50 protein-coding genes (2 of these 50 only partly in view) are annotated in these 56849 nt (G+C 74.1%); 26 read left to right on the top strand and 24 right to left on the bottom strand.

Annotated elements, in window-relative coordinates:
- Positions 1-1084, top strand: the 3' portion of a protein-coding gene (locus ACF09E_RS11080) for an AlkA N-terminal domain-containing protein (protein WP_392204877.1). It extends 401 nt beyond the left edge of the window; only the last 1084 of its 1485 coding nucleotides appear in the window; its start codon lies off the left edge, out of view; its stop codon occupies positions 1082-1084.
- Positions 1085-1089: 5 nt separating this feature from the next.
- Positions 1090-1593 (top strand): methylated-DNA--[protein]-cysteine S-methyltransferase, encoded by a 504-nt coding sequence (locus ACF09E_RS11075; protein ID WP_392204876.1) that lies wholly within the window; start codon positions 1090-1092, stop codon positions 1591-1593.
- A 27-nt stretch (positions 1594-1620) separates the two neighbouring features.
- Here the strand turns inward: ACF09E_RS11075 and ACF09E_RS11070 are convergent, their stop codons facing one another.
- On the bottom strand, positions 1621-2340 hold the full coding sequence (locus ACF09E_RS11070; protein ID WP_392204875.1) for an NAD-dependent deacetylase: 720 nt from the start codon (positions 2338-2340) through the stop codon (positions 1621-1623).
- Between the two features lie 63 nt (positions 2341-2403).
- On the opposite strand from ACF09E_RS11070, the gene ACF09E_RS11065 reads away from it, so the two are divergent.
- The gene (locus tag ACF09E_RS11065; protein ID WP_361863429.1) at positions 2404-2607 is read left to right on the top strand and encodes a type II toxin-antitoxin system VapB family antitoxin; all 204 of its coding nucleotides are present in this window, start codon (positions 2404-2406) and stop codon (positions 2605-2607) included.
- A 78-nt stretch (positions 2608-2685) separates the two neighbouring features.
- Here ACF09E_RS11065 and ACF09E_RS11060 read toward each other — a convergent pair whose 3' ends face one another.
- A complete protein-coding gene (locus tag ACF09E_RS11060; RefSeq protein WP_392204874.1) occupies positions 2686-4359 on the bottom strand; it encodes a BCCT family transporter in 1674 nt (557 codons plus the stop codon).
- A 111-nt stretch (positions 4360-4470) separates the two neighbouring features.
- Between ACF09E_RS11060 and ACF09E_RS11055 the strand changes: the two genes are divergently transcribed.
- Positions 4471-5622 carry a glycerate kinase gene (locus ACF09E_RS11055; RefSeq protein ID WP_392204873.1) on the top strand — a complete coding sequence of 384 codons (1152 nt, stop codon included), beginning with the start codon at positions 4471-4473 and terminating at the stop codon, positions 5620-5622.
- A 328-nt stretch (positions 5623-5950) separates the two neighbouring features.
- Here ACF09E_RS11055 and ACF09E_RS11050 read toward each other — a convergent pair whose 3' ends face one another.
- Positions 5951-7150: a PucR family transcriptional regulator gene (locus ACF09E_RS11050; protein WP_392204872.1), complete on the bottom strand. Its 1200-nt coding sequence runs from the start codon at positions 7148-7150 to the stop codon at positions 5951-5953.
- Positions 7151-7355: 205 nt separating this feature from the next.
- Here ACF09E_RS11050 and ACF09E_RS11045 point away from each other — a divergent pair, with 205 nt between their 5' ends.
- From ACF09E_RS11045 to ACF09E_RS11025, 5 genes are read left to right on the top strand one after another with little or no spacing between them, the layout of a single operon-like run.
- The gene (locus ACF09E_RS11045; RefSeq protein WP_392204871.1) at positions 7356-8174 is read left to right on the top strand and encodes an ABC transporter ATP-binding protein; all 819 of its coding nucleotides are present in this window, start codon (positions 7356-7358) and stop codon (positions 8172-8174) included.
- Entirely contained in the window at positions 8171-9001 is an 831-nt protein-coding gene (locus ACF09E_RS11040) for an ABC transporter ATP-binding protein (protein WP_392204870.1), read from the top strand. The genes ACF09E_RS11045 and ACF09E_RS11040 overlap by 4 nt, the downstream gene beginning before the upstream one ends.
- Entirely contained in the window at positions 8998-9888 is an 891-nt protein-coding gene (locus ACF09E_RS11035) for a branched-chain amino acid ABC transporter permease (RefSeq protein WP_148001529.1), read from the top strand. The genes ACF09E_RS11040 and ACF09E_RS11035 overlap by 4 nt, the downstream gene beginning before the upstream one ends.
- Positions 9881-11017, top strand: a complete 1137-nt coding sequence (locus tag ACF09E_RS11030) for a branched-chain amino acid ABC transporter permease (RefSeq protein WP_392204869.1) — start codon at positions 9881-9883, stop codon at positions 11015-11017. Before ACF09E_RS11035 ends, ACF09E_RS11030 begins: the two co-directional genes overlap by 8 nt.
- Complete coding sequence (locus ACF09E_RS11025) at positions 11014-12279, top strand: ABC transporter substrate-binding protein (protein ID WP_392204868.1); 1266 nt, start codon at positions 11014-11016, stop codon at positions 12277-12279. Before ACF09E_RS11030 ends, ACF09E_RS11025 begins: the two co-directional genes overlap by 4 nt.
- Here the strand turns inward: ACF09E_RS11025 and ACF09E_RS11020 are convergent.
- Positions 12267-13124 (bottom strand): NAD-dependent epimerase/dehydratase family protein, encoded by an 858-nt coding sequence (locus ACF09E_RS11020; protein ID WP_392204867.1) that lies wholly within the window; start codon positions 13122-13124, stop codon positions 12267-12269. The genes ACF09E_RS11025 and ACF09E_RS11020 overlap by 13 nt on opposite strands.
- Positions 13125-13193: 69 nt before the next feature.
- Here ACF09E_RS11020 and ACF09E_RS11015 point away from each other — a divergent pair, with 69 nt between their 5' ends.
- Positions 13194-14195, top strand: a complete 1002-nt coding sequence (locus ACF09E_RS11015) for a GNAT family N-acetyltransferase (RefSeq protein ID WP_392204866.1) — start codon at positions 13194-13196, stop codon at positions 14193-14195.
- Positions 14196-14264: 69 nt separating this feature from the next.
- Here the strand turns inward: ACF09E_RS11015 and pssA are convergent, their stop codons facing one another.
- The 9 genes from pssA to ACF09E_RS10970 form a co-directional block, all read right to left on the bottom strand.
- Positions 14265-15131, bottom strand: coding sequence for a CDP-diacylglycerol--serine O-phosphatidyltransferase (pssA, locus tag ACF09E_RS11010; RefSeq protein ID WP_392205018.1), 867 nt, complete (start codon positions 15129-15131; stop codon positions 14265-14267).
- Entirely contained in the window at positions 15124-15780 is a 657-nt protein-coding gene (locus ACF09E_RS11005; protein ID WP_361849650.1) for a phosphatidylserine decarboxylase, read from the bottom strand. Before ACF09E_RS11005 ends, pssA begins: the two co-directional genes overlap by 8 nt.
- A 169-nt stretch (positions 15781-15949) precedes the next feature.
- The gene (locus tag ACF09E_RS11000; RefSeq protein ID WP_361849648.1) at positions 15950-17155 is read right to left on the bottom strand and encodes an acyl-CoA dehydrogenase family protein; all 1206 of its coding nucleotides are present in this window, start codon (positions 17153-17155) and stop codon (positions 15950-15952) included.
- Between the two features lie 2 nt (positions 17156-17157).
- Complete coding sequence (locus ACF09E_RS10995; protein ID WP_392204865.1) at positions 17158-17682, bottom strand: MaoC family dehydratase; 525 nt, start codon at positions 17680-17682, stop codon at positions 17158-17160.
- Between the two features lie 5 nt (positions 17683-17687).
- Positions 17688-18662, bottom strand: coding sequence for an HpcH/HpaI aldolase/citrate lyase family protein (locus ACF09E_RS10990; protein WP_392204863.1), 975 nt, complete (start codon positions 18660-18662; stop codon positions 17688-17690).
- Positions 18659-20671 (bottom strand): protein meaA, encoded by a 2013-nt coding sequence (locus tag ACF09E_RS10985; protein ID WP_392204862.1) that lies wholly within the window; start codon positions 20669-20671, stop codon positions 18659-18661. The genes ACF09E_RS10990 and ACF09E_RS10985 overlap by 4 nt, the downstream gene beginning before the upstream one ends.
- A 14-nt stretch (positions 20672-20685) precedes the next feature.
- The gene (gene ccrA / locus ACF09E_RS10980) at positions 20686-22023 is read right to left on the bottom strand and encodes a crotonyl-CoA carboxylase/reductase (protein WP_392204861.1); all 1338 of its coding nucleotides are present in this window, start codon (positions 22021-22023) and stop codon (positions 20686-20688) included.
- Between the two features lie 488 nt (positions 22024-22511).
- Entirely contained in the window at positions 22512-23348 is an 837-nt protein-coding gene (locus ACF09E_RS10975) for a TetR family transcriptional regulator (RefSeq protein WP_392204860.1), read from the bottom strand.
- A 115-nt stretch (positions 23349-23463) separates the two neighbouring features.
- Positions 23464-25245, bottom strand: a complete 1782-nt coding sequence (locus ACF09E_RS10970; protein WP_392204858.1) for a 3-hydroxyacyl-CoA dehydrogenase family protein — start codon at positions 25243-25245, stop codon at positions 23464-23466.
- 303 nt (positions 25246-25548) lie between these two features.
- Here ACF09E_RS10970 and ACF09E_RS10965 point away from each other — a divergent pair, with 303 nt between their 5' ends.
- The gene (locus ACF09E_RS10965) at positions 25549-26151 is read left to right on the top strand and encodes a HEAT repeat domain-containing protein (protein WP_392204857.1); all 603 of its coding nucleotides are present in this window, start codon (positions 25549-25551) and stop codon (positions 26149-26151) included.
- Here the strand turns inward: ACF09E_RS10965 and ACF09E_RS10960 are convergent.
- The 3 genes from ACF09E_RS10960 to ACF09E_RS10950 all read right to left on the bottom strand — a co-directional run bounded on the left by ACF09E_RS10960 (position 26122) and on the right by ACF09E_RS10950 (position 29420).
- Complete coding sequence (locus ACF09E_RS10960; protein ID WP_392204856.1) at positions 26122-26601, bottom strand: RidA family protein; 480 nt, start codon at positions 26599-26601, stop codon at positions 26122-26124. The genes ACF09E_RS10965 and ACF09E_RS10960 overlap by 30 nt on opposite strands.
- Positions 26602-26681: 80 nt before the next feature.
- Positions 26682-28274, bottom strand: a complete 1593-nt coding sequence (locus ACF09E_RS10955; protein ID WP_392204855.1) for an alpha/beta hydrolase — start codon at positions 28272-28274, stop codon at positions 26682-26684.
- A gap of 114 nt (positions 28275-28388) precedes the next feature.
- Positions 28389-29420 carry an Rv2578c family radical SAM protein gene (locus tag ACF09E_RS10950; protein ID WP_392204854.1) on the bottom strand — a complete coding sequence of 344 codons (1032 nt, stop codon included), beginning with the start codon at positions 29418-29420 and terminating at the stop codon, positions 28389-28391.
- 147 nt (positions 29421-29567) lie between these two features.
- On the opposite strand from ACF09E_RS10950, the gene ACF09E_RS10945 reads away from it, so the two are divergent.
- Complete coding sequence (locus ACF09E_RS10945; RefSeq protein ID WP_361849626.1) at positions 29568-30011, top strand: SRPBCC family protein; 444 nt, start codon at positions 29568-29570, stop codon at positions 30009-30011.
- Between the two features lie 238 nt (positions 30012-30249).
- Positions 30250-32736, top strand: coding sequence for an MFS transporter (locus ACF09E_RS10940; protein WP_392204853.1), 2487 nt, complete (start codon positions 30250-30252; stop codon positions 32734-32736).
- 142 nt (positions 32737-32878) lie between these two features.
- Here the strand turns inward: ACF09E_RS10940 and ACF09E_RS10935 are convergent, their stop codons facing one another.
- Positions 32879-34156 (bottom strand): hypothetical protein, encoded by a 1278-nt coding sequence (locus ACF09E_RS10935; RefSeq protein WP_392204852.1) that lies wholly within the window; start codon positions 34154-34156, stop codon positions 32879-32881.
- A gap of 194 nt (positions 34157-34350) precedes the next feature.
- Between ACF09E_RS10935 and ACF09E_RS10930 the strand changes: the two genes are divergently transcribed.
- The 4 genes from ACF09E_RS10930 (at position 34351) to ACF09E_RS10915 (ending at position 39535) form a co-directional block, all read left to right on the top strand.
- On the top strand, positions 34351-35184 hold the full coding sequence (locus ACF09E_RS10930; RefSeq protein ID WP_388796003.1) for a M55 family metallopeptidase: 834 nt from the start codon (positions 34351-34353) through the stop codon (positions 35182-35184).
- On the top strand, positions 35177-36511 hold the full coding sequence (locus ACF09E_RS10925; RefSeq protein ID WP_392204851.1) for a M20/M25/M40 family metallo-hydrolase: 1335 nt from the start codon (positions 35177-35179) through the stop codon (positions 36509-36511). Before ACF09E_RS10930 ends, ACF09E_RS10925 begins: the two co-directional genes overlap by 8 nt.
- 46 nt (positions 36512-36557) lie before the next feature.
- Positions 36558-38558: a prolyl oligopeptidase family serine peptidase gene (locus ACF09E_RS10920; protein WP_392204850.1), complete on the top strand. Its 2001-nt coding sequence runs from the start codon at positions 36558-36560 to the stop codon at positions 38556-38558.
- Between the two features lie 77 nt (positions 38559-38635).
- Complete coding sequence (locus ACF09E_RS10915; RefSeq protein WP_392205017.1) at positions 38636-39535, top strand: LD-carboxypeptidase; 900 nt, start codon at positions 38636-38638, stop codon at positions 39533-39535.
- Positions 39536-39681: 146 nt separating this feature from the next.
- Here the strand turns inward: ACF09E_RS10915 and ACF09E_RS10910 are convergent, their stop codons facing one another.
- The gene (locus ACF09E_RS10910; protein ID WP_388795995.1) at positions 39682-40785 is read right to left on the bottom strand and encodes an adenosine deaminase; all 1104 of its coding nucleotides are present in this window, start codon (positions 40783-40785) and stop codon (positions 39682-39684) included.
- 215 nt (positions 40786-41000) lie between these two features.
- Positions 41001-41762: a GntR family transcriptional regulator gene (locus ACF09E_RS10905; RefSeq protein WP_392204849.1), complete on the bottom strand. Its 762-nt coding sequence runs from the start codon at positions 41760-41762 to the stop codon at positions 41001-41003.
- Between the two features lie 259 nt (positions 41763-42021).
- Here ACF09E_RS10905 and ACF09E_RS10900 point away from each other — a divergent pair, with 259 nt between their 5' ends.
- Both ACF09E_RS10900 and ACF09E_RS10895 read left to right on the top strand, forming a co-directional pair.
- Complete coding sequence (locus ACF09E_RS10900) at positions 42022-42273, top strand: lipopolysaccharide assembly protein LapA domain-containing protein (RefSeq protein WP_388795987.1); 252 nt, start codon at positions 42022-42024, stop codon at positions 42271-42273.
- Positions 42270-42620, top strand: coding sequence for a hypothetical protein (locus ACF09E_RS10895; RefSeq protein ID WP_392204848.1), 351 nt, complete (start codon positions 42270-42272; stop codon positions 42618-42620). The genes ACF09E_RS10900 and ACF09E_RS10895 overlap by 4 nt, the downstream gene beginning before the upstream one ends.
- A gap of 98 nt (positions 42621-42718) precedes the next feature.
- Here ACF09E_RS10895 and ACF09E_RS10890 read toward each other — a convergent pair whose 3' ends face one another.
- Positions 42719-43051: a DUF6204 family protein gene (locus ACF09E_RS10890; protein WP_392204847.1), complete on the bottom strand. Its 333-nt coding sequence runs from the start codon at positions 43049-43051 to the stop codon at positions 42719-42721.
- Between the two features lie 190 nt (positions 43052-43241).
- On the opposite strand from ACF09E_RS10890, the gene ACF09E_RS10885 reads away from it, so the two are divergent.
- Complete coding sequence (locus tag ACF09E_RS10885; protein ID WP_392204846.1) at positions 43242-45305, top strand: DUF5107 domain-containing protein; 2064 nt, start codon at positions 43242-43244, stop codon at positions 45303-45305.
- 425 nt (positions 45306-45730) lie between these two features.
- Complete coding sequence (locus ACF09E_RS10880) at positions 45731-47026, top strand: hypothetical protein (RefSeq protein WP_392204845.1); 1296 nt, start codon at positions 45731-45733, stop codon at positions 47024-47026.
- A gap of 91 nt (positions 47027-47117) precedes the next feature.
- On the opposite strand, the gene ACF09E_RS10875 is transcribed toward ACF09E_RS10880, so the two are convergent.
- Together ACF09E_RS10875 and ACF09E_RS10870 are read right to left on the bottom strand one after the other, a co-directional pair.
- Entirely contained in the window at positions 47118-47975 is an 858-nt protein-coding gene (locus ACF09E_RS10875; RefSeq protein WP_392204844.1) for a methyltransferase domain-containing protein, read from the bottom strand.
- A gap of 91 nt (positions 47976-48066) precedes the next feature.
- Positions 48067-48585 (bottom strand): GNAT family N-acetyltransferase, encoded by a 519-nt coding sequence (locus tag ACF09E_RS10870; RefSeq protein ID WP_392204843.1) that lies wholly within the window; start codon positions 48583-48585, stop codon positions 48067-48069.
- A 441-nt stretch (positions 48586-49026) separates the two neighbouring features.
- Between ACF09E_RS10870 and ACF09E_RS10865 the strand changes: the two genes are divergently transcribed.
- The 3 genes from ACF09E_RS10865 (at position 49027) to ACF09E_RS10855 (ending at position 52874) form a co-directional block, all read left to right on the top strand.
- Entirely contained in the window at positions 49027-50259 is a 1233-nt protein-coding gene (locus ACF09E_RS10865) for a sulfite oxidase (protein ID WP_392204842.1), read from the top strand.
- A 94-nt stretch (positions 50260-50353) separates the two neighbouring features.
- Positions 50354-51586: an aminotransferase class I/II-fold pyridoxal phosphate-dependent enzyme gene (locus tag ACF09E_RS10860; protein WP_392204841.1), complete on the top strand. Its 1233-nt coding sequence runs from the start codon at positions 50354-50356 to the stop codon at positions 51584-51586.
- 238 nt (positions 51587-51824) lie between these two features.
- Positions 51825-52874, top strand: a complete 1050-nt coding sequence (locus ACF09E_RS10855; protein WP_392204840.1) for an MBL fold metallo-hydrolase — start codon at positions 51825-51827, stop codon at positions 52872-52874.
- A gap of 71 nt (positions 52875-52945) precedes the next feature.
- On the opposite strand, the gene ACF09E_RS10850 is transcribed toward ACF09E_RS10855, so the two are convergent.
- Positions 52946-53605, bottom strand: a complete 660-nt coding sequence (locus ACF09E_RS10850; RefSeq protein WP_392204839.1) for a DedA family protein — start codon at positions 53603-53605, stop codon at positions 52946-52948.
- Between the two features lie 106 nt (positions 53606-53711).
- The gene (locus tag ACF09E_RS10845) at positions 53712-54491 is read right to left on the bottom strand and encodes an MBL fold metallo-hydrolase (RefSeq protein WP_388795954.1); all 780 of its coding nucleotides are present in this window, start codon (positions 54489-54491) and stop codon (positions 53712-53714) included.
- A gap of 147 nt (positions 54492-54638) precedes the next feature.
- On the opposite strand from ACF09E_RS10845, the gene ACF09E_RS10840 reads away from it, so the two are divergent.
- Positions 54639-55055, top strand: a complete 417-nt coding sequence (locus tag ACF09E_RS10840; protein WP_392204838.1) for a hypothetical protein — start codon at positions 54639-54641, stop codon at positions 55053-55055.
- Between the two features lie 273 nt (positions 55056-55328).
- Positions 55329-56849, top strand: partial view of a phage holin family protein gene (locus ACF09E_RS10835; protein ID WP_392204837.1) — the 5' portion only. Its footprint extends 642 nt past the window's final position; the window shows 1521 of its 2163 coding nt (coding positions 1-1521); the start codon lies at positions 55329-55331; its stop codon lies beyond the right edge, outside the window.

Below are 56849 nucleotides of genomic sequence, written 5' to 3'. Positions count from 1 at the left end.
CGCCCAGCGCGCCCAGACCGCCCGGGTCCTCATCGAGACGACCCCGATGCCGCTCGGCGAGATCGCCTTCGCGGCCGGCTTCTCCTCGATCCGCACCTTCAACGACACCGTCCGCGAGGTCTTCGCCCTCACCCCCGGCGAGCTGCGCGCCCGCGCCGCCCGCCCGGCCGCCGCCCGGACGCCCACCCCCGGGCTGATCAGCCTCCGGCTGCCGTTCCGCACCCCGCTGGAACCCTCCAACCTCTTCGGCCACCTCGCCGCGACCGCCGTCCCCGGAGTCGAGGAGTGGCGCGACGGCGCCTACCGCAGGACCCTCGCCCTCCCGTACGGGCACGGCATCGCCGCCCTCGCACCCCGCCCCGACCACATCGCCTGCCGACTCTCCCTCACCGACCCCCGCGACCTCACCCACGCCATCAGCCGCTGCCGCCGGCTCCTCGACCTCGACGCCGACCCCGTCGCCGTCGACGAGCGGCTCCGCGCCGACCCGCTGTTCGCGCCGCTCGTCGACGCCGCACCCGGCCGCCGGGTGCCCGGCACCGTCGACCCCGCCGAGTTCGCCGTCCGGGCCGTCCTCGGCCAACAGGTCTCCACGGCCGCCGCCCGCACCCACGCCGCCCGCCTCGTCACCGCGCACGGCACGCCCGTCGACGACCCCGAGGGCGGACTGACCCACCTCTTCCCGAGCCCCGAGGCCCTGGCCGCCCTCGACCCCGAGAGCCTGGCCCTGCCCCGCAGCCGTCGCACCACCCTCCTCACCCTGGTCGGCGCGCTCGCCGACGGCTCGCTCACCCTCGGCCCCGCGGACGACCGCGAGGAGGCCCGCGCCCGGCTGCTCGCCCTGCCCGGCTTCGGCCCCTGGACCACCGAGATCATCGCCATGCGCGCCCTCGGCGACCCCGACGCCTTCCTCCCCGGCGACCTCGGCGTCCGCCGCGCCGCCGAGGGGCTCGGCCTGCCCGGCACCCCGGCCGCGCTCACCGCCCGCGCGGCACACTGGCGCCCCTGGCGCGCCTACGCCGTCCAGTACCTCTGGGCGACCGACGACCACCCGATCAACCACCTGCCCAGCGAAGGACACTGACCGCCATGGCCCCCATCGTCCGGCACACCGTCGTGGACAGCCCCTACGATCCGCTGACCCTCGTCGCCGTCGACGGCGTCCTCAGCCGCCTCCACATGACGGGGCAGCGCCACCGCCCCCCGGAGGAGACCTTCGGCGAACCCGACCCACGCCCCTTCCGGGAGGCGATCCGCCAGCTCGACGCCTACTTCGCCGGCGAGCTGACCGAGTTCGACCTGCCCCTGCACCTGGTCGGCACCGACTTCCAGCTCCGGGTCTGGGCCGAGCTGCGCCGCATCCCGTACGGCGAGACGCGCACCTACGGCGAACTCGCCGAGCTCCTCGGCAACCCGGGCGCCTCCCGGGCCGTGGGCCTCGCCAACGGCAAGAACCCCGTCGGCGTCATCGTCCCCTGCCACCGGGTGATCGGCGCGGGCGGCGGCCTCACCGGCTACGGCGGCGGGCTCGACCGCAAGCAGCGCCTGCTCGCCTTCGAGTCGGGTGCGGCGGAACCCGAGGCCCTCTTCTGAGACCCGTCCTCCGCACCCGTCGGGCGGCTACCGGAGCCGGTCGAGCAGCGCGGGCAGCGCCGTGCCGATCGGTTCGCGGACGACCTCGTCGGCCAGCGGGTCGTACGGCGTGGGCTCGGCGTTCACGATGATCAGCCGGGCACCGTGCTCGGCCGCGATCCCCGCGAGGGACGCGGCGGGCTGCACCTGGAGGCTGCTGCCGACGGCGACGAACACCTCGGCCGCCTTCGCGATCGACATGGCGTCGCCCAGCACCACCGGATCGAGCCGCTGCCCGAACATCACCGTCGCCGCCTTCAGGATCCCGCCGCACGCCCGGCATGCCGGATCGGGCTCACCGGCCCGCACCCGGTCCAGCGCCTCCGCCATCGACGACCGGGCGTGGCACCCCGTGCACACCACCGACCGCGCCGAGCCGTGGAGTTCGAGCACCTTCCGCTCGGGCACCCCAGCGGCCTGGTGCAGACCGTCCACGTTCTGCGTGATCACCCGGAGCGCGTGGCCGCTGGTCCGCTCGTACGCCGCGACGGCGTGGTGCGCCGCGTTCGGCTCGGCGCTCAGGGCCGGACCGTCGAGCCGCATGCGCCACGAGCGGCGGCGGACCTCCGGATCGGCCATGTACGGCCCATAGGTCACGAGCCGCTCGGCCTCCGGGTCCTGCCGCCAGAGCCCCTCAGGCCCCCGGTAGTCGGGGATCCCCGAGTCCGTCGAGACGCCTGCTCCGCTGAGAATCGCGACCATGGTCATGCGGCGACCCTAGACAGCGGGATCCGGCCCCGCGAACGGGTTTCCGGATGCTAGGTTCCCGCCATGGCCCAGGTGAACATCGCGCTCGACGCCGAACTCGTCGTGGAAGTCATGGTCCTGGCGGGGATCGGCAACCCCCAGGACGCCGTCGAGGCCGTCGTCCGCGACTACATCGCCCGCGGCCATCGCACCGAGGCCCGCGCCGTCAGCCGCGACGAGCCCCATCGCACCGGCGAGATCGTCCCGCCGGAGCCCCAGCAGGGCTGACCGCCGCCCCCGGCCCCCGGCCCCTTCCCATGCCCGGCACCTTCCCGTCCCCGGTCCGCCCGGGACGAGCCGCCCGGCTCAGGTCCCGTCCCCGGGCCGCTCCGGGCCGGTACCGGCCCCGCCGGAGCGGCCCGGCCGGCCGCCGCCCCGCTCCGTCATCGCCTCGCCGACCAGGGTCCGCACCGCGTCCCGCAGTCCGTGCAGCGCGTGGTGCCGGGCCGGCCCGGCACCGGGGTCCTCGCGCAGCTCCCTCAGGAGCGCCCAGCAGAGCACCAGCATCACCACCACGAACGGCAGCGCCACCAGGATCGTCGCCGTCTGCAGCGAGTTCAGGCCCCCCACCACGAGCAGCACCGCCGCCACGGCCGCCATCAGCACACCCCAGGCCACCACCAGCCAGGTCGGCGGGTTCAGCGCGCCGCGGCTCGTCAGCGAACCCATGACGAGCGAGGCCGAGTCCGCGCTGGTGATGAAGTACGTCATCACCAGGACCATCGCGACGACCGAGGTGACCGTGCCGACCGGCAGCGCCTCCAGCATCGCGAACAGCGAGGCCTCCGCCCCGTCCTGCATCGTCGTGGCCAGGTCCGCGGCGCCCGTCGACTCCAGGCGGATCGCCGTGCCGCCCATCACGCAGAACCAGACCACCGTCGCCCCGGAGGGCACGAGCAGCACGCCCACCAGGAACTCGCGGATCGTGCGGCCGCGCGAGATCCGGGCGATGAAGGTCCCGACGAACGGCGCCCAGGACAGCCACCACGCCCAGTAGAAGATCGTCCACGCCCCGAGCCAGGACCGGTCGGTGAACGCGCCCGTGCGGCTCGCCATCGGCAGCAGCTCGTGCAGGTAGCCGCCGACCGACGCGGGGATGGTGTCCAGGACGTAGACGGTCGGCCCCAGCAGGAAGACGAACAGCATCAGGCAGCCCGCGAGCACGATGTTGATCGTGGACAGCCACTTCACGCCCTTGTGGAGGCCCGAGAAGGCCGACAGGACGAAGGCCCCGGACAGCGAGACGATGACGATCAGCTGGGTGGCGGTGGAGTCCTCGACGCCCATCGTGAGGTTCAGCCCCTCGGACACCTGGAGCGCGCCCAGCCCCAGGCTCGTCGCCGTGCCGAACACCGTCGCGAACACCGCCAGCAGGTCGATCGCCCGGCCCTGCCAGGCAGCGGCCCTGCGGGCCCCGATCAGTGGGACGAACGCCGAGCTCAGCCGGTTTCCGCGGCCCTTCCGGAAGCCCGCGTAGGCCAGGGCGAGCCCGGCGATCCCGTAGATCGCCCACGGCGTCAGCGTCCAGTGGAAGAACGAGTACTCCAGCGCCGTACGCGCGGCCGGCCCGGTCCCCGCCGGGACGCCGCTCGCCGGGGGAGGGCTCAGGAAGTGGGTGAGCGGCTCCCCGACCCCGTAGAACATCAGGCCGATGCCCATGCCGGCGCTGAACATCATCGCGACCCACGCCAGGTTCGTGAACTCGGGCTCCGAGTCGTCCGCACCCAGCCGGATCCGGCCGAAGCGGCTCAGCGCGATCACCACGCACAGCACCAGGAAGGTGTCCGCGGCCACCACGAACAGCCAGGCGAAGTTGTCCAGCACCCACCCCAGCGCCGAGGACGAGGCACGGTCGAAGGAGTCCTCCCCGAGAGCCGCCCAGGCGACGACGGCCACCACCGCCGCCATCCCGATCCCGATGACGCTGCCGTCGGGCGTGTGCTGCTCCCGAGGCGCCCGTTCGCGCTGTTCCGTACCCATGTGACCCCACTATGGTGCGACATATCAGTCGATCTGGGGGTGGCACGCCGTCCGGCGGTACGGATAGGGTCGGCTCGGCGCGACTGCACGTTCGAAAGCAAGGGATGCAAGGTGACGGACGGGGCAGCAACTCAGGTCGCTCACGTGCTCGTGGCGGCCGACAAGTTCAAGGGCTCGCTCACGGCCGTGCAGGTCGCGGAGCGGGTCACAGCAGGACTGCGACGGGTCGTCCCGGAGCTCACGGTGGAGACCCTGCCCGTCGCGGACGGCGGCGACGGCACCGTCGCGGCGGCCGTCGCGGCCGGGTTCGAACGCCGCGAGGTCCGGGTGACGGGTCCGCTCGGCGAACCGGTCACCGCCGCGTTCGCGCTGCGCGACACCACCGCGGTCGTCGAGATGGCCGAGGCCTCCGGTCTCCAGCTCCTCCCGGACGGCGTGTTCGCCCCGCTGACCGCGACCACGTACGGCTCCGGCGAACTGCTCCGCGCGGCGCTCGACGCCGGCGCGACCACCCTCGTCTTCGGCGTCGGCGGCAGCGCCACCACCGACGGCGGCGCCGGCATGCTCGCCGCCCTCGGCGCCCGCTTCCTCGACGCGTCCGGCGCGCCCGTGGGCCCCGGCGGCGCGGCCCTCGCGGACCTCGCCACGGCCGACCTCACCGGCCTCGACCCGCGCTTCGCCTCGGTGGACCTCATCCTCGCGAGCGACGTCGACAACCCGCTCACCGGGCCCAAGGGCGCCCCCGCGGTCTACGGCCCCCAGAAGGGCGCCTCGCCCGAGGACGTCCGGACCCTGGACGCGGCCCTCGCCCACTTCGCCACCGTCCTGGAGAAGGCCGTCGGCCCGAAGGCGGCCGAGGCGGCCGTCGCCCCGGGCGCGGGCGGCGCCGGCGGCATCGGCTACGGCGCGCTCATCCTCGGCGCGAGCTTCCGGCCCGGCATCGAGCTGATGCTGGAGGTCCTCGGCTTCGCGCCCGCCCTGGAGCGCGCCACCCTGGTCATCACCGGCGAGGGCTCCCTCGACGAGCAGACCCTGCACGGCAAGGCCCCGGCGGGCGTCGCGGCCGCGGCGCGCGCGGCGGGCAAGGAGGTCGTCGCGGTCTGCGGCCGTCTGGCGCTGTCCGGCGAGGCCCTCGGCAAGGCGGGCATCCGCCGGGCGTACCCGCTGACGGCGCTGGAGCCGGACCCGGCGAAGTCCATGCCGAACGCGGGCCCGCTCCTGGAGGAGGTCTCGGCCACGATCGCCCAGGACTTCCTGCAGTAGCCTCCGTGCCCGCGGCCCGCACGGGGGCGGGCGACGGGCGCGGCCCGAACCGGGGGCGGCCCACGCCGAGGGCGCGCGGGCCCGCCCGTGCCGCGTGCCCGTGCCGCCCCCGCCTGGGGCCTGTCGTCGACCTCCCGTCCGCCCCGTGACGCCCTGCACGCGCGCCGTACCGGGCGCAAGCCCGGGTACGCCCGGTACGAGAACGTGTGCCCGGCACGCCGAGAGCACGCACGTGACGCCGCGGGGCCCGCGCTCCGGGCGACGACGGGCGCTCGACGACAGGCCCCAGGCCCGCCGGTCCCGGCGGGGGCCGCCCGCACCCCCGCCCCTAACCCGCCGACGTCAACCGGAACGCGTCCAGCGCCAGCGTCATCTCCGTGAGGTCCCGCGGCCGGGACAGCGACCGGGCCGTCAGCTGCTCCAGCCGCCGCAACCGGTTGAAGACCGTGTTCCGGTGGCAGTACAGGCGGCCCGCGGCCCGCCCCGCCGAGCCCTCGCACTCCAGCCACGCGTCCAGCGTCTCCAAAAGCACCGCCCGGTCCGCCGGATCCAGTTCGAGCAGGCCGCCCAGCACGTCCGAGACCAGCAGGCTCGCCACCTCCGGCTGGCCCACCACCAGCGCGCCCGCCATCCGCCGGTCGAGCCGGACGATCTCACGGCTCCCCGGCGGACACGTCCGCAGCGCCAGCTCGGCGAGCCGCCGCGCCCGGCCCAGCTCGGTCAGGCCCACCACCACCGGACTGATCCCACCGGGACCGGGACACCGCCCGTCGAGCAGCTCCGACAGCGCGTCGAGACCGGTGTCCCCGGCGAGCGCCACCACCCCCAGCTCGCCGTCCGCGCCCATCCGCCACAGGAACCGCACGCCCTCGCCCTGCACCTGCCGGTGGAACGGCTCCCGCTCCTCGCGCCGGTCGTAGCGGAGCACCACCACCGCGTACCGCCCCTGCTCGGGCAGGTCCAGGCCGGCCGCCGCCCGCGCCACCAGCTCGGGCGAGCTCCGGCCCTGGAGGAGGGCGTCGAGGAGGGCCTGGAGCTGCTCGTCCGTGCGGCGGCGCAGTTCGAGCTCCGTCGTCCGGTAGGCCTCGGACGCCGTGTCCGCCTGCGCGTCCACCGCCGACCACACCGTCGTCGCCGACTGCATCAGTGCCGCCAGCTGCCCCGTGTCCGACCCCGCGCCCTCGATCAGCGCGTCCCAGACCAGATGCCCGGCGTGCCGGTAGGCGTGCACGACCAGTTCGAGCGGCATGCCCTGCGCGGCCCGCCGCCGGCCCATCGCGTCCGCGTGCTCCAGGTCCCGCCGGGGCGAGTTCCGGGGTGCCGAGATCATCTCGATCCCGATGCGTATCGCCTCCTCCGCCTCCTGCCAGTGCTGGTCGTACGGGAGGATCCGCCCGTAGGCGGGCTCGTACGCGTGGAGTTCCCTCAGATGCTCGTCCACCAGCTCCGGCACCCGCTCGAGAAGCGCCGTGCACGCCTGCGCGAGCACCTTCCAGTCGTCGCCGGTCCGCCGTCTGCGCCGTCCCATGCCCGGAGGATCCACCGCCAGGACCCCCCGCGCACAGCCCTGACGCGCAGCGTTGTGCGCATGCACAGCCCTTCGGCGCGCCCGCTGGTCACCGGCAGCGATTCGGCCGCGGGCCGTGGACGGGCGGTCCGGCGCGGTGCTGGGGTGAGCGCCATCGAACGGCCGAGTAACAAGAAACGGCCGGGAACACCGGAAAAGGGGAACCATGGGAGGTACCGCACCCGCCCTCGAGGTGACGGACCTGACGGCGGGATACGGGCCGGTGCACGCGCTGCGACGGGTGTCGCTGACCGTGCCCGCGGGCGAGGTCGTCACCGTTCTCGGAGCCAACGGAGCCGGCAAGTCGACCCTGCTGCGGGCGGTCTCGCGCACCCTCCGGTTCCACGGCGGCGCCGTGGTCTCCGGCACGGTGAGCCGCGACGGCCGGCCGCTCGACGGCCTGCCGCCCGACCGCGTCGTCGCGGCCGGCGTCTCCCAGGTGCCCGAGGGCCGTCAGGTCTTCGCCCGGATGTCGGTCGAGGACAACCTGCGCGCCGGGGCGCTCGGCAGCCGGGGCGGACGGCCGGCGCGGACGGCCTCCCTCCGCCGGGTCCACGAGCTCTTCCCGGTCCTGGCGGAGCGCGCCCGGCAGCCCGCGGGGCTGCTCTCCGGCGGCGAGCAGCAGATGCTGGCCGTCGGCCGCGCCCTGATGGCCGCGCCCGGCCTGCTGCTGCTCGACGAGCCCTCGCTCGGGCTCGCCCCGCTGATGGCGGCCCGGATCGCGGACGCGGTCCGGGAGATCAACGCCCAGGGGACGGCCGTTCTGCTCGTCGAGCAGAACGCCGCGCTCGCCCTCCGGCTGGCCTCCCGCGCGTACGTCCTGGAGGTCGGCGAGGTCACCCTCTCCGGCCCGGCCGCCGAGCTCGCCGCCTCCGACGAGGTGCGCCGCCGCTACCTGGGCGTGGTCGACGAGGACGCCGCCGCCGACGCGGCCCGCGCCCGGGCCGCGCACCCGGTCCTGTCCCGCTGGGAGGAGTCCCGATGACCGCGCCGCCCCCGCAGCCCCCGACGCCGCCCGAGTCCGCTGCCGCCGCCCCCGGCGTCCCGGCCCTCGAAGTCCGCGGCCTCACCGTCCGCTTCGCCGGCCTCACCGCCCTCGACGCCGTCGGCTTCACCGTCCGGCCCGGCACCGTGCACGCCCTCATCGGACCCAACGGCGCGGGCAAGTCCACCTGCTTCAACGTCCTCTCCGGCGTCTACCGCGCCACCGAGGGCTCCGTCCGCCTCGGCGCGCACGAGCTGACCACCCTGCCCCCGCACCGGATCGCCGGCCTCGGCGTCGGCCGGATCTTCCAGAACCTGGCCCTGCCGCCCCGCGCCACCGTCGAGGACAGCCTGATGCTCGGCCGCCACCGGCTGACCCGCACCGGCTTCCTCGCCGCCGGTCTCCGCCTCCCCTCGGCGGCCCGCGAGGAGGCGCGCCACCGCGCCCGGGTCCGGGAGATCGCCGCCTTCGTCGGCCTGGAGCAGCAGCTCGGGCGCCCGGCGGGCTCCCTCCCGTACGGGCAGCAGAAGCTCGCCGAACTGGCCCGCGCGCTCTGCATGGAGCCCCGGCTGCTCCTCCTCGACGAGCCCGTCGCCGGGATGACCGCGGACGAGCGGCGCCGCACCGCGTCCGTCATCGCCGGGGTCCGGGACAGCCTGGGCATCTCGGTCCTCCTCGTCGAGCACGACATGGGCCTGGTGATGCGGCTCGCCGACTCCGTCACCGTCCTCGACTTCGGCCGCCGGATCGCCGACGGCGCCCCCGGCGACGTCCAGAACGACCCGGCCGTCGTCCGCGCCTACCTCGGAGAGGAGTCCGCCGCGTGAGCACCTTCGCCGAGTTCCTGATCAACGGCGTCTCACTGGGCTCGATCTACGCCCTCATCGCCCTCGGTTTCGTGATCATCTTCCGGGCCACCGAGGTGGTCAACTTCGCCCACGCCTCGCTCCTGCTGGCCGGCGGCTACCTCACCGCCGTCCTCCACGACGAGATCGGCTTCTGGCCCGCCCTGCTCACCGGCATCGCCGGCGCGGCCGTGGTCGGCGCAGCCGTCGAGTTCCTCGTGATGCGCCGCCACCGCGGAGCCGACCACAGCGTCCTCGCCATCGTCACCATCGGCGTCGACATCCTCCTCGCCACCGAGCTGACCCGGCGCATCGGCACCGACATCCTCGCCCTGGGCGATCCCTGGGGGGACGCCGTCGTCACCGTCGGCGGGGTCACCGTGGCCCAGACCCGGATCGCCGCGCTGCTCGCCGCGGCCCTCCTCATCACCGCCTTCCTGCTCGCCTTCCGCTACACCGCCTGGGGCGTCGCCATGCGGGCCGCCGCCGAGAACCAGGAGACCGCCGCCCTCATGGGCATCCGGCTCGGCCGGGTCTCGATCGGGGCCTGGGCGGTCGCCGGCGGCCTCGCGGCCGTCGCCGCGCTCTTCCTCACCGTCTTCCCGACCCCGGGCCTGGAGCGGGCCACCTCGCTCGCCGCGCTCAAGGCGTTCCCGGCCGCCATCCTCGGCGGTCTCGACTCCACCACGGGCGCCCTCGTCGGCGGCCTGCTGGTCGGCATCACCGAGTCCCTCGCCACCGGCTACCAGAGCGACCTCGCGTTCCTGGGCCGCGGGATCGGCGACCTCGCCCCGTACCTCGTCATGGTCGCGGTGCTCCTGATCCGCCCGGCCGGACTCTTCGGCACCAAGGAGCTCGCCCGTGTCTGAGACCTTCGCCCGGAGCGGCCTGCGGGTCGGCAGTCCCGCGGTGTACGGAGGCGCCGCCGCCTGCCTCGTCCTCCTCGTCCTGCCCTTCTACCTGGACCGGTTCTGGCTCCAGGCCGGACTGTTCGCGATGGCCGCCGCGATCGGCGCGATCGGCATCAACCTGCTGACCGGGGCGACCGGACAGCTCTCCATGGGGCACGCCTTCTTCCTCGCGGTGGGGGCCTACGGCTACTGCGCCCTCGCCGGGGACGGCACCGACGGGCTGGCCGGCCTCGGCCTGCCCGGCTGGCTCGCCGCCGTCCTCGCCGTCGCCCTCTCGGGCCTGGCCGGCGGGGTGTTCAGCCCCATCGCGGGACGGCTGCGGGGCGCGTACCTCGGCATCGCCACCCTCGCGCTGATCTTCATCGGCCAGCACGTCCTCTTCAACGCCCACGACCTGACGGGCGGCTACAACGGCCGTGCGGTCCCACCGCTCTCGCTCTTCGGGCTCACCTTCGACGACACCGAACTCCTCGTCGCCCAGGTGCCGTTCGGAGCGGTGGAGAAGCTCTGGTACCTGGGGCTCGCGCTGCTCCTCGGCGGGGTGCTCTTCGCCCGCGGGGTCCTGCGCGGGCGCCCCGGGCGCGCGATGAACGCCATCCGCGACCACCGGATCGCCGCCGGGGTCATGGGCATCCCGGTGGCCCGACTCCGGGCCGCCGTCTTCGTCCTCTCCTCCATGTACGCGGGTCTCGCCGGCGTTCTGCTCGCCCTGGTCTTCCAGCGCACCGTCCCGGAGTACTTCGGGATGGCGCTCTCCCTCGAATACCTCGCCATGATCGTCATCGGCGGGCTCGGCTCGGTCGCGGGCGCGGTCGCCGGCGGCGTCTTCGTCTCCCTCCTCCCGCAGGTCCTCAACCGCTACAGCGACGCGCTTCCGCTGGTCTCCGCCCCGGGCACGGGCGGCATCGCACCGGGAGAGGCCGCGCGCTACCTGTACGGCGCCGCCGTCGTCGCGGTGGTGCTGTTCCTGCCAGGAGGCCTGGCCCGGCTGGCCGCCCGCGGACCGGGGAGATCCCGCGGCGGTACGAGCCCCGAGAACCCCACGCCCACCCCGACCACCACCGAACCCTCAGGGGAGACACGATGAACCACAGACGACAGGCCGTGCGGGGCCTGGCCGCCGCGCTCGCCGCACTGGTCGCCCTCACCGCCGCCGGATGCAGCTCCAAGGCGAAGACCGGCGACGGCAAGCAGACCGGTGCCGGGGGAGTGAAGACCGGCGAGGGCGTCACCGACACGACCATCTCGCTCGGTGCCCTCACCGACATGACCGGCGTGTACGCCACCCTCGGCAAGAGCGTCACCCAGGCCCAGCAGCTGTACGTGAAGCAGGTCAACGCCGCCGGCGGGATCTGCGGCAGGCAGCTGGAGCTGACGGTCCGCGACCACGGCTACGACCCGCAGAAGGCGCTCGCCGCCTACACCGAGCTGGAGCCGAAGGTCGTCGGCTACACCCAGTTCATCGGCTCGCCGTTCGTCGCCGCCGTCAAGCCCCGGGTGGACGTCAAGGACAAGGGCCTCGTCCTCCCGCAGGCCTGGTCGGCCTCCCTGCTCGGCTCCCCGTACATCCGCGTCCTGGGCGCCACCTACGACGTCGAGACCATCAACGCCGTCGACTTCCTCCTCACGGAGAAGGGCCTGAAGCCGGGCGACAAGCTCGGCCACGTCTACTTCGAGGGCGACTACGGAGAGAACGCGCTCAAGGGCTCGAAGTACGCGGCGGAGAAGGCCGGCCTGACCGTCGTCGAGCAGAAGATCAAGCCCACCGACAACGACATGTCGGCGCAGGTCGCGGCGCTCAAGCAGGCCGGGGTCAAGGCGGTCGTCATCAGCGCCGGCCCCCGCCAGGCCGCCTCCCTCGTCGGCGTCGCCGCCGCCACCGGCCTGAAGGTCCCCGTCGTCGGCAACAACTCCGCCTTCGCACCGCAGCTCCTCGGCACCCAGGCCGGACCCGCCCTGGAGAAGATGTACTGGTTCGCCTCCCCGAGCCTGCCCATCGGCGCCGACACCCCGACGGCCCGCAAGCTCGTCGCGGACTACCGGGCCGCCTACCCGAGCGACTCCCTCGACAACGGCATCGTCGCCGGCTGGACCGCGGCGAGCGTCTTCGGCGAGGCCCTCAAGAAGGCCTGCGCGAGCAAGGACCTCACCCGCGACGGGGTCGACAAGGCGCTCCTGACCCTGAGGTCCTACGACGCCGGCTTCGGGATGAGCCACGACCTCGGCGACCCCAAGGCCCCGTCGTCGCGCGAGTCCGTCATCATCCAGCCCGACAAGAAGGTCCCCGGCGGCATGCGCACGGTCCGGGAGCCTTTCGTCGCGGACGCCGCGAAGGCCTACACCCCCTGACCGGCCGCCCCCGGTCCCCGGCCCCCGAAGCCCGTCCGCCAGGACGGGCGGGCCGGGGCCCATCCCAGGGCCCCGGCCCGGGCGTTCACCGCGCCCCGGGCCCAGGGGGCCCCGCCCGTACCCGGCGCCGGGGCCGGGACGCCCAGCGCGTCCGCGAGGACCGGCAGCCAGCTACGGCCGCGCGCGGGCTCGTCGTCGACCACGTTGTACGCGCCCGGGGGCCACGCGAGAGCCTGTACGGCCGCTTCGGCGGCATCGGCGACGTGCACGAAGGAGCTCACCGCGTCGTCGGCGGCCAGGCTCCCGAGGAACCGGGCCGCCGGGTCGCCGGCGAGCGCGGCGGCCACGGCGCCCCCGGGGGCGTACCAGGTGCCGGGGCCGTAGAGGATCCCGTACCGCAGCACGACCGCCTCGGGGAGCTCGGCGACCGTCTCCTCCAGGGCCCGCACCCCGGCGACGATCCGCGACCTGGGCGGCTCGTCCGTCGGGTCGAGCGGTACGGACTCGTCGGCGGGCCCGTCGCCGGGGGCGTACGCCCAGCTGATGGACTGCGCGACGATCCGCCGCACCCCGGCCGCCCGGGCCGCGTCCACCAGGTTCCGCGTGCCGTCGGTCCTGATCCGGTTGTTCGCGGCCCCGTCCGCCGCTCCGAGGTCCGTCAACTGGTGGACCACCGCGTCCGGCGCCGCCTCGGCCACCGCCCGGCGCACGGCCCCGGCGTCCAGCACGTCCACGGGACGCGGCCCCCGCCGCGAGATGCCCACGACCTCGTGCCCGGCCCCTTCCAGGAGCGGCACCATCTGACGACCCACGGCGCCCGTGGCGCCCGCGACGAGTACACGCATGATCGACAGCCTAGGGGGTCGTCCGGGGGCGTCACACGGACGAAACAACGCGGTGTGAAGCTCGGTCCCATGAACGCATCGATCGTGGAGAACCGCTCCCACCCGCGTCTCCCCGACCTGCTGGGGGCCTACCACCTGGCGAACCAGGCCGAGAAGGGCACGCCCGTGGCGGCCGTCGCCGGGCTCCCGGACGTATACCGCGGCGAGGTCGACGACCCGGCCGCCGCCTTCACGGCCGACACGGTCCTGCTCGCCACCCCGCCCGGCCACGACCTCCCGGCCGCCTGCGTCGTCCTCAAGGCCGCGCACGGCGACCGGGCGCCCGAGATCAAGCGGCTCTGGGTCGCGCCCGAGGCCCGTCGGCAGGGACTCGCGCGGGCCCTCATGTCCGAGGCCCTGCGCCGGGCGGCGGCCTCCGGCGCCCCCGCCGTACGCCTCACCGTGTGGAACTGGCGGGAGGAGCCGCTCGCCCTCTACCGCAGCCTCGGCTTCGAGACCGTCGCCTCCTGGGACGAGCGGCCCGACCTCCTGTGCCTGGAGAAGCCGTTCGACGCCATCGAGCGCCTCACCCCCGACGCCGTCCGCGCACACGCCTCCGACGGCCTCGCCGCGCTGCTCCTCGACGCCGTGGACTCGGGCGCCTCCGTCGGCTTCCTGGCGTCCCTCACGGCCTCCGAGGCGGCCGCCTGGTGGACCGGCGCCGCCGAGGAGGCCGACCGGGGCGTACGGGACGTCTGGGCGGCCCACGGGCCCGACGGGAGCCTCACGGGCGTCGTCACCCTGGTCCGGGCCGGCGCCGCCAACGGCAGACACCGCGGTGAGATCGCCCGCCTCCTGGTGCACCGCTCGGCCCGTGGCCGCGGCCTCGCCCGCCGGCTGCTCGCCACGGCCGAGGCCCACGCCGAGGCCACCGGCCTCGGCCTGCTCGTCCTGGACACCCAGACCGACAGCCCGGCCGAGCGTCTCTACCGGGGCACGGGCTGGACGGCCGCCGGCACGATCCCGGACTTCGCCGCCGACCCGGCGGGCGTCCTGCGGGCGACCACGCTCTACTACAAGCGCCTCGGCTAGCCCGGGGGAACGGGAAGGGCCCCGGAGGCGATCGCCTCCGGGGCCCTTCCCGTCTGTACGTGTCCTGCGCTACGGCGTCTGCGCCGCCCGCGCCTCCCGGCTCTCGCGCCGGTTGCCGCGGAAGGTGTTCACCCGGCGGGCCGTCGCGAAGAGGGGGATCACGGCGCCCATCACGACCTGGAGCGCGCACCCGGTCTGGAGCAGGAACTGCCCGCCCGGAGCATCGAAGGCCCAGGCCGCCAGCATGCCCATCGCGCCGACGATCCAGCTGAGCATCGCCACCGCGAGGATGCCCCGCGGCTTGGGGTACTCGACCCGGCTCACCATCAGCCAGGCGACACCGATGATCGCCAGGAGCGTCGGGATGAACGGCAGCTCCAGCAGCACGATCGAGACGACCGTCAGCGCGCCGAAGGGGCTCGGCATGCCCTGGAACATGCCGTCCTTCATGGTCACGCAGGAGAACCTGGCCAGCCGCAGCACCACCGCGAGCAGCACCACGATCGCGGCCACCGCCGAGACCTTCTGCTGCGCGCCCGGCGTGACCATGCCGTACACGAGTACGAAGTAGGCCGGTGCCAGACCGAAGCTGATCAGGTCCGAGAGGTTGTCGAGCTCGGCGCCCATCGGGGACGAGCGGAGCTTGCGCGCCACGATCCCGTCGAACAGGTCGAAGATCGCCGCGGCGAGCATCAGGATGACGGCGGTGGCGGCGCTGTTGCGCGCCATGCCGGTCTCCGTGCTGCCCGTCAGGTGCGGGATGAGGATGCCCGTGGTGGTGAAGTACACCGCCATGAACCCGCACGTGGCGTTACCGAGCGTGAGGGCGTCCGCTATGGACAGCCTCAGCGACAGCGGCATCTCCTCGGCCTCTTCGGCCGCTTCCGTGTCGGTGCCGGCGACCCAGTCCCCGGCCCGTGTGTCGGGATCAATCACGGTCAATGCGAGTCACCCCCGCTGTGGTGGCCTGGCCGACCTCGACGGCGACCTCGACACCCTCGGGGAGGTAGATGTCGACGCGCGAGCCGAAGCGGATCAGACCGATGCGGTCACCCTGCTCGACCTTCGTCCCCTGCGGGATGTAGGGCACGATGCGCCGGGCGACGGCGCCCGCGATCTGGACCATCTCGATGTCGCCGAGCTCGGTGTCGAAGTGCCAGACAACGCGCTCGTTGTTCTCGCTCTCCTTGTTGAACGCCGGCACGAACCCGCCGGGAACGTGCTCCACGGACGTCACGGTGCCGGCCAGCGGCGCGCGGTTGACGTGGACGTTCAGCGGGCTCATGAAGATGGCGACCCGGGTGCGCCCGTCCTTCCACGGCATGATGCTCTGCACCACACCGTCGGCGGGGGAGATGACCCGGCCCTGAGCGATCTCGCGCTCGGGGTCGCGGAAGAACCACAGCATGCCGGCCGCGAGCGCGGTGGTCGGCACGGCGATGGCCGCGGCCCGCCTCGACTTGCGCGCGCGCACGAGGCTGAGCGCCGCGGTGGCGACGGTCGGCAGAAGCCACGGCGATGCTCCGCGCGCGAGGCGTACGCCCTGGAGGCTGTCGCGGTGTGCAGAGGTTTGGCTGTGGGGCATGGATGACCTTCGTAGCGGATGATGCCGCACTGGCAACGGGGGACGGCGGCTTTCCCTCGATGCTATCGGTTGCGGGGCGCAACTGGGTAAGCCAGGAACCGAGTCGACGGCCGGAAGACGAACACAGGGTGTGATCTTCTTCGCGGCCGAATCGACCCAAATCCGACAATCAACCCTGGAACCGGTACTCCTCGAGCAGCCGGCGACCAATGATCATTTTCTGGATCTCGGCGGTACCTTCACCGATGAGCAGCATCGGCGCCTCCCGGTAGAGGCGCTCGATCTCGTACTCCTTGGAGAACCCGTACCCGCCGTGAATGCGGAAGGCATCCTCGACGACCTCCTTGCAGTACTCGGAGGCGAGGTACTTCGCCATCCCTGCTTCGAGGTCGTTTCGTTCCCCGGAGTCCTTTTTGCGTGCTGCGTTCACCATCATCGCATGAGCGGCCTCGACCTTGGTAGCCATCTCGGCCAGCTTGAACTGAATCGCCTGGTGCTGGGCGATCGCCTTGCCGAAAGTGTGACGTTGCTGGGCATACGAGACACCGAGTTCGAAAGCACGCTGAGCGACACCGCAACCACGGGCCGCCACGTTGACGCGGCCGACCTCGACGCCGTCCATCATTTGGTAAAACCCTCGGCCCGTGACGCCGCCGAGGACCCGATTGGCCGGAATGCGTAGTCCGTCCATGATGAGTTCGGTCGTGTCGACGCCCTTGTAACCCATCTTGTCGATCTTCCCGGGGATGGTGAGGCCGGGGCGGACCTCTCCGAAACCGGGCTCCTTCTCGACGAGGAAGGTCGTCATCGACTTGTGGGGGGCGGTGCCCTCCGGGTGTCCTTCGTCACTTCGGACGAGAACGGCGACCAGCGTGGACGTGCCGCCGTTGGTCAGCCACATCTTCTGGCCGTTCAGGACGTACTCGTCGCCGTCCTTCACCGCCTTCGACGTGATGGCCGACACGTCCGAGCCGAGCGCCGGCTCCGACATCGAGAACGCGCCGCGCGTCTCGCCGGCCGCCATCCGCGGGAGGAAGTAGTCCTTCTGCTCCTGCGTGCCGTGCTGCTTCAGCATGTACGCCACGATGAAGTGCGTGTTGATGATGCCGGAGACCGACATCCAGCCACGCGCGATCTCCTCCACGCACAGCGCGTAGGTGAGGAGCGACTCACCCAGGCCCCCGTACTCCTCGGGGATCATCAGACCGAAGAGGCCGAGCTCCTTGAGCCCGTCGACGATCTGCTGGGGGTACTCGTCGCGGTGCTCCAGCTCGGTCGCGACCGGGATGATCTCCTTGTCGACGAACTCGCGGACGGTCTTGAGGATCTCCTGCTGGACGTCCGTGAGCCCGGCGGTCTGGGCGAGTCGGGCCATGGCTACTTCTCCGTCTTCTCGGCGGGCTCGATCAGCTCGGGGCGGCCGGGCTGATCGCCGCCGCGCTCCTTGATGTACGTCTCGGTGGGGACCATCACCTTGCGGCGGAAGACGCACACGAGAGTGCCGTCCTGCTTGTAGCCCTTGGTCTCGACGTAGACGATGCCGCGGTCGTTCTTCGACCTCGACGGGGTCTTGTCGAGGACCGTGGTCTCGCCGTAGATCGTGTCGCCGTGGAAGGTCGGCGCCACGTGCCGCAGCGACTCGATCTCCAGGTTGGCGATGGCCTTGCCGGAGACGTCCGGCACGGACATGCCCAGCAGCAGCGAGTAGATGTAGTTGCCCACGACGACGTTCTTGCCGAAGTCCGTCGTGTTCTCGGCGTAGTTCACATCCATGTGCAGCGGATGGTGGTTCATCGTCAGCAGGCAGAAGAGGTGGTCGTCGTACTCGGTGACCGTCTTCCCGGGCCAGTGCTTGTACACGGCACCGACTTCGAACTCTTCGTAGGTACGACCGAACTGCATGGGGATCAGGCCTCCGGGATCTCGAACTTGCCGGTGCGCTGCATGCCGGCGGCACGGCCCTTGCCGGAGATGACCAGGGCCATCTTGCGCGAGGCCTCGTCGATCATCTCGTCGCCGAGCATCGCGGAGCCCTTCTTCCCGCCGGCCTCGGACGTGTAGTAGTCGTAGGCGTCGAGGATCAGTTCGGCGTGGTCGTAGTCCTCCTGCGAGGGCGAGAAGATCTCGTTCGCGGCGGCGACCTGGTCCGGGTGCAGCACCCACTTGCCGTCGAAACCGAGGGCGGCGGCGCGCTGCGCGACGGCCTTGTAGCCCTCCTGGTTGCGGATCTGGAGGTACGGGCCGTCGATCGCCTGGAGGTTGTTGGCGCGGGCGGCCATCAGGATGCTCATCAGGATGTGGTGGTACGCGTCCGCCGGGTAGCCGGGCGGCTGCTCGCCCACGACCAGCGACTTCATGTTGATGGAGGCCATGAAGTCGGCCGGGCCGAAGATGATCGTCTCGACGCGCTGGGAGGCCTGCGCGATCGCGTTGACGTTGTTCAGGCCCTGCGCGTTCTCGATCTGCGCCTCGATGCCGATCTTGCCGACCTCGAAGCCCATCGTCTTCTCGATCTGCGTCAGCAGCAGGTCGAGCGCCACGATCTGCTGGGCGTCCTGGACCTTCGGCAGCATGATGCAGTCGAGGTTCTGGCCGGCGCCCTCGACGACCGTGACGACGTCGCGGTAGGTCCAGTGGGTCGTCCAGTCGTTGACGCGGACGACGCGGGTCTTGCCGGTCCAGTCGCCCTCGTTCAGGAACTTCACGATGGTGTGCCGGGCCTCGGGCTTGGCCAGCGGGGCGCACGCGTCCTCCAGGTCCAGGAAGACCTGGTCGGCCGCGAGGCCCTGGGCCTTCTCCAGGAAGCGCGGGTTGGAACCGGGGACCGCGAGGCACGAGCGGCGGGGGCGCAGCCGGTTCACGGGGGACGCGGGGCTGGTCATGCGGGGACCTCCAGGGGATCGAGCTTGTTCGCTGTCCGGATCTCGTCGACGATACGTCCGATGATCTCCGTGATGCCGAAGTCCTTCGGCGTGAAGACGGCGGCCACACCCGCACGCTTCAGTTCTGCGGCGTCGGCGTTCGGGATGATCCCGCCGACGATGACGGGCACGTCGCTCGCGCCCGCCTCGCGCAGGCGGTCGAGCACGTCCGGCACCAGCTCGGCGTGCGAGCCGGAGAGGATCGACAGGCCCACGCAGTGCACGTCCTCCGCGAGGGCCGCGCTCACGATCTGCTCGGGCGTCAGCCGGATGCCCTGGTAGACCACCTCGAAACCGGCGTCACGCGCGCGTACGGCGATCTGCTCGGCCCCGTTGGAGTGGCCGTCCAGGCCCGGCTTCCCGACGAGCAGCCGGAGCCGCCCGACGCCCATCTCCTCGGCGGTCCGCGCCACCTTGTCCCGCACCAGGGCAAGCGGGGTGCCCGCCTCGGCCGTGACCGCGACCGGAGCCGAGGACACGCCCGTGGGGGCGCGGAACTCGCCGAAGACGTCCCGCAGCGCCCAGGACCACTCCCCGGTCGTGACGCCCGCACGCGCGCACTCCAGGGTGGCGGCGAAGAGGTTGCCGTCACCGGCAGCCGTCGCCTTCAGCGTCGCCAGGGATTCCTGGGCGCGGGTCTCGTCGCGGTTGTCGCGCCACTCGTGGAGGGCGTCGACCACGCGCGCCTCGTTCGCCGGGTCCACCGTCATGATGGCGGTGTCCAGATCGGCGGTGAGGGGGTTCTCCTCGGTCGCCTCGAAGATGTTGACGCCGATGATCTTCTCGTCGCCGGCCTCGATCCGGGCGCGCCGCTCGGCGTGCGAGGAGACGAGCTGCGACTTGAGGTAGCCGGACTCGACGGCGGCCATCGCGCCGCCCATCTCCTGGATCCGGGCGATCTCGGCCAGGCACTCCTCGACGAGCGAGTCGACCTTGGCCTCGATGACGTGCGAACCGGCGAAGATGTCCTCGTACTCCAGCAGGTCGGACTCGTGGGCGAGCACCTGCTGGATGCGGAGCGACCACTGCTGGTCCCACGGCCGGGGCAGGCCGAGGGCCTCGTTCCAGGCGGGCAGCTGCACGGCGCGGGCGCGGGCGTCCTTGGAGAGGGTGACGGCCAGCATCTCCAGGACGATCCGCTGGACGTTGTTCTCCGGCTGGGCCTCGGTGAGGCCGAGCGAGTTGACCTGCACGCCGTAGCGGAACCGGCGCTGCTTCTCGTTCTCGATGCCGTACCGCTCGCGGGTGATCCGGTCCCAGATGCGGCCGAAGGCGCGCATCTTGCACATCTCCTCGATGAAGCGGACGCCCGCGTTCACGAAGAAGGAGATGCGGGCGACGACCTCGCCCCTGCGGTCCTCGGGGACCTGGCCCGAGGCGAACACCGCGTCGAGCACGGCGATCGCGGTGGACATCGCGTACGAGATCTCCTGGACCGGGGTGGCCCCGGCCTCCTGCAGGTGGTAGCTGCAGATGTTGATCGGGTTCCACTTGGGGATGTTGTTCACCGTGTAGGTGATCATGTCCGTCGTGAGGCGGAGGGAGGGGCCGGGCGGGAAGACGTGCGTCCCGCGCGACAGGTACTCCTTCACGATGTCGTTCTGGGTGGTGCCCTGGAGCCGGGTGACGTCCGCGCCCTGCTCCTCGGCGACCACCTGGTAGAGCGCCAGGAGCCACATCGCCGTGGCGTTGATGGTCATCGAGGTGTTCATCTGGTCCAGGGGGATGTCCTGGAACAGCCGGCGCATGTCGCCGAGGTGCGAGACGGGGACGCCGACCCGGCCGACCTCGCCGCGGGCGAGGATGTGGTCGGGGTCGTACCCGGTCTGCGTCGGCAGGTCGAACGCGACCGAGAGGCCGGTCTGACCCTTGGCGAGGTTGCGCCGGTACAGCTCGTTGGACGCCTCGGCGGTCGAGTGACCGGCGTACGTCCGCATGAGCCACGGCCGGTCCTTCTGGCGCTCAGTCATCTGTCGTCCCGGGTTCAGATGTTGCGGAAGCGGTTGATGGCGTCGATGTGCTGGGCGCGCAGCTCGGGGTTGCGGACGCCGAGGCCCTCCTCGGGAGCGAGCGCGAGGACGCCGACCTTGCCCTGGTGCAGGTTGCGGTGGACGTCGTAGGCGGCCTGGCCGGTCTCCTCCAGGGAGTAGACCTTCGACAGGGTGGGGTGGATCTTGCCCTTGGCGATGAGGCGGTTGGCCTCCCAGGCCTCGCGGTAGTTGGCGAAGTGGGAGCCGATGATGCGCTTGAGGGACATCCACAGGTAGCGGTTGTCGTATTCGTGCATGTAGCCCGAGGTGGAGGCGCAGGTGGTGATGGTGCCGCCCTTGCGGGTGACGTAGACGCTGGCGCCGAAGGTCTCGCGGCCGGGGTGCTCGAAGACGATGTCGATGTCCTCGCCGCCGGTGAGCTCGCGGATGCGCTTGCCGAAGCGCTTCCACTCCTTGGGGTCCTGGGTCTGCTCGTCCTTCCAGAACTTGTAGCCCTCGGCGTTGCGGTCGATGACCGCGTCGGCGCCCATGGCCCGGCAGATGTCGGCCTTCTCGGGGGAGGAGACGACGCAGATCGGGTTGGCGCCGCCGGCCAGGGCGAACTGGGTGGCGTAGGAGCCGAGGCCGCCGCTGGCGCCCCAGATGAGGACGTTGTCGCCCTGCTTCATGCCGGCGCCGTTGCGGGAGACGAGCTGGCGGTAGGCGGTGGAGTTGACGAGGCCCGGGGAGGCGGCCTCCTCCCAGCTGAGGTGGTCGGGCTTGGGCATGAGCTGGTTCGACTTGACGAGCGCGATCTCCGCCAGGCCGCCGAAGTTGGTCTCGAAGCCCCAGATGCGCTGTTCGGGGTCGAGCATGGTGTCGTTGTGGCCGTCCGAGGACTCCAGCTCGACCGAGAGGCAGTGGGCGACGACCTCGTCGCCGGGCTTCCACGAGTTGACGCCGGGGCCGGTGCGGAGCACGACGCCCGCGAGGTCGGAGCCGATGACGTGGTAGGGCAGGTCGTGGCGCTTGCTGAGGTCGCTGAGCCGGCCGTAGCGCTCCAGGAAGCCGAAGGTGGAGACCGGCTCGAAGATCGAGGTCCAGACCGAGTTGTAGTTCACGGAGCTGGCCATGACGGCGACCAGGGCCTCGCCGGGGCCGAGCTCGGGCAGCGGCACGTCGTCGAGGTGCAGGGACTTGCGCGGGTCCTTGTCGCGGCTGGCGAGCCCGGCGAACATCTCCGCCTCGTCCTTGTGGACGGTGATGGCGCGGTACGACTCGGGGAGCGGGATGTTCGCGAAGTCGGCGGACGTGGAGTCCGGGGACTGGATCGCGTCCAGGATGTCCTTCACGGGGTTGCCTCCGGCGGTGCGGCGTCTGAGGGGGACGCGCTGGGGGTTACGTCTGGGGCTGCTGCTGTGGAGGTGTGCCGTCGGTTCGGCGGGGGTGGTGCGGGCTGCGCCGGGTGGGCGCGGTGGGTGCCTGTGACGCAGGCGTCCGGGCGCACAATCACGATCGCTTGTGGGGACAGCCGGCGCACGAGGAGACCTCTGCGCGCCGACCGCCCGGACACCTTCAACGTATGGCACGCCGTGTCACGTGACAAGGCACTGCGTGCCAACAATTTCACTCATATGCAATCTGCCGGTCACATGTGAGCGATGATCGATCGAATCGCAGGTCAAAAGGGGCGAAGGCCGCCCCGGAGAGGGGGCGGCCTTCGCCTGGAAGAGGGGATGTCCGCTCACGCGGAGGGCGGGGAGACGCCTCCTGCGTCCCCTGCGCCCGCGCGCAGGGGGCTCGCGGAAAGGGGTGGCGCGGCGCGTCAGGTCGGGTCGGGTCAGCCCTTCGTCAGGGCCTGCTGGATCGTGCGCATGACCTCGTCGAGCGGAGCGTCCGTCCTCGCCACGGCGACCACCACGTCGCCCGTGGTCGAGGCCCGGGCGGCCGGCTGGGCCGACTCCGGGGCCGCGGGGGAGGACGAGGAGGAGGGGGCCGGGCGGCCCGCGCCTATGCCCGAGCCGAAGGTCTCCCGGACGATCGCGAAGGCGTGGTCCAGCTGGCTCTCCACGTCCCCGCGCCCGCCCGCCCGCAGCCAGCGGCGCAGGACGTGGTTGTGGGCCGTGACGACCGCGGAGGCGGCGACCTCGGCGAGCAGCGGGTCGTCGTTGCCGTCGTGGTGGTCGCGCTCGTCGAAGTGGCCCAGGAGATAGCGGGTGAACAGCCGCTCGTAGCGGGCCACCGAGGCGATCTCCCGCTCCCGCAGGGTCGGCACCTCGCGCGTGAGCCGGTAGCGCTCCACGGAGACCGCGGGCGACCCCGCGTACATCTTCATGACCTCCTTGATGCCCCGGCACACCGTGTCGAGCGGGTGCTCGTGCGGCGGGGCGGCGTTCAGCACGGCCTCCGCGCGCACCAGGGTGTCGTCGTGGTCGGGGAAGATCGCCTCTTCCTTGGAGCGGAAGTGCCGGAAGAAGGTCCGCCGCGCGACCCCGGCCCTGGCCGCGATCTCGTCGACCGTCGTGGCCTCGTACCCCTTGCTCGCGAAGAGCTCCATCGCGGCCGTGGCGAGTTCCCGGCGCATCTTGAGCCGCTGCGCGGCGGCACGAGTGCCCGCCGCGCTCTCCGGAGCGTCGGACGGGGACGTGGCACGGGGTGTCTTCGCGGCCTTGGGCATGGTCCGAACGTACTGCATCGGAGGGGGAGTGTGCCCAGGTGGGGGCGGGGAGCCCCCCGGGACACCGACGGTGCCCGGAGGGCTCAGCAGACCACCCCAGCCGGCTGCTCCCGGCTCAGCGTCGGGCATATTCGCGGAAGCCGCGCCCCGTCTTGCGGCCCAGGCAGCCCGCCGCCACCAGGTGCTCCAGGAGGGGGGCCGGGGCCAGGCCCGGGTCGCGGAACTCGCGGTGCAGCACCTGCTCGATCGCGAGCGACACGTCCAGGCCGACCACGTCGAGCAGTTCGAACGGCCCCATCGGGTAGCCGCCGCCCAGCTTCATCGCGGCGTCGATGTCGTCCAGCGTCGCGTAGTGCTCCTGGACCATCTTGATCGCGTTGTTCAGGTACGGGAAGAGCAGCGCGTTCACGATGAAGCCGGCCCGGTCGCCGCAGTCCACCGGGTGCTTGCGGATCTTCGTGGTGACCTCGCGGACCGTCGCGTGGACGTCGTCGCCGGTCAGCACGGTGCGGACGATCTCGACCAGCTTCATGGCCGGCGCCGGGTTGAAGAAGTGCATCCCGATGACGTCCTGCGGGCGCGAGGTGGCGCGGGCGCAGGCCACTACCGGCAGCGAGGACGTCGTGGTGGCCAGCACCGCGCCCGGCTTGCAGATCTTGTCGAGCCGCGCGAACAGCTCCTGCTTGACCTCCAGGTCCTCGGCGACCGCCTCCAGGGCCAGGTCGACGTCGGCGAAGGCGTCCAGCGTGCCCGCCGGGGTGATCAGGGCCAGCGTGGCGTCCCGCGCCTCGCCCGTCATACGGCCCTTGTCGACCGACCGGGCCAGCGACTTGGCGATCCGGGCCTTCGCGGTGTCGGCCTTCTCCTGCGAGCGGGCGGCCAGGACGACCCGGTAGCCGGCCTTCGCGAAGACCTCGGCGATCCCGGAGGCCATGGTGCCCGAGCCGGCGACACCGACGGAGCGGACCTCGCGGCCCGCGGAGGCCTCGGCGGAGCCCAGCGGGGTCAGCGCGTCCCGCACCACCTCGCCGGAGCCCGGCGCCGCGTACGTGTAGAAGCCGCGGCCCGACTTGCGCCCGGTCAGTCCCGCCTCGCTGAGCTGCTTGAGGATCGGGGCCGGGGCGTGCAGCCGGTCGTGGGAGTCCGCGTACATGGCCTCCAGGACCGTGCGGGCCGTGTCGACGCCGATCAGGTCGAGCAGGGCCAGCGGGCCCATCGGCAGGCCGCAGCCGAGCTTCATGGCCGCGTCGATGTCCTCGCGGGAGGCGTACTTGGCCTCGTACATGGCGGCGGCCTGGTTCAGGTAGCCGAAGAGCAGCCCGTCCGCGATGAACCCGGCCCGGTCGCCGACCGCCACCGGCTCCTTGCCGAGGTCGAGGGCGAGCCGCGTGACCGCGTCGACGGCCCGCGGGTCGGTCAGCACGGACGAGACCACCTCGACCAGCTTCATGGCCTGGACCGGGGTGAAGAAGTGCAGGCCGAGGACGCGCTCCGGGTGGGCCGAGTCGGCGGCGAGCCGGGTGACGGAGAGCGCGTTCGTGCCGGTGGCGATGATCGTGCCGGGGCGGACGACGCCGTCGAGCGCCCGGAACACCTCCTGCTTCGCCTCGTACGACTCGGGAACGACCTCGATCACGAGGTCGGCCTCGGCGGCCGCCTGGAGGTCGGAGAAGGTACGGAAGCGGGCCAGGACGTCCTGCCGCTCCTCCTCGGTGATCCGCTCGCGGGCCACCGCGCGGGCGGTGGAGGCCTCCAGGGCGGCGACGGCCTGGGCGGCGGCGGTGTCGCTGATGTCGATGCCGATGACCTCGCGGCCGGCGCGGACCAGGACATCGGCGATTCCGGTGCCCATGGTGCCGAGGCCGACGACGGCGATGGTGGAGAGAGGGGTGTCCATCAGGGGACTCCTGAGAGGAAGAGTGACGACTGAGGGCAGTGCGCGCACGAAAGGGCGCGGGAAAGAGCGAGGGCTCTGCCCGGAGAAAGGGCGATGCCCTGGAGGAAAAGGGGCGACGGACTCTGTCCCGGAGCCACGTCGAAACTGCCGAACCGACGAACACCCACAACGGCTGCGTCACCAGGCCGTTGTGGGAAGCGCGGGGGGTGCCCCGCTCACCTGAGACTAACCGGCGGGTAACGAGCACGCCAGTCCTGGGAAGTTGGGGAAGATGTGATCTGGATCGCGGATAGGCTCGGATTCATGGAATACGCCGAGGATCCGGAATTCTGCTCGATGATCGATCGATTGCGGGACGAGATCCGGAATGACGACGGAACGGTCCCGGCGGCATTCGAACAGCTTGCGGAAACCACGGATCCCGAGGAACTCCACCGGGTCCTCACCGCGCCCGGCCGCCCGCTCTGGGCCCGCGAGATCGCGGCCTACGCCCTCGGCGTCGCGGGCGACCGCCGCGCCTTCGAGGCCCTGGTGCTCCTGCTCAACCACCGCGACCCCGAGCGCTGCGTCACCGCCGCCCACGCCCTGACCCGGCTCGGCGACCCCCGCACCGCCCGCGCGGCCGCCGCCCTCGCGACCAACGAACTCCGTGCCGCCTACGCCCTGCTGCCGGTCCGGCTGCTCACGGCCCTCCGAGCCCCCGAGGCCGTTCCCGCCCTGATCACCGTGCTCGAACGGCGGCTGCCCGACGACGATCCGCACTGGCGGGTCGGTCTCGCCTGCGTGGAGGGGCTGGGCGCCCTGGGCGACGCCCGGGCCCGTCCCGCCCTGGAGGCGGCGCTCCCGCATCCCCGGCTCGGCGCCGCGGCGCGGACGTCACTGGGCCGACTCGCCGCCGCCCACTGAGCGCAGCACCGGCCGGCCCGCGCCGGACTCCGGCCGCCGCTCCGGCCGCCGCTCCGGAACGAGCGCGAAGGCCTCGATCTCCACGAGCAGTTCCGGACGGACCAGCGCCGTCACCTGCACCGCCGAGCTCGCCGGCAGCGGAGCCCCCGCGAAGTGGGCGTCCCGGGCCTCCCGGACCGCCGGCAGGTGCGCGACGTCCGTGACGAAGTAGGTCAGCTTCACCACGTCCCGGAACCCGGCGCCCGCGGCGGCCAGGCACCGGTCCAGGTTGGCGAAGACCTGACGGGCCTGCGCCACGGCGTCGCCCTCGCCGACCACGGCGCCCGAGGCGTCGAGGGCGCACTGCCCGGATATCGCGACGAAGCGGCCCGTGCCCCAGACGACGTGGCTGTACTGCGGGCTGGCGGCGATCCCCTCGGGAGCGGGCACATGGGTCAGGTGGCTCGTCATGTCCCACATCCTCGCCCACGGCACTGACAACGCCCGCACCCCGGGGGGTGCGGGCGTTCGGGCGGGCCCCGGCGGCGGGGTCAGCGCACGTGGCCGAGGAAGCCGTGCAGCGCGCTGCCCGCGGTCTCGGCCGCGGTCGGCGCGGACCGGGTCGCCGAGGCGGGCTCGGGGTCGGGCAGCGTCGCGCAGGCGGCGTCCACCTCGGAGTCCCCCGCGGCGCGGGGGACCCTGCCGGTGGCCAGGTAGGTGGCCAGGTGTCCGTCCATGCACGCGTTCCCGGCGAGGGTCACGCCGTGGTTCCCGCCGCCCTCCTCCACGACCAGGCTGGAGCCGCGCATCAGCCGGTGCAGGGCGACCCCGCCCTCGTACGGCGTCGCCGCGTCGTCGGTGGCCTGGAGGATGAGGACCGGCGGCACCTCGTCGTTGCTCACGTCCGGCGGCGTCAGCGAGTCCACCGGCCAGAACGCGCACGGCGCGTTGTACCAGGCGTTGTTCCAGGTGGAGAAGGGCGCCTTGGCGTGCACGTCCCAGTTGTCCTTGCGCCAGACGTTCCAGTCGCGCGGCCAGGCCGCGTCCCGGCACTGCACGCTCGTGTAGACCGAGTAGCCGTTGTCGGCGGCCGCGTCGGCCTCGCCGTACCGCTCGTACGCCTCGGTGAGCGGGGCCGGGTCCGCGTCGTTGGCGTACGCGGAGAACGCCTTGGCGAGGCGCGGCCAGTAGCCGTTGTAGTAGGCGCCGGGCAGGTAGGTGTCCTCCAGCTCGCCCGGTCCGACCTTCCCGCCGGCCGGCTGCGCGCGGAGCGCGTCGCGCATCCGGTACCAGGCGGCCTCGACCGCCGCCGGGTCGGCGCCCAGCCTGTACACGGAGTTCCGCGCCGCCACCCAGGCCATGAAGTCCTTGTGCCGGGTGTCGAAGGCGTAGTCCTGCGCGATGTTGTCCTCGTACCAGACGCCGTGCGGGTTCACCGCGGAGTCCAGCGCCATCCGCCGCACCCGGTCCGGGTGGAGCCGCGCGTACACGGCCCCCAGGTAGGTGCCGTACGAGTAGCCGAGGTAGTTGATCTTCGCGGCGCCGAGCGCGCGCCGGATCACGTCCATGTCCCGGGCGCTGCTCACGGTGTCGATGTACGGCAGCACGTCCGCGTACTTCCGTCCGCAGGCCGCGGCGAAGTCCTGCGCGCGCTGGATGGCGAGCCGCTCGCCCCCGGTGTCGCTCGGCACCGAGTCCGGGCGGACCGGGGCGAAGTGGCCGGGCCGGCAGTCGAGCGCGGGCTCGCTCTTGCCGACCCCCCGCGGGTCGAAGCCGATCACGTCGTACTCGGCGGCCACCTTCGGGGGCAGCGAGGCCGCCACGTACCCGGCCATGCCGCGGCCGCTGCCGCCGGGCCCGCCCGGGTTCACCAGCAGCGGGCCCTGGAAGGTCTTCGCGGTGTGCGGGATCCGGGTGAGGGCGAGGGTGACGGTCCGGCCGGCCGGATCGTCGTGGTTGAGCGGCACCCTGAGGGTGGCGCACTGGAGTGTGGGGTACGCCTCGGTGGCGCAGCCGCTCCAGGCGAGCGTGGGGACGGGGCGGGGGGCCGGCTCACCGGCGCCCGCGGGGGCGGCGGGCAGGACGGTGACCGTCCCGGCGACCAGCGCTCCTGCGGCGATCAGCATTCCTGCGCGTGGGGTCATAGGGCGTTTGTGTCCCGAACCGGCCCGGAGGGGACCTGTTTCGGCGAGAGTTGACCCGAACGGAGGGGGATCCGACGGCGTGTCAGACGGCCGGTCCGATGATCCGAGGAGCGCTCAGAGGAGGGTGAGCTGCTCGGGCGCGGCCGCGAGGGAGGGCTCCTCCGGCACGGCGATCCGGCGCGCGGCGCCCCGCTGAGACGGTCCGATCCCGAACTCGGCCGCCAGCTCGTGCACCTGACGGGTGATCCGCCGCTGGTACCACGTGGGCGCGTAGGCCCCGTCCGCGTACATCCGCTCGTACCGTCCCACCAGGCCGGGGTGGTGGCGGCGCAGCCACTGCATGAACCACTCGCGGGCGCCGGGCCGCAGGTGCAGCACGAGCGGGGTGACCGAGACCGCCCCCGCCTCGGCGATCGCGCGGACCGTCTCCCGCAGCTGCTCGGGCCGGTCGCCGAGGAAGGGCACCACGGGGGCCATCAGGACCCCGCAGTCGATGCCGTGCGCGCCCAGTGTCCGCACCACGTCCAGGCGCCGCTGCGGGGACGGCGTGCCGGGCTCGACCGTCCGCCACAGCTCCCGGTCGGTGAAGCCGACGGAGACGGAGATGCCGACCTCGGTGACCCGGGCGGCCTGGGTGAGCAGCTCCAGGTCGCGCAGGATCAGGGTGCCCTTGGTGAGGATGGAGAAGGGATTGGCGCGGTCGCGCAGCGCCGTGAGGATGCCCGGCATCAGCCCGTACCGGCCCTCGGCCCGCTGGTAGCAGTCGACGTTGGTGCCCATCGCGATGTGCGCGCCCTGCCAGCGGGCCGAGGCGAGCTGGCGGGCCAGGAGCTCCGGGGCGTTGACCTTGACGACGATCTGGGAGTCGAAGCCGAGGCCGGTGTCGAGGTCCAGATAGCTGTGGGTCTTGCGCGCGAAGCAGTAGACGCACGCGTGCGTGCACCCCCGGTACGGGTTGACCGTCCACTCGAACGGCATCCGGGACGCGCCGGGCACCCGGTTGAGGATCGAGCGGGCCCGCACCTCGTGGAAGGTGATGCCCCGGAACTCGGGGGTGTCGAAGGTCCGGGTGGTCACCGCGTCCGTGCCGAACAGGGCGATGTCGGCGGGAGCGGCGGGGGTGTCGCCCAGATTGTCCCAGCGCATGGACGCCTCCTCGGTGGCTGTGCGTCGACCGTTCGCCCAGAATAGAACACCTGTTCCCTTGATCGTTGCAACCCGGATTTCGCGCCCCGGAGCCCACGTGGTTCGCTTGGCCCACACCCCTGAGGAACCACGAGCTGGAGGAAGTCAATGGCGCAGGTCGAGGCCACCACGGAACGGATCATCGCCGCCGACGCGGAGAAGGTGTTCGACGCGCTGGCCGACTACAGCGGTACGCGCGCGAAGCTGCTCCCCGAGCACTTCAGCGAGTACGAGGTGCGCGAGGGCGGCGACGGCGAGGGCACCCTCGTGCACTGGAAGCTGCAGGCCACCAGCAAGCGCGTCCGCGACTGCCTGCTCGAGGTCACCGAGCCCACCGACGGCCAGCTCGTCGAGAAGGACCGCAACTCCTCGATGGTCACCACCTGGGTCGTCACCCCCGCCGGCGAGGGCAAGTCCCGCGCCGTCGTCACCACCGTCTGGGACGGGGCGAGCGGCGTCGGCGGCTTCTTCGAGCGCACCTTCGCGCCCAAGGGCCTCGGCCGCATCTACGACGCCGTCCTCGCGAAGCTGGCGGACGAGGTCGAGAAGTAACGCCCGGAGCGTTCACCGATTCGAGTGGATCGCCCGCGCCCCCGTAACGGCGCCGCCCGTGCGCCGGGGGCGCGGGCTTCCTCGTAAACGCGCTGATGAGCGACCCAAGTGCGCCGTACGGCAGGGTCGTTCGGCTCCCGGATCGCCACGGACGGCCCGTACCGCCCGACTTGCTCCCCCTTCGCGCCCAATGCGAAGAATGGCGCGGCGCAGACGCCGTGACGAGGGGAGCAGGTACGTGGGTGCGATCACGATCGTGAAATCCGCCGAGGACGGAGAGGTCCCGGCGGACGCGACGAGCCCGGAACCGCCCGCCGCGGGCGGCCCGCCCACCGGACCCGTCCCGCCGCCGCACCCCGCCCGGGCCGACCACCTCGACCCCCGCCGCGTCCGGCTCGTCTTCTGCGGACTGATGCTCGCGCTGCTGCTCGCCGCGCTCGAGCAGATGATCGTCGCCACCGCCCTGCCGAAGATCGTCGGCGAACTCCAGGGCCTCGACCGGATGTCCTGGGCGATCACCGCCTACCTGCTGACCGCCACCATCGGGCTGCCGGTCTACGGAAAGCTCGGCGACCTCCTCGGCCGCAAGGGCGTCTTCCTCTTCGCCATCGTCGTCTTCGTCATCGGCTCGGCACTCGCCGGCTGGTCTCGCAGCATGGACGAACTCATCGCCTTCCGCGCGATCCAGGGCATCGGCGCGGGCGGCCTGATGATCGGCGTCCAGGCGATCATCGCCGACATCGTCCCGGCCCGGGAGCGCGGCCGCTACATGGGCCTGATCGGGGCCGCCTTCGGCCTCGCCTCCGTCGCCGGACCGCTCCTCGGCGGCTTCTTCACCGACCACGTCTCCTGGCGCTGGTGCTTCTACTTCAACGTCCCCTTCGGACTCGTCACCCTCGCCGTCGTCGCCGTCGTCCTCAAGCTCCCCAAGCCCGAGGCCCGCGCCCGCTTCGACGTCCTCGGCGCCCTCCTCCTCGCCGCGGCCTCCACCTGCCTGGTCCTGCTCACCAGCTGGGGCGGCACCGAGTACGCCTGGGACTCCCGCGTCGTCATCGGCCTCGCCTGCGGCGCCGCCGGAACCACCCTGCTCTTCCTGGTGGTCGAGCACTTCGCGCCCGAACCCCTCATCCCGCTGCGGCTGTTCCGCGACTCCGTGTTCACCGTGACCGCCCTCGTCGGCGCGGTGGTCGGCATCGCACTCTTCGGCGCCGCCAGCTACCTCCCCAGCTTCCTGCAGATGGTCGAGGGCGCCACCGCCACCGAGTCCGGCCTCCTGATGCTGCCCCTCATGGGCGGCATCGTCATCGCCTCCGTCGTCTCCGGCCAGCTCATCAGCCGCACCGGCCACTACAAGATCTACCCGCTGCTCGGCGGCGCCCTCTCCGTCCTCGGCATGTGGCTGCTCTCCCGCATGGACGCCGACACCCCGCGCCTCCAGCACAGCCTCTGGCAGGCCGTCCTCGGCACCGGCATCGGACTCGTCATGCCGGTGCTCATCCTCGCCGTGCAGAACTCCGTACGCCCCGCCGACCTCGGCACCGCCACCAGCGCCCACACCTACTTCCGCCAGATCGGCGGCAGCGTCGGCGCCGCCGTCTTCGGCACCCTCTTCGCCTCCCGGCTCGACGACGCCCTCGGCGAGCGGCTCGGCGGCGTCCTCGCCGGCGGCGGGACCTCCCTGCCGCCCGCGGAGTCCATCACCCCGCAGACGGTGCACACCCTGCCGCCCGCCCTGCGCGACGCCTACATCCAGGCCTACGCGGACGCGATGCCGCGCATCTTCCTCTACCTCGTGCCGGTCCTCGTGCTCGGCCTCGTCCTCGCCTTCTTCCTCAAGGAGAAACCGCTGGTGTCCCACCACAGCCCCGCCACCGAGGCCACCGGAGCCGACGAGTTCGGCGGCGTCCAGGCCGTCCCGCACGCCCGGCACGCGGCCCCCGCACCCGCTTCCCCCGCCGCCCCGCACTCCGGGTCCCCCGTCTGCGGCAGCGTCCGGCACCACGACGGCAGCCGCGTTCCCCGGGCCGCCCTCACCCTCATCGACGTCCAGGGGAGGCAGGTCGGCCGGGGCGCCAGCGGCGAGGACGGGCGGTACGCGCTCAGCGTCCCCGGCAGCGGCGCGTACGTCCTCATCGCGGCGGCCGGCGGACACCAGCCGCAGGCCGTCTCCGTCACCGTCGGCGACCGGCCCGTCGAACTCGACGTGGTCCTCGGCGGCGCCGGCCGGCTCGCGGGCAGCGTCGTCACCGCCGACGGGACACCCGTCCGGGACGCGGCCGTCACCCTCACCGACGTACGCGGCGAGGTCGTCGCCTCCACCCGCAGCGGACGCGAGGGCGGGTACGTGATCTCCGAACTGGTCGCCGGCGAGTACACGCTCGCCGCCAGCGCCCCCGCCTTCCGCCCCGCCGCGCTCCCCGTCAGCGTCCAGGCCTCCCGCGAGACCCGCCAGGACATCGAGCTCGCCGGCGGCGCCGTACTGCGCGGCACCGTGCGGGCCGGGGGCGGGCGCCCCGTGGAGGACGCGCGGGTCACCCTGCTCGACGCCGCGGGAAACGTCGTCGACACCCTCACCACCGGCGCCGACGGCACCTTCCGCTTCGTCGACCTGTCCTCCGGCGAGTACACGGTCATCGCCGCGGGCTACCCGCCCGTCGCGACCGTCCTCCAGATGGCCGGCGGCGGCCGGACCGAGCGCGACCTCCAGCTCGGCCACCAGGACTGAGGCCCGGCCGCCCGGCGGCCGGGCGGGGGCGCTCGGCGGCCGGGCGGGGGGCGCTCGGGCAGCGGGGCCGACGCGACGCCGGGCTCGGCGGCGGGGCAGGGGGAGGGGCCGCCGGGCGCACCGGCGGCCCCTCCGCGGCGCGTCAGGAGGAGGACGTCGCCCTGCGCAGCGTGCTGATGCAGGAGCTGATCGCCTCCTGCAGCGCTTCCAGGCGCTGGAGCATGTCGTCCTCGAAGATCTCCTCCTCCAGGACCTCGTCCAGGGTCAGCTCCTCGAAGACCTTCGTCGCCTTCTGCAGACTGCTGTAGAACCGGGTCCGCCGCTCCTGCACCCGCAGCGCCGGGTCGTCCTCCACCGCCTTCGCGACCAGGCCCTTGACGGTGTCGTACGCCTCCCCGGCCCACTCGCCGGCCTCCTCGGAGTCGTCCAGCTCGTCGAGGAGCGACAGGTGCCGCTCGGCCTCGGCCCGCAGCTCGGCGGGCGCCTCGACGGTCTGCCCGGCCGGGGTCTTGATCTGGCCGTTCTCGACGATCTGCCGCACGTACCCGATGCGGTCGGCAGCCTTGGCCTCGCTCGCCACGGCCTTCTTCAGGTCGTCGGTGCGGGCGATGGCGCGGGCCATCTCCGTCTGCAGCGCCGGGTCCTCCCGCATCCGGTCGAGCAGCGCGCCGCGCGCGGCCTCCGCCGTGCCCGGGTCGGCGAGGATCGCGGCCCGCAGCGCCGTCGGGTTCTCGGCGACCTCCAGGGCCTTCGTCGGCCGGATGCCCTCCGCCTCGGCCGCCGCGGTGATCGCCTGACCGCGCACGGACGAGGCGCTGTTGCGGGAGGTGTAGTACGCGAGCCAGACGTCGGCGTCCGGAAGTTCGATGTCCGCGCCGGGGACGAGCACCTCGAACTGCGGGACGAGACCGTCGTCGGCCGCCATGTCCCAGGCCTTGTAGTAGCGCATGACCCGCTCCGGCGAGCAGCCCGCGAGCTCCGCGAACGCCTTCGCCGAGACCTTCACCGCGGCCGTTCCCTCGGCGGCCTGCCCGCCGGGCCGGACGCTGCGCGCCACCTTGAGCGCGAAGGCCCAGCCGCCGGTGCGCGCGTAGACCCCGAAGTCCCGGGCGTCGCGTACGACGACGGGGTCGGGGTCGACGGAAGGGTCGGGGGCGTCGGCGGGGTCGGGGCCCGCGGCGGGCTCGGGGTCGACGGCGGGGTCGTACTCGACCCACTCCGCACCGCCCAGGGCCGGGGCCTCGGCCGTGTCGTCCTCCGCCTGGTCCTGGACAGGCATCCCGGCGGTGCCGTCCTCCGCCGGGGCCTGGACGTCCGCGCCGGAGGCCGGCTCCGGGACGGTCGTCGCCCGGGGAGCGTCGTCGGCGCCCTGGTGCTCGGGCTGGGGGGAGGTCTCGAACGGGGCGATCGTGACGGTCACCGAGGATCTCCTGAGGCGCGTGGGGACGGATGCTTCCAAAGCAGCCTATACGTCCCTCCGGAGCGGGAGGGACCGTCTCCGCCGGAGCCCCCGGACGGCGCCCGTCCGGCCGTCGGCGGGCCTCCAATGGGCCAGGCCAATGACGTTTTCCACAGGGGTGGTACGGCCGCCGGGCGGCGCGTACGGTGCCAGACATGAAGATCCTCATCAGCGCCGACATGGAGGGCGCCACCGGCGTGACCTGGCCCGCCGACGTGCTGCCCGGCACGCCGCAGTGGGAGCGCTGCCGCACGATGTTCACCTCCGACGTGAACGCGGCCGTGCTGGGCTTCCTCGACGGCGGCGCGGACGAGGTCCTCATCAACGAAGCGCACTGGTCCATGCGGAACCTGCTCCTGGAGCGGCTCGACGAGCGCGCCGAGATGATCACCGGGCGGCACAAGACCCTCTCCATGGTCGAGGGCGTGCAGCACGGGGACGTCGACGGCATCGCCTTCGTCGGCTACCACACCGGCGCGGGTACCGAGGGGGTCCTCGCCCACACCTACCTGGCCAACTCGATCACCGGCGTCTGGCTCAACGGCGAGCGGGCCAGCGAGGGACTGCTGAACGCCCATGTGGTCGCGGAGTACGGCGTCCCCGTCGTGCTCGTCACCGGCGACGACCTCACCTGCGAAGACGCCCTCGGGTACGCGCCGGAGGCGCCCAAGGTCGCCGTCAAGGACTACGTCTCGCGGTACGCGGCGGTCTGCCGGACCCCGGCCAGAACGGCCGCCGACATCCGCGCCGCGGCGAAGACCGGGGCCGCCCTCGCCGTCCGCCACGAACCGGTCCGCGGCGGCCCCTTCACCGTGGAGCTGGAGTTCGACGCGGAGCACCTGGGCGCCGCCGCCACGGTGGTTCCCGGCGTGGCGCGCACCGCGGAGCGGCGCGTCGCGTACACCAGCGGGACGATGTACGAGGCAATTCGCACGTTCAAGGCGGTCACGACCATCGTCTCGGCCGCGGTGGAGGAGCAGTATGGCTGACGAGGTCCGCGGCCCGGACACCACGGCGCTCGACGAGGTGGTCACCTTCACCTCCGAGCTGATCCGCATCGACACCACCAACCGGGGCGGCGGCGACTGCCGCGAACGGCCCGCCGCCGAGTACGTCGCCGAGCGGCTCGCCGCCGCCGGCGTCGAACCCACCCTCCTGGAGCGGACCCCCGGCCGCACCAACGTCGTGGCGCGCATCCCCGGCACCGACCCCACGGCCGAGGCGCTCCTCGTCCACGGCCATCTGGACGTCGTCCCGGCCGACCCCGCCGAGTGGACCGTCCACCCCTTCTCCGGCGAGGTCCGCGACGGCGTCGTGTGGGGCCGCGGCGCCGTCGACATGAAGAACATGGACGCGATGGTCCTCGCCGTCGTCCGCTCCTGGGCCCGGCAGGGCATCCGGCCGCGCCGCGACATCGTCCTCGCCTACACGGCCGACGAGGAGGCGAGCGCCGAGGACGGCTCCGGCTTCCTCGCCGACCGGCACGCCGCCCTCTTCGAGGGCTGCACCGAGGGCATCAGCGAGTCCGGGGCCTTCAGCTTCCACCCGCAGCCCGGCACGACCCTCTACCCGATCGCCGCGGGCGAGCGCGGGACCGCCTGGCTCACGCTCACCGCCCACGGCCGGGCGGGCCACGGCTCCAAGGTCAACAGGGACAACGCCGTCACCCGCCTCGCCGACGCCGTCTCCCGGATCGGCGCGCACCGCTGGCCCGTCCGGCTCACCGACACCGTCCGCGCGGCCCTCACCGAACTCGCGGCGCTCCAGGGCATCGAGATCGACACCCGCGCACCCCACTTCGACGTGGACGTCCTCCTCGACAAGCTCGGACCGGCCGCCGCCCTGGTCGCGCCGACCGTCCGCAACAGCACCAACCCGACGATGCTCGCCGCCGGATACAAGGTCAACGTCATCCCGGGCCAGGCCGTCGCGCACATCGACGGGCGGACGCTGCCGGGCACCGAGGAGGAGTTCGCCCGGACCATGGACGAGCTGACCGGTCCCGACGTCGAGTGGGAGTACCACCACCGCGAGGTCGCCCTCGAAGCCCCCGTCGACTCGCCGACCTTCGCCAAGCTGCGGGCCGCCGTCGAGCGCTTCGACCCGGACGGGCACGTCGTGCCGTTCACCATGTCCGGCGGCACCGACGCCAAGCAGTTCTCCCGGCTCGGCATCACCGGCTACGGCTTCTCACCCCTCCGGCTGCCGCCGGACCTCGACTACGGGTCCCTCTTCCACGGCGTCGACGAGCGCGTCCCCGTGGACGCACTGCACTTCGGCGTCCGGGTCCTCGACCATTACCTGAAGTCGGCGTAGGGCCGACCGGGACCGTTCGCGTACCACCGTGACAGGGGGAGCCGGAATGAAGACGATCGCCGCACACGGCAGTTGGCCGTCACCCGTCGACGCGGAGCTCGCCGCCGCCCACGACGGGCGGCCCGAGTACCCCGGCGTCGTCGGCGACGAGCTGTGGTGGACCGCGCCGCGGCCCGCGGAGGGGGGCAGGCGCGCCCTGGTGCGCCGGCGCGCCGACGGTACCGAGGAGAGCCTGCTGCCCGCCCCGTGGAACGTGCGCAGCCGCGTCGTCGAGTACGGCGGGGTGCCCTGGGCGGCCGTACCGCGCCAGGCCGGCGGCCCGCTCGCCGTCTTCTGCCACTTCCCCGATCAGCGCCTCTACGCGTACGAACCCGACGCCGCCGCCGGCGCGGAGCCCCGGCCCCTGACCCCCGTCTCCGGGACCGGCGGGGGACTGCGCTGGGTGGACCCGGTCGTCCACCCCGACCGGGGCGAGGTGTGGTGCGTCCTGGAGGAGTTCACCGGCCCCGCCCCGACCGACGTGCGCCGGGTGATCGCCGCCGTCCCGCTCGACGGCTCCGCGGCCGACGACCGCGCGGCCGTGCGCGAACTCTCCGACGGGAGCCACCGCTTCGTCACCGGGCCCCGGCTCTCCCCGGACGGCCGCCGGGCCGCCTGGATCGGCTGGGACCATCCCCGGATGCCCTGGGACGGCACCGAGGTCCAGCTGGCCGAGATCGCCCCCGACGGCACCTTCCACCCCGCCCGGACCGTCGCGGGCGGCCCCTCCGAGTCGATCCCCCAGGTCGACTGGGACGCGGCGGGACGGCTGCTCCTCGTCAGCGACCGCACCGGCTGGTGGAACCTCTACCGGGCGGAGGTCGACGGCGACGGCGGCCTCGGCGAGCCGGCGGCCCTCTGCCCCAGGGCCGAGGAGTTCGGCGGACCGCTCTGGAAGATCGGACTGAACTGGTTCACCCCCCTGGAGAACGGCCTGGTGGCCGTGGTCCACGGGAAGGGCACCACCGCCCTCGGCGTCCTCGACCCCGACCGCGGCACCCTCGCCGACGCCGCCGGACCCTGGACGGAGTGGGCCCCCACCCTGGCCGCCCACGGCACCCGCGTGGTCGGCATCGCCGCCTCCCCGCTCAGCTCCTACGAACTCGTCGAACTCGACACCCGGACCGGCCGCACCCGGGTCGTCGGCGCCGCCCACACCGACGCCGTCGACCCCGCCCACCACCCCGAGCCCCGCGTGCGCACCTTCACCGGACCCGGCGGACGCGAGATCCACGCGCAGGTCTACCCTCCCCACCACCCCGGGTTCACCGGCCCCGAGGGCGAACTCCCGCCCTACGTCATCTGGGCCCACGGCGGCCCCACCGGCCACGCGCCCCTCGTCCTCGACCTGGAGATCACCTACTTCACCTCCCGCGGCATCGGCGTCGCCGAGGTCAACTACGGCGGCTCCACCGGGTACGGCCGCGAGTACCGCGAGCGGCTGCGCGAGCAGTGGGGCGTGGTCGACGTCGAGGACTGTGCGGCCGTCGCCCTGGCGCTCGCCGCCGAGGGCACCGCCGACCCGGCCCGGCTGGCGGTCCGCGGCGGCAGCGCCGGAGGCTGGACGACCGCCGCCTCCCTGGTCTCCACCGACGTGTACGCGTGCGGCACGATCATCTACCCCATCCTGGACCTGCGGGGCTGGGCCACCGACGAGACCCACGACTTCGAGTCCCAGTACCTCCACGGACTCATCGGATCCGTCGACGACGTCCCAGCCCGGTACAAGGAGCGCTCGCCCATCGAGCACGTCGACCGCGTCACCGCGCCCTTCCTGCTGCTCCAGGGGCTCGACGACGTCATCTGCCCGCCCGCGCAGGCCGAGCGCTTCCTCGCCCGCACCGCGGGCCGGGGCGTCCCGCACGCGTACCTCGCCTTCGAGGGCGAGGGGCACGGCTTCCGCCGGGCCGACACGATGGTGCGCGCTCTGGAGGCCGAACTCTCCCTGTACGCCCGGACCTTCGGCGTCCGGCGGGCCGACGTCCCCGACCTGGAGTACCGCACGTGACGGCTTCCGACCCCGCCCTCTTCGCCCCGCCCCCCGGGTCCCGGCCGCCCGTCGGAGCGCCGGCCCGGCCCGAGCGGCTGCGGCCCGGCGCCCGGGTCGCCGTCGTCGCCCCCAGCGGACCGGTCCCCGAGGAGCGGCTGCGGGCGGGGCTGGACATCCTCCGCGGCTGGGGCCTCGACCCCGTCGTCGCCCCGCACGTCCTGGACACCCACCCCGCTCTCGACCACCTCGCGGGCGCCGACCGGGACAGGGCCCGGGACCTGACCGAGGCCTACTGCGACCCCGCGGTGTCCGCCGTCCTCTGCGCCCGCGGCGGCTTCGGCGCGCAGCGCATGGTCGACCTCGTCGACTGGCGGGCTATCCGGGAGGCCGGGCCCAAGGCGTTCGTCGGCTACAGCGACGTCACCGTCCTGCACGAGGCCTTCGCCGTCCGGGCGGGCCACGCGACCCTGCACGGCCCGATGGTCGCCGCGGGGACCTTCCTGTCCGACGCGCGCACCCGGGAGTCGCTGCGCGCCACGCTGTTCGAGCCCGAGTCGGTGCGCACGCTCGGCCTGGACACGGCACGGACCCTGGTGCCGGGCCGGGCCCGGGGCGTGACGCTCGGTGGCTGCGTCAGCCTCCTCGCCGCGGACCTCGGCACCCCCGGCGCCCGCCCCTCGGCCCGCGGGGGCCTGCTCCTCATCGAGGACGTGGGGGAGGAGCCGTACCGGCTGGACCGCATCCTCACCCAGCTCCTCCGGTCCGGATGGCTGGACGGCGTCGCGGGCGTCGCCCTCGGGTCCTGGGCGGAGTGCGGACCGTACGAGGAGGTCCGGGCGGTCCTCGTGGACCGTCTCGGCGGCCTCGGCGTCCCCGTGGTGGAGGAGCTGGGCTTCGGCCACAGCGCGACGGCCCTGACCGTGCCGCTCGGCGTGCCGGCCGTCCTGGACACGGACGGGAACACCCTCACCCTGGACGTCCCGGCCCTGCGCTGAGAGCTGCGGAGGAGGGCGCCCGGGGAGGCGCGGGCCGCGGGCCCGGACGGGGACGCCCGGCCCCGGCCCTCGCGGAGGACCGGAGGCGCCGGGTGCGCCCGCTCGCCCGGGTGCCGGGCCGGCGGGCCCCCGGCCCGGCCCGGGGGTCAGGCCGACACGGCGCGCAGCGTCGCGTACCCCGGGCGGACCACCTCGTCGATCAGCCGCTGCCGCTCGGGGAGCGGCAGGAAGGCGGCCTCCAGCGCGGCGACGGTGAACTCCTCGAAGACCTCCGGGCCGTAGCCGAAGGCGTCCGCCATGTGCTGGAACTCCTCGCTCATGGTGGTGCCGGAGACCAGCCGGTTGTCCGTGTTCAGCGTGATGCGGAAGCCCAGGCGGCGCAGCTCGTCGATCGGGTGCGAAGCGTAGTCCTTCGCAGCGCCCGTCTGGAGGTTGGAGGTCGGGCAGACCTCCAGGGCGATGCGGTTGTCCCGGACGTACGAGGCGAGCCGGCCGAGCGTGCCGTCCTCGGCGATGTCGTCGGTGATCCGCACGCCGTGGCCGATCCGCTCGGTGCCGCAGACCTGCACGGCCTCGTGGATCGACTCCGCGCCGACGGCCTCGCCCGCGTGGATCGTGTAGTGGCAGTTCTCCCGCTTCAGGTGCTGGAAGGCGGGCAGGTGACGGGCCGGCGGGTTGCCGATCTCGCCGCCGGCGATGTCGAAGCCGGCCACGCCCTTGTCCCGGTGCGCGACGGTGAGCTGCGCGATCTCCAGGGAGCGGTCCGTGTGGCGCATGCCCGTGAGGAGGGTGCGGACCGTGATCCGGCCGCCGGAGCGGCGCTCGCCCTCGCGGAAGCCGTCGTTGACGGCCTCGACGACCTCGTCGAGGGTCAGGCCGCCCTCCAGGTGCTGCTCGGGGGCGTAGCGGATCTCGGCGTAGACGACACCGTCCGCCGCGAGGTCCTCGGCGCACTCGGCCGCGATGCGGGTGAGCGCCTCGCGGGTCTGCATCACCGCGCAGGTGTGGGCGAAGGTCTCCAGGTAGCGCTCCAGGGAACCGGAGTCGGCGGCGTCCCGGAACCAGACCGCGAGCGCCGCCGGGTCCTCGGTGGGCAGCGCGGTGTAGCCGCGTTCCCGCGCCAGCTCGACGATGGTCGAGGCGCGCAGGCCGCCGTCGAGGTGGTCGTGGAGGACGGCCTTGGGGGCCCGGCGGATCCACTCGGAGACGGTGGCGGCGGCAGGCGTGGCAGGGTTGTCAGACAAGTGCATGGCGGGGAAGTGTACGCCACGGAGGAGGGGGCCGCTGTGACGGGACCGACAGGGGCGCTCCGGAGACCGTGGCGGCACCCGCGCGGCCCGGAGGCGGGACCTGGGGCGGAGCGCATCCGCGGACGCGCCCCCCGGTGCCCCGGGCGCACGCCCGGCGCGCGACGGCCGGGACCACGACCTCCCCGGGGCGCGCCGGTGGACCCGGTGCGGGTGCCTCAGTGCGACTGCAGGACCGGCAGGGCGGGGGTGCCCGTCGGAAGCATGTGCTTGGCGGCCAGGACCGGGGTCTCGCCGACCCGGACGACCTGGGTGACCAGGACGGCGGGGGTGTCGGCCGGACGTCCCAGCTGGTCACCGCGCCGCCGCCCCAGCAGGGTCGCCGTGATGCCGCTGTGCGCGGAGAGCGCGGTCTCCCGCGAGGCGCCCAGCAGGACCGAGAGCATCGAGGCGGCGGCTCCCTGGCCGGCCTGCGCATCCGCCGCCCGCAGGGCGCGGGCGAACTCCGGGTGCACCCGGTCGAGCAGTTCGTCGGCCGCCGCCCACTCGTGGCTCAGCGCCGCCGCCGTACCCTCCCCGGTCAGCAGGGACTCCCAGAAGCGCAGCTCCGCGCGGGCCGGGGCGAGCAGGTGCTGGGTGGTGAAGTCCGTCGGCTCCTCGACCGTGCGCAGCAGGGCCCGCACCCGCAGCGGAGTGCCCGCGCCGATGAGCTCCTCGATGGGCCGGACGTGTTCGAAACCGCGCCGGGGCGGCCGGTCGTTGACCGTGCGGCCCACCCCGCGGCGCACGGTCAGCAGGCCGTCCTCCTGGAGCAGCAGCAGGGCCTCGCGCAGGGCGGGCCGGCTCACGCCCAGCTCGGCGGCGAGCTTGGGCTCGGAGGGGAGGGTGGAGCCCGGCGGGTAGGTGCCGTCGTGGACGGCGTCCGCGATGCGCTCGTAGAGCGCCACGACCGGTCGCCGCCGCTGCCCGCTGACCGCCACAGCCGCTCCTCGTCTCGTTCCGGTCGGTTCCGGTCGGCTCCGGTGGGACCTGTGGGATCTGGTGGACCCGTCCGCGTTCCGGCGGGTCGTGCGTGACCCGGTTCCGACAGTGTCGGGCACCACGGTAGTCGCCCCACGTTGTCTGACAAGTCACCCGGACGGCTCTGCTCACCGTCACGGTGAGGCTCCACTCACCTCATTCTGGACCCACGGCCACGGCCGGGTACGACCGACGGCACGACGGAGGAGAGGGCCGGGCATGAGTCCCAAAGAGGCGTCACGGACATCGCGCGGCGGCGGGTCCCGGTTCACCGAGGCCATGACCCCGGGGCGGATCGCGATGGCCGCGCTCGCCGTCGTCACGCTGGTCTTCATCTTCCAGAACACCCGCGAGGTCAAGATCAGGATCCTGGTCCCCGAAGTGACCATGCCGCTCTACCTGGCCCTGCTCGCCACCGCGGTCGTCGGAGCGGCCTGCGGCTTCTACGCCGCGGCGCGGAGGCGGAAGTGAGGCGCCGCGCCGTCGTGGGCGCGGGGGCCGTGATCGCGCTGGCCGCGGTCGCGGTCACCTCGACGGAGGAGGCCGCCACCGCCGACGAGGGCGCCGGGACCCGCCCCGTGCCCGACTTCCTCGGCCGCGGCCTGTGGCGCGTCTTCACCCGCCTCGACCCCCGGACCCGGCTGGACGTGCACGACGTGAGCGGGCGCGACCGGCGGGTCCTCTGGCCGCCGCGGTGGCAGGTCGTCACCCAGTACCCGGAGGCGGGCACGGGCCTCGACCGCCGCACCACGGTCATGATCGGAGTCGTGCGCAAGGGGGAGAGCTGCCCGCCCCGCGTCCGCACGGCACGCCGCTGAGCCGGCACCACCCCACCCCGCCCCGCGTCCGCACGGCGCACCGCTGAGGCAGCCCCCGCTCGCACGGCACACCGCTGAGCCGGCGGCGGTGCCCCCGCTCAGCGCTTGTAGTTGATCTTCATCGTGTCGAGGTCGGTCACCGTCGACCGCAGCCCCCGGTACCCGTGCCCGAGCTCCGCCAGCGCCGTCTCCACCCGGTCCTCCGCGAGCGCGCCCGCCATCTCGTCGCCGTCCGCCGCGTCGGAGACGACGACCAGGCGGTACGAGAAGTGCTTCAGCGTCCGGTCGTAGGTGAGCGAGCCCTCCTCCGTGAACTGCATCGCGGTCAGCCCGTGCGCGTCCACCTCGGCGAGCAGTCGTGCCCGGCTCTCCTCCGACAGACCGTCGAAGGTGCCGCGCACGATGACCCGGTAGGTGTGCTGCGTGCCCATTCCTCGTACTCCCTGCTGCGCTGGTTCCCCGGCCGCCGACGGCGTGCCGACCGTCCACCCTACGGCGGCGGGCGCCCGATCCGCCGGGAATTTCCCGGCCGCCTCCGGGCCCTCGCAAGCCCTCGGACCGGTCGAAGCCCGGGGTCGAGAACCCCTGGTCAGGATGACCGCGGGCGTGTTCCATGGGGCGATGACGACCGTACGACGTGCCGTACTGACGCTGCCCGCCGCCCTGTTGCGGCCGGACAATCCCCTTCCCGCACTCCGGGCCCCCGCCGGGGTCCACGCGGTCGACCCGCAGACCCTCGCGGAACTCCCGCGGGACATGGCCCGGGCCATCGGCCGGGACCCGCTGCGCAGCATCCTCCCCGCCCCCGTCCGCGACGGCTACGGCCGCGAGCGCACGCCCGCGGACCTCGACGCGATCGTGATCGAGAACGACCGGCTCCGGGCCACCGTGCTGCCCGGCCTCGGCGGCCGGCTCCACTCCCTCCACCACAAGCCGACCGGCCGCGAACTCCTCTATCGCAACCCGGTGTTCCAGCCCGCCGCCTTCGCCCTGAACGGCGCCTGGTTCTCCGGCGGCGTCGAGTGGAACATCGGGGCCACCGGCCACACCGTGCTCTCCTGCTCCCCCCTCCACGCGGCCGTCGTCCGCGCACCCGACGGCGGGCCGATGCTCCGCCTCTGGGAGTGGGAGCGGCTGCGCGACCTGCCCTTCCAGGTCGACCTCTGGCTGCCCGAGGACGCCGACTTCCTGTACGCGGCGGTCCGGATACGCAACCCCCACGAGCTCACCGCCCCCGTCTACTGGTGGTCCAACATCGCCGTCCCCGAGGACCGCCGGATCCTCGCGCCCGCCGACGCGGCCTGGCACCACGGCTACGACCGAGGCCTCGACCGGGTCCCGGTGCCCGTCACCGAGGACGGCACGGACCGCACGTACCCGCGGAACAGCACCCACGCCGCCGACTGGTTCTACGACCTGCCCGACGGGCAGCGCCGCTGGATCGCCGCCCTCGACGCGGACGGCACCGGACTCGTCCAGACCTCCACCGACCCGCTGCGCGGCCGCAAGCTCTTCGTCTGGGGCACCGGACGCGGCGGCCGCCGCTGGCAGGAGTGGCTGACGGAACCCGGCACCCCCGGCTACGCGGAGATCCAGGCCGGGCTCGCCCGCACCCAGCTCGAACACCTGGAACTGCCGGGCGGCGCGGAGTTCAGCTGGCTTGAGGCGTACGGACCGCTCGCCGCCGACCCCGCCGCGGCCCTCGGCGACGACTGGGCGGCCGCCCGTGCCGACGTCGAGCGCAGCCTCTCGGCCGCCCTGCCCCGCGAGGCGGTCGACGCCGCCCACGCGGCCTGGCGCGAGACCTCGGCCGACCGGGCGCCGGAGGAGGTCCTCGCGACCGGATCCGGCTGGGGAGCGCTCGAAGTCCTGCGCGGGGGCCACGCGTTGCCCGGCACGCCGTTCCCCGAGTCGACGCTCGGGCCCGAGCAGGCCCCCTGGCGGGAGCTGCTCCGCACCGGCGTCCTGCCGCTCCCGGCGAAGGACCCGGCGCACGGAGCCGCCCCGCTGACCGCGCCCCTGGTCGCGACCGCCTGGCGGGACATGCTGGAGACCGCCCCGGCCGACCCCGCCACCGAGTACCAGCTCGGCATCGCCCAGTGGCACGCCGGCGACCGGGCCCAGGCCGTACGGAGCTGGGAGCGGGGCCTCAAGGAGGCGACCGTGCGCTGGCCCCTGCTGTACTGCCTGGCCGTCGCCGACCGCGAGGAGGGCCACCCGGAACGGGCCGCGGAGCACTTCGCCGAGGCGTTCGCCGACCACGAGGCGACGGACGGCGGCACCGAAGCCCCGGCGGGCGGGAGGCGCGCGGAGGACCCCGCGGAGGAGGCCCTCGCGGACGAGCGCGGTACCGGCGCGGCGGTGCGCGCCGGGCACTCGGCGCGGGCCGTCGCCGCCCTCGGCAGGGAGGCCCTCGACGCGCTCCTCGCGGTAGACCGGCACGACCGCGCCCGGGCCCTCTGGGACCGGCTGCCGGCCGCCGTCCGGCGGCAGGGGGCCTTCCGGCTGCTCGAAGTCCGGCTGCTGCTCGCCGAGGGCCGGCCGGACGGGGCCCGGGCCCTCTTCGACGCGGGCTTCGAGGTGGCCGACCTGCGCGAGGGCGCCGAGGTCCTGGGGGAGCTCTGGGCCCGCGTCACCGACGAACCCCTGCCGGACGCCTACGAGTTCAGAATGCGACCGGGCTGAGGCCGGGCGGCCCCGGGCCCCGGTCGCTACGCTGGAGGGAGCGGAGACCGTGGGGGAGCGGAGGCCCGGAGATGGCGGCATGGGCGACCCAGGAGTGCCGCTGCGGACATCCGCGCTTCCGTCACGGGGAGCCGCGGTTCGCGGGGACGTGCGGGGCCTGCCTCTGCGGGGCCTTCGTCCTGCCGCCCGCTCCCGCCCTCGCGGACGGGCCGCCTCCCGAGCCGGAACCGGACCGCACGCCCCACCCCGGCTGCCCCCTCCGGGATCCGGACTGCCTCGGTTTCCACGACATCTTCTGAGGCCGGCGATGCGAGGTCCCCGGGCCTCCGGAGCGGGCGCCGGACGCGCTCTGCGCCGACCATGGGAACAGGGCTCCCCCGCGCCGCCGGGAGCCCGGTCCGCCCGGGAGGCAGGAGGTACGGCCGATGGCACGCACCCGCGAGGTGTACGTCTACGACTACGCGGCCGACTTCGGGCTGAGCGGCCTCGCCGGCACCTTCTGCGACCGGTCGTGCCTCCGCCTCGACGAACCGGTCGTCCTCGACGTCGCCGAGGCCGAGGCGGAGGACGACGACCACCGGCTCGGCGCGGACGTCCGGCTCCTCCTGGAGTCCCCGCTGCCGGACGAGGTGCTCCGCACCGTGTGGCTGGCGGCCGTGCGCCGCTGCTTCGACCCGGCCGAGGCGGGCACCGACACCCGGACCTGGCTGGCGGCGGTCGCGGAGCTGTGCCCGCCGCGCGCCGCGGAGCGCGACCCGTACGAGCTGCGGTCCCTGGACGACGCCCGGCCCGACGTACCGGAGGAGGAGCTGCGGCGCGCGGTGGCCGCGGAGATCGAGTCGGCCTCGGCCGCCCTGGAACTCCGCGTCGCCGTCCCCGGAGTCGCCCCGGCTCTTCTCCGGGTGGTGCGGGAGGCCGACGCCGACCTCGGTCTGCGGCTCTTCCTGCGGGCGCTCAAGGCGTACTCCGTGCCGGTCGGCGCGGATGCCTACGACCGGCTGTTCGCCCTCGGGGACGGACTCGCGTACCCCCCGGCCGTCGTCCACGACGGGCTCGTCGTGCGCTGGCGCCCCCTCGACCCGGGCCGCCGGGACTTCGCCCGCGGCGGATTCGGGCTCCCGATGCTCGCGGCCGCGCTCCGGGGCACCGAGTGGACCTACGGCGGCACCCCACGCGAGCACATCCAGCGGGTAGCGGACGACGGCCCGGGACACGCCCCGGGGGCGTACGCGGCGGTGCTCCTCGACGACGCCTGGCGGCTCCTGGACTCGGCCCTGTCCCAGGAGGCGATCGGCCTGCTCTGGCGTACCGCGGCCAGGCGTCCGCACCTGCCCGACGAGGACGAGTTCGACGCCGACGGGAGGGTCTGGCTCGACCAGGTCTCCCAGGTGTGCCACGCCCACCTCGCGGAGGTCGACCCCGCGTACGCGCCCTTCCTCGCGCCCGCGAGGACCGATCTGACGGAGGCGGTGCTGCGGGAGGTGCGCGAGGCCGTCCACACCGACGCGGAGCAGATCCGCGGGGTCGCGCGGGCCCTGGAGGACGTGGTCACGGCGGTCGACCCGGACCTCGGCTTCCGCCTCCTCCTGCACCTCCTCGACACGTACGCGGTCCCCGTCGGCGAGCCGGCCCGCGACCGCTACCGGGCCCTCGGCGGGCGCCTCGGGTTCAGCGCCGGCCACACCGGCACGGAGGGCGCCGACGCGCGGCCCGGGGGCTGACGGATCACCCCGGTCCCGCCGCCGACGGATCCCCCGCCGGGCCCGGCGGGCCGGCCACCGCCCTTTCCGGGGGTCCGGTTCCGAGGGCCCGTCAGGACACCCGGCACAGGATCTCGCCGTGCGGGACCATGAACCACGCGTCCTCCCGGGTGCCCCACTCACGCCAGGCGTCCGCGATGCCGGCCAGCTCCGCCGCGGTCGCGTGGCCGCCGGCCACGGCCAGGTCGGCGTACCCGGAGCCCGTCGTACGGTCCGCCCACAGGCCGCTCCACCAGGCACGCTCCTCGGGCGTGGCGAAGCACCAGGTGCCGGCGGTCGTCGTGACGTCGGTGAAGCCCGCCTGCCGTGCCCAGGCGAACAGTCGTCGTCCCGCGTCCGGTTCGCCGCCGTTGGCGCGGGCGACCCGGTGGTACAGGTCCAGCCAGCCGTCCAGGACGGGCCGCTCGGGGTACCAGGCGAAGGCCCCGTAGTCGCTGTCACGGGCGGCGACGACGCCCCCCGGGCGGCACACCCGCCGCATCTCGCGCAGCGCCTGGACCGGGTCGCCGACGTGCTGCAGCACCTGGTGGGCGTGGACCACGTCGAAGGAGTCGTCGGGGAAGTCCAGGGCGTGCACGTCGGCGACGGCGAACCGGACGTTCTCCAGGCCGCGTTCGGCCGACACGGCGCGCGCGTTCGCCAGCACCCCCTCGGCCGCGTCGACCGCGGTCACCCGGCCGGGGGCGACCAGGGCGGCCAGGTCGGCGGTGATGGTGCCGGGCCCGCAGCCCACGTCCAGGACGTCCAGCCCCGCGGACAGCGCGGGCAGCAGGTACGCGGCGGAGTTCGCCGCGGTCCGCCAGCTGTGCGAGCGCAGGACCGACTCGTGGTGGCCGTGCGTGTAGACGGCCGTCTCGTGGGCCGTCCCGGGGTCGGCGGACGGCGTGGAGGAGGTGGAGGCATGCGTCATCGGAGCGACTCCCTCGGTGTGGGTGCGTGCCCACCACCGTACGCACGGATGTCGCATGATGAGATCCCCGTCTTGATATATGGACGGAGGTTCAGGTGAACAGGTCTCCCCGGTAGCGGAGTTCGTCGAGGAGGCGGCCGCCGGTCTCCTCCCGTACGACCTCGCCGTCCGGGCGCAGGCCCGCCGCCTCGTAGAAACGGCGGCCCCGGGCGTTCCCCGCGAACACCCACAGCGCCACCGTGCGGAACCCGCTCGCCGCGAGCGCTCGCGCGGACGCCGTGAGGAGGGCTCGCCCCACCCCCGTGCCCCACACCTCGGGCAGGGCGTACAGGGCGGCCAGCTCCGCCGTGGTCCGCCCGTCGAACTCCTCGCCGGGCCAGGCCCGGAAGCAGGAGAACGCCCGCACCCGCCCGTCGGGGTCCGTCTCGACCAGGACGTCGGACCGGTCCGGGGCGGTCAGCCGGGTGCGCCAGACGGCGGTGCGCTCCTCGACGTCCAGGCCGTCCAGGTAGGAGTGGGGGAGCAGGTCGCGGTAGGCGGCCCGCCAGGACAGGACGTGCACGGCGGCGATCCCTGCCGCGTCCTCGGGAACGGCTTCTCGTATCGGCATGGCGCATTGTCCGCCGGGTACCGCCCCGACCGCCCCTGCATTTACGCCCCCGCCCCCGGGCCCCGGCCTCCTGACTCCGCTCCCGGCCCCGGCCCTTGGCTCCGCCCGACCCCGCCTCCTGGGCGCGGGGCCCCGGCCCCTGGCTCCGCCCCCGGGCCCCGCCCAGGACCCCCCGCCCCCGGGGGCCTTGACCCCGTCCGCCCCTCGGACCCGGGGACGGCACCCGCCCACCTCGCACCTGCGGGCCGCCACCCGGCCCCGTCCTCGCACGTCCGGGCCCCTGCCGGATCCGCCTCCGCACCTGCGGTCCGCCCGCCCGGCGCGACCTGACGAACCCCCTGTGACAGCACGATGAACGGGCCGTCCCGGCCGCCCTTCCGACCCTAGGATCGGCCGCGCCGCCGCCCGGTGGCGCGCCCCTCCCAGCTGCCGAGGAGTCCCGTGCCGAACCCGCCAGCCCCCGACCGCCGTTCCCTGCTGAAGGTCCTCGCGGCGGCGCCGGCGGTCTCCGCCCTCGGCGGCCTCGCCACGGCCCCCGCGGCGTCCGCGGCCCCCGCCCCCGCGCGCACCGCGCCCGCGTCCGCGACCGCGGCTCCCGGGATCGTCAAGGCCCTCCCGGCCGCCCACTTCACCGTCCGCGGCACCAACGCCGAGGCCCGCTTCGACGCCTTCGGGGACACTGGCGCCCTCACCCCCGTCGACCGCTTCTTCGTCCGCAACCACACCACCACCCCGGTCCTCGACGCCGCCGACTGGCGGCTGACGCTCTGGGGCGACGGGCTGCACGGCCGCAGCCCCGTCCACTTCACCTACGGGCAGCTCCGCGACCTGCCCTCGGTCACCCGAACGGCCCTGATCGAATGCGCCGGGAACGGCCGCAGCCTCTACACGAGCCAGCAGGGCGAGCCGGTCACCGGCACCGCCTGGACCCTCGGCGCCGTCGGAGCCGCCCGCTGGCGCGGCGTCCGCCTCGCCGACGTCCTCCGCCGGGCCGGCATCGCCCGCGACGCCGTCGACCTCCAGCCGCGCGGCCTCGACGACCCCTACGTCTCCGGCGGCGTCGACTACGGCCGGGTCCGCCGTCCGCTGCCCGTCGCCAAGGCCTTCGACGACGTGATCCTCGCGTACGAGATGAACGGCGAACCCCTCCCGTACGACCACGGCCACCCGGTCCGGCTCGTCGTCCCCTCCTGGGTCGGCATCGCCTCCGTCAAGTGGCTCGGCGACATCGAGGTCTCCACCCGCCCGCTCAGCTCGCCCTGGTCCACCGACTGGTACCGCCTCCTCGGCGACGCCCACCCGGCCGGCGGCAGCGCGCCGATCAGCCGCCAGACGCTCAAGTCCGGCTACCAGCTGCCCTTCGGCGCCACCCTGGAGGCCGGCCGGCCCCACCGGCTGACCGGCAGGGCCTGGTCCGCGCTCGCCCCCGTACGGACCGTCGAGGTGTCCACCGACGGCGGCGCCCGCTGGCGCCGGGCCCACCTCCACGACACCCCCCGGCGGGACGGCTGGGTCCGCTGGAGCACGCCCTGGCTCCCGCGCGCCACCGGACCGGCCACCCTGCTGTCGCGCACCACCGACGCCGCCGGGAACACCCAGCCCGAGCGGGCCGTCCACAACACCCAGGGCTACCTCTTCAACGCGGTCGTACGGCACCCCGTGACCGTCGCCTGAACCGACGCCTGGAGCGGCGGAAACGTCCGAACCTTCGTATAAAGGGCACGGGGGTGCCGTGTCGGCGCCCCCGTGCCCTCAGGAGGTACGGGACATGCGGCAGACGGCTCCGGAAGGCCGCGGCCCGGTGCGCTACGGCCCTCCCGCCCCCGACACGGGTCTGCCCGTGCTGCCCGGACTCGCCGGGCTCCTCGCCGCCGCCGCCGGACGGACCACCCCCGAACCGCCCGGCGGCGGCCCCGTCCTGCGGGAGGCCGCCTCCGGCTACTGGTGGCGCCGCGGCCTGCGCACCCACGCAGAGGACGTCGTCGCCGGCCCCGGCGCCCCCGCGCTGCTGCTCGCCCTGATCGCCGCCCACGGCGGCGACCTCCTGCTGCCCCGGCCCTGCCCCGCCTGGTGGACCCCGCAGGCCCGCCTCCTGGGCCGCCCGGCCTACCACGTACCGACACCCGCCGAGGCCGGCGGCGTCCCCGACCCGTACGCCCTCCTGGAGACCGTCCGGCGGATCCGGGCCGAGGGCGGCACCCCGCGGGTCCTCCTGCTCTCGGTCGCCGACGACCCCACCGCCACCGTCGCCCCGCCCGAACTCGTCCGCGAGGCGTGCGAGGCGGCCGTCGCCGAGGGACTGCACGTCATCAGCGACGAGACCTGGCGCGACACCCGCCACCGCCCCGAGGACACCGTGCTCCTCAGCCCGGCCGAGATGTGCCCGGACGACGTCACCGTCCTGTCCGACCTCGGCGGCGCGCTCACCCCCGCCGCCTGGCCCTGCGCCGTCGCCCGCTTCCCGCCCACCGACCCGTCCCGCGCCGACCGCTGGACCGACCGCCGGGCTCGCGTGCTCGACGTGCTCACCGCCCTCGGGGCCGTCGTCCCCGGACCGGTCGCCCCCGCCGCCGCGCACGCCCTCGACGAACCCGAGGACGTCACCGTACGGGCCCGGCGCGCCGCCGCCGTCCACGGCCGCCTCGCCGCCGCCGCGCACCGCGCGGTGCTCGCCGCCGGGGCCCTCGCCCGGCCGCCGCAGGCGGGCCGTCACCTCTACGCGGATCTCGGCCCGCTGCGGGCCGGTCTCGCCGCCCGGGGCGTCACCGACTCCCTGGAGCTGGAGAGCCACCTCGGCGCACGCCTCGGCGCCCCGGCGACCGGCGGCCACCGCTTCGGCGACGAACTCGGCGCCCTGCGCGTCCGGTTCGGCACCGGCATGTTCCTCGGGGACACGGCGGAGGAGCGGGCGGAGACGCTCACGGCGGAGAGCCCGGAGACGCTGCCCCACGTGGCCCGGAGACTCGCGGACTTCGGCGCGCTCCTGGAGGAGCTGCGGTGACCGCGCACCGCGTCGCGCGGCCGCCGGGGCGACGGCGGCCCGCACCGGCTCCGGGCGCCGCCCGAGCGGTCCGCATCCGTCGCGCCCCCGCGCCCGTCCGGCCGCCGGGAGCACCGGCCCGGCCCGCGGCCGCCCGCCCCACCGGTCCGCCGCCCGCACCCCCGGAGCGCGCGCCGCGCACCCCACGCGTCCCCCTCTCCGCACGAGCCGCAGCATCCGCGCAGAACGGAGCCCGCAGATGACGGAACGGACGGCACACCCCGCGCGGGCCGCCGGCCCGGCCCCGCACCGGCCCGGCCCCGCCGCGGCCCCCGCCGACACCTCCGTCCTGCACCCGGTGGGACGGCTCCGCCCCGACTGGCCCCGCAGCTTCGCCGATCGGCTCACCGCCCCGCTGCCCGGCGTGCGGGCCCTGGCCCGCCTCGCCCGCGAGGGAGCCGTACGCCCCCGTCCCGAGGGACTCCGCGACATCCCGCTGCTGCCCTACGAACCGGGCCCGCTGCCGCCCGCCGGTCCCGACACCCTCGCCGTCACCTGGGCCGGACACGCCAGTTGGCTGCTGCGCATGGGCGGGCTCGCCGTCCTCACCGACCCGGTCTGGTCCCGGCGCATCTTCGGCACCCCGGCCCGGCTCACCCCCGTCGGCGTCCGCTGGGAGGACCTGCCGCCCGTCGACGCCGTCGTCATCAGCCACAACCACTTCGACCACCTCGACGCCCCGACCCTGAAGCGGCTTCCCCGGCACACCCCGGTCTTCGTCCCCGCCGGCCTCGGCCGATGGTTCACCCGGCGCCGCTTCACCCGGGTCACCGAGCTGGACTGGTGGGAGGCCGCCGAACTCGACGGCGTCCGCTTCGACTTCGTCCCCGCCCACCACTGGTCCAAGCGCACCCTCCTGGACACCTGCCGCTCCCTGTGGGGCGGCTGGGTGCTCACCGACCGGCCGGGGCGGCGCGTGTACTTCGCCGGTGACACCGGGTACGGCCACTGGTTCGCCGAGATCGGCCGCCGGTACCCCGGCATCGACCTGGCCCTGCTGCCGATCGGCGCCTACGACCCCCGCTGGTGGCTCAGCGACGTCCACACCGACCCGGAGGAGGCGGTCCGCGCGCACCAGGACCTCGGGGCGCGGCGCATGGCCCCCATGCACTGGGCGACGTTCGTGCTGTCCTCGGAGCCCGTCCTCGAACCCCTCACCCGGGTCAGGACCGCCTGGGAGCAGGCGGGGCTGCGCCGTGAGGACCTGTGGGACCTCCCCGTCGGCGGCTCGCGGGTCCTCGCGCCCTGACGGACGGGCCCTCCGCCGGCCCGCACCCCGCACCCGCCACACCGCCCCGCGGCCCGGCCGCGGGACGCCCCCTAGCGCTCCTGGACCCCGCCCACCTTCGGGCGCTGCCCCCGCAGCCGCCGCCACAGCCCCGGCACCGCGCTGACCAGCACCGTCAGGCCCACCGCGGCCACCACACCCTGCCACGGCTCCGGGAACAGCGAACCGCCCAGAATCCCGATCACCTGGTACGTCGCCGCCCACGCGAGGCAGGCCGCCGCGTCACCGCGGACGAACCGCCGCAGCGGCATCTCCGCCAGCAGGCACGCCAGCATCACCGGGATCCGCCCCGCCGGCACGAGCCGCGACAGCACGAGCACCGACACCTGGTGCGTGTCCAGCCGCTCCTGCGCGTGCGCGAGCCGATCCGGCGTCACCCGGCCCCGCAGGGCGGCGAGCCACCGCGAGCCGTTGCGCGAGCGCACCCCGCGCTGCCCCAGCCAGTAGAGGACGGTGTCGCCGAGCAGGGCGGCGAACGCCGACACCAGGAAGACGTGGAGCAGTGAGAGCGGCGACGTCTGGTGGAAGGCGACGACCGCCGCCGAACTGACGATCGCGCCCGTGGGCACGACCGGCACCAGCGCGCCGAGTGCCACGAGGAGGAACAGCGAGGGGTAGCCGACCGCCTGCTGCGTCGACTCCGGGGGCAGTTCCCGCACCACCGCCACGACGCCGGTGAGCCCGTCGATCACCGGCCGCCCCCCGGCCGCGCCGCGGGCGCGGACTCCGGCACGGATCCCCTGGGCCCGGCGGTCCCGGCGCCCCCGGCCGCCGCGGTCCGCGCGGCGTCCCGCCGGCTCACCGGGCCACCTCCGGACGCACCCGCTCGCCGTGCGCCAGCAGATGGACCGCCACCTTCGGGGCCAGCCGGGCCGCGTGCCGCACGAACTCGTCGCCGGGCGCGTGGAACTCGTGCGGCCGGACCCCGTCGAGCCCGATCGGCCAGTACGTGCCGTAGTGCACCGGGACCGCCGCCGCCGGCGACAGCGCCGCCAGTGCCTCCGCCGCCCGGCCCGCGTCGAGATGGCCGTGCCCGAGGTACGGACCCCAGCCGCCGACCGGCAGCAGCGCCACGTCCACCGGGCCGACCGCCTCCGCCATCTCGTCGAAGAGCCCGGTGTCCCCGGCGAAGTAGGTGCGGGCCTCGCCCTCGACGACGTATCCGAGGGCGGGGGAGCGGTGCGGGCCGACCGGCAGCCGCCGTCCGTCGTGTCGCGCCGGCACGGCCCGTACCGTGACGCCCTCGACGGTCACCGTGTCGCCCGGCCCCACCTCGGTGAGCCGCAGCCCGTTCGCGTCGAGCCGGCGCAGTCCCGGTACGGCGGCGGGGGCGCCGCGCGGCACGACGAGCCGGGTCCCCGGCGCGAGCCGGGCCAGGGACGGCAGGTGCAGGTGGTCGGAGTGCAGGTGCGAGACGAGGACGGCCTCGGCGGCCGCGGCCTCCGGCGGCGGCAGGGCGCCCCGGCGCCGCCGCAGGTGCGCGAGCCGCCGGGTGAACAGCGGATCGGTCAGGAAGCGGACCCCGGAGTCCTCGACCGTGCAGGTCGCGTGACCCCACCAGGTGACCTCCACCGTCATGCCGCCTTCCGTCGTCGCGGGCTCCGCCCGCCGTCCACCGCCCGTTCGCGGTGTCCGCGCTCGTACCCTCACTCCGTATCGAGGGTAAATGTCCGGAGCGGGCCCCGGAGGATGTTCGGCCGTCCCGTCCCGCAGTAGGGTCGGCGCATGGACGACGTTCGGGTGGCGGCGATCGCCAGCCTCACCCCGCTCGAAGAGCTGGACAGCGACCCCTTCCTCGTGGACACGCGCGGCCAGCACGCGGTGTGCGCCCGCTGGGCCGACGAGCAGGGGTACGTGGTCGCCCGCCGGCTGCTGTTCTACGGGATCCGGCCCGACCACGAGGCCCTGTGGGCGGACGTGGAGGCGGGGGAGGTCGACCTGTTCGTCGCCGCCAACGAGCGGGTCCTCGCACGCGCGTTGACCTCCGTGTCCGGCTTCCGCGCGGAGTGCGCGCGGCGCGGGGTGCGGGTGGAGACCGCCTGCGCCGACGGGCCGGATGGCGAGCCGGAGTACGACGCCGCGGCCAAGGCCGGGGTCCACCGGCGCCTCTCCATGCCCACGGCGGGCTACGACGGCTGCTGACGGCCGCCCGTCCCGCCTCGCCGCCGGTACGGCGACCCGGCGGCCGGGCCTCGGCCCGCCCCGGGGCACCCGGACCCCGCGCATCGCCCGGGACGCGCGCACACGGACCGGCGAACGACCGACGCACCTGACGCACTGCCTGACGCACCCCCTGTCGTACGTCCCGGTGCGCGACCTGACACACCCGCGGCGGTCGCCGCCACCCGTCCTCCGCGCCGACCGGGGGCGTTGTGCCACGCTTGGGGCAGGAAACGGTCGAAAGGTGAAGCGGGCGTGAGTGACGGGCGATGGGGTGGCGCCGAACGCTGGCGGTCCGCGGGCAGGGCCCTGGGGCGGGTGATCGTCGTCTGGGCGGTGTCCACGCTCACGATGCTGGCCCTCGCCGGACTGCTCCCCGACTTCGAGCTGCAGTCCGCCGACGGCGACAGCTTCACGAGGACGGCGCTCACCGCCGCCGCCGCGGCCGGCGCGTTCGGCCTGCTCGGCGCGCTCGTGTGGCCCGCGATCGTCCGCGCCCTGCTCCTCGTGCCCGCCCTCGTCCTCGGCGTCCTGGTCTTCTTCCTCAACGGCTCGATGCTCCTCGTCGCCCTCTGGCTCATCCCCGACGGACGCGGAACCGCCAACCCGGAGACCGCCGTCGTGGTCGCCGCCGTCATGTCCGCCGTCGCCTCCGCCACCTCCACCGGCCTCGCCGTCCGCGACGACGACGCCTACCGGCGCCGGCTCTACCGGCTCACCGGCCGCACCCGCCCCCGGGCCGCCGAGGACGTCCCCGGAGAGGTGCCCGGCACGGTCTTCCTCCAGCTCGACGGCGTCGGCCACCGCGTCCTGCGCGAGGCCGTCGCCGACGGCCTCATGCCCACCGTGGCCTCCTGGCTCGCCGCGGGCCACCGGCTCACCCCCTGGCGCACCGACTGGTCCAGCCAGACCGGGGCGAGCCAGCTCGGCATCCTGCACGGCTCCAACGAGGACGTGCCCGCCTTCCGCTGGTACGAGAAGGACACCGGCCGGCTCATGGTGTCCAACCGCCCGGCGAGCGCCGTGGAACTCCAGCGCCGCGCCGTCACCCGCACCGGCGACGGCGGCCTGCTCACCGTCGACGGGGCCTCGCGCGGCAACCTCTTCAGCGGCGGGGCCGACCAGCTCGCCCTCGTCCTGTCCATGGCCGCCCGGCGCGGCCCGCGCAACCGCTCCCGCGCCGGCTACTTCGCCTACTTCTCCGACCCGGCCAACGCCGTCCGCACCGCCGGCTCCCTCGTCGCCGAATGCGGGCGCGAGGTCTTCCAGTCGACCCGGGCCCGGCTGCGCCGCGAGACCCCCAGGGTCTCGCGCGGCGGCACCTACCCCTTCGTGCGCGCCTTCGCGACCGTCGTGGAGCGGGACGTCGTCGTCTCCGCGGTCATGGGCGACATGCTCGCCGGACGCACCGCCGTCTACGCCGACCTCGTCGCCTACGACGAGGTCGCCCACCACTCGGGCCCGCACGGCCGCGACACCGACCAGGTCCTGCGCCGGCTCGACCGCTCGATCGCGCTGATCGCCACGGTCGCCGAGCATGCCCCCCGCCCGTACCGGATCGTGCTGCTCTCCGACCACGGGCAGAGCCCCGGCGAGACCTTCGAGAGCGCGTACGGGCTGACGCTCAAGGACCTCGTCAGGGCCGGCTGCGGACTGCCGGTGCCGCGCCGGGTGCGCCGGACCCGCAGCGGTTCGGAGGCGCGCGACGCGGCCCGGGACGCGCTGCGCCTCGCGCTGCACCGCCCCCTCGACGAGTCCGGCGCGGCGGGCGGGGCC

Origin of the sequence: Streptomyces sp. NPDC014891, assembly GCF_043081085.1 — a bacterium.
GTDB lineage: Bacteria > Actinomycetota > Actinomycetes > Streptomycetales > Streptomycetaceae > Streptomyces.
Note: the sequence above shows the minus strand (reverse complement) of the source record. Positions and strands in the feature narration are given on the sequence as shown.

Coding starts and splice junctions, on each gene's coding strand:
- ACF09E_RS10870 (WP_392204843.1), bottom strand. CDS start 48,585: ATGCCGATACGAGAAGCCGTTCCCGAGGACGCGGCAGGGATCGCCGCC.
- ACF09E_RS10945 (WP_361849626.1), top strand. CDS start 29,568: ATGGCGCAGGTCGAGGCCACCACGGAACGGATCATCGCCGCCGACGCG.
- ACF09E_RS10985 (WP_392204862.1), bottom strand. CDS start 20,671: ATGACTGAGCGCCAGAAGGACCGGCCGTGGCTCATGCGGACGTACGCC.
- ACF09E_RS10950 (WP_392204854.1), bottom strand. CDS start 29,420: ATGCGCTGGGACAATCTGGGCGACACCCCCGCCGCTCCCGCCGACATC.
- ACF09E_RS11005 (WP_361849650.1), bottom strand. CDS start 15,780: ATGCCCCACAGCCAAACCTCTGCACACCGCGACAGCCTCCAGGGCGTA.
- ACF09E_RS10890 (WP_392204847.1), bottom strand. CDS start 43,051: ATGGGCACGCAGCACACCTACCGGGTCATCGTGCGCGGCACCTTCGAC.
- ACF09E_RS10930 (WP_388796003.1), top strand. CDS start 34,351: ATGAAGATCCTCATCAGCGCCGACATGGAGGGCGCCACCGGCGTGACC.
- ACF09E_RS10860 (WP_392204841.1), top strand. CDS start 50,354: ATGCGGCAGACGGCTCCGGAAGGCCGCGGCCCGGTGCGCTACGGCCCT.
- ACF09E_RS10880 (WP_392204845.1), top strand. CDS start 45,731: ATGGCACGCACCCGCGAGGTGTACGTCTACGACTACGCGGCCGACTTC.
- ACF09E_RS11000 (WP_361849648.1), bottom strand. CDS start 17,155: ATGGCCCGACTCGCCCAGACCGCCGGGCTCACGGACGTCCAGCAGGAG.
- ACF09E_RS10960 (WP_392204856.1), bottom strand. CDS start 26,601: ATGACGAGCCACCTGACCCATGTGCCCGCTCCCGAGGGGATCGCCGCC.
- ACF09E_RS10970 (WP_392204858.1), bottom strand. CDS start 25,245: ATGGACACCCCTCTCTCCACCATCGCCGTCGTCGGCCTCGGCACCATG.
- ACF09E_RS10920 (WP_392204850.1), top strand. CDS start 36,558: ATGAAGACGATCGCCGCACACGGCAGTTGGCCGTCACCCGTCGACGCG.
- ACF09E_RS11040 (WP_392204870.1), top strand. CDS start 8,171: ATGACCGCGCCGCCCCCGCAGCCCCCGACGCCGCCCGAGTCCGCTGCC.
- ACF09E_RS11065 (WP_361863429.1), top strand. CDS start 2,404: ATGGCCCAGGTGAACATCGCGCTCGACGCCGAACTCGTCGTGGAAGTC.
- ACF09E_RS10925 (WP_392204851.1), top strand. CDS start 35,177: ATGGCTGACGAGGTCCGCGGCCCGGACACCACGGCGCTCGACGAGGTG.
- ACF09E_RS10910 (WP_388795995.1), bottom strand. CDS start 40,785: ATGCACTTGTCTGACAACCCTGCCACGCCTGCCGCCGCCACCGTCTCC.
- ACF09E_RS11060 (WP_392204874.1), bottom strand. CDS start 4,359: ATGGGTACGGAACAGCGCGAACGGGCGCCTCGGGAGCAGCACACGCCC.
- ACF09E_RS11020 (WP_392204867.1), bottom strand. CDS start 13,124: ATGCGTGTACTCGTCGCGGGCGCCACGGGCGCCGTGGGTCGTCAGATG.
- ACF09E_RS10975 (WP_392204860.1), bottom strand. CDS start 23,348: ATGCCCAAGGCCGCGAAGACACCCCGTGCCACGTCCCCGTCCGACGCT.
- ACF09E_RS10965 (WP_392204857.1), top strand. CDS start 25,549: ATGGAATACGCCGAGGATCCGGAATTCTGCTCGATGATCGATCGATTG.
- ACF09E_RS10885 (WP_392204846.1), top strand. CDS start 43,242: ATGACGACCGTACGACGTGCCGTACTGACGCTGCCCGCCGCCCTGTTG.
- ACF09E_RS10900 (WP_388795987.1), top strand. CDS start 42,022: ATGAGTCCCAAAGAGGCGTCACGGACATCGCGCGGCGGCGGGTCCCGG.
- ACF09E_RS10990 (WP_392204863.1), bottom strand. CDS start 18,662: ATGACCAGCCCCGCGTCCCCCGTGAACCGGCTGCGCCCCCGCCGCTCG.
- ACF09E_RS11045 (WP_392204871.1), top strand. CDS start 7,356: ATGGGAGGTACCGCACCCGCCCTCGAGGTGACGGACCTGACGGCGGGA.
- ACF09E_RS11050 (WP_392204872.1), bottom strand. CDS start 7,150: ATGGGACGGCGCAGACGGCGGACCGGCGACGACTGGAAGGTGCTCGCG.
- ACF09E_RS11025 (WP_392204868.1), top strand. CDS start 11,014: ATGAACCACAGACGACAGGCCGTGCGGGGCCTGGCCGCCGCGCTCGCC.
- ACF09E_RS11070 (WP_392204875.1), bottom strand. CDS start 2,340: ATGACCATGGTCGCGATTCTCAGCGGAGCAGGCGTCTCGACGGACTCG.
- ACF09E_RS10840 (WP_392204838.1), top strand. CDS start 54,639: ATGGACGACGTTCGGGTGGCGGCGATCGCCAGCCTCACCCCGCTCGAA.
- ACF09E_RS11015 (WP_392204866.1), top strand. CDS start 13,194: ATGAACGCATCGATCGTGGAGAACCGCTCCCACCCGCGTCTCCCCGAC.
- ACF09E_RS10955 (WP_392204855.1), bottom strand. CDS start 28,274: ATGACCCCACGCGCAGGAATGCTGATCGCCGCAGGAGCGCTGGTCGCC.
- ACF09E_RS10845 (WP_388795954.1), bottom strand. CDS start 54,491: ATGACGGTGGAGGTCACCTGGTGGGGTCACGCGACCTGCACGGTCGAG.
- ACF09E_RS10995 (WP_392204865.1), bottom strand. CDS start 17,682: ATGCAGTTCGGTCGTACCTACGAAGAGTTCGAAGTCGGTGCCGTGTAC.
- ACF09E_RS10875 (WP_392204844.1), bottom strand. CDS start 47,975: ATGACGCATGCCTCCACCTCCTCCACGCCGTCCGCCGACCCCGGGACG.
- ACF09E_RS10855 (WP_392204840.1), top strand. CDS start 51,825: ATGACGGAACGGACGGCACACCCCGCGCGGGCCGCCGGCCCGGCCCCG.
- ACF09E_RS11075 (WP_392204876.1), top strand. CDS start 1,090: ATGGCCCCCATCGTCCGGCACACCGTCGTGGACAGCCCCTACGATCCG.